The sequence below is a fragment of the Microvirga sp. HBU67558 genome (assembly GCF_018069605.1).
In the GTDB taxonomy this organism is placed as follows: domain Bacteria; phylum Pseudomonadota; class Alphaproteobacteria; order Rhizobiales; family Beijerinckiaceae; genus Microvirga; species Microvirga terrae.
The window spans coordinates 1-57671 of the sequence record NZ_JAGPUP010000549.1 but is presented as its reverse complement, the minus strand read 5'-3'; the positions used below and the strand labels follow the sequence as shown (position 1 = coordinate 57671).

Here is a 57671-nt window from a genome sequence, read left to right as displayed (position 1 = left end):
CCCTCCCACGCGAGAAACCCAGATGTCCTCCCCCAGCAATTCCCGCCGCATCATGCTGCTCACCGGCGCCAGCCGCGGCATCGGGCATGCCACCGTCAAGCGCTTCTCCGCGGCCGGGTGGCGGGTCATCACCTGCTCGCGGCACGGCTTTCCGGAAAACTGCCCGTGGGAGATGGGGCCGGAGGACCACCTCCAGGTCGACCTGGCCGACGCCCAGGACACCCGCCGGGCCATCGCGGAGGTCAAGGAGCGGCTCGCCGCCGAAGGCGGGTGCCTGCATGCGCTGGTCAACAACGCCGGCATTTCCCCCAAGGGCGGAGGCGGATCCCGGCTCGGCACCCTCGACACCCGCTACGAGGATTGGCTGCGGGTCTTCCAGGTCAATTTCTTCGCCTCGATCATGCTGGCCCGCGGCCTGCAGGACGAACTCACCAAGGCCAAGGGCTCGGTGGTCAACGTGACCTCCATCGCGGGCTCCCGGGTGCATCCGTTCGCGGGCGCGGCCTACGCCACGTCCAAGGCGGCGCTCGCGGCGCTGACCCGCGAGATGGCGGCCGATTTCGGCCCCCTGGGCGTGCGCGTCAACGCCATCTCGCCCGGCGAGATCGACACCGCGATTCTTTCGCCCGGGACGGAGAAGATCGTCGAGCAGCTGCCGATGCGGCGCCTGGGAACGCCCGACGAGGTGGCCAAGGCGATCTATTTCCTCTGCACGGAGGCGAGCTCCTACGTGAACGGCGCGGAGCTCCACATCAACGGCGGCCAGCACGTCTAGAGCATCGGACCCAAAAGTGGACCCACTTTTGGGTCCGATGCTCCAACCTCATTGAAGAGCGCATCGTTCATGCGGGCAACCGGATCCACTTTTTCGCACGATGCGCTGGACGGGAGATCCATGCACCTGCGGCATCCAGCACGAAGCCCGATGCAGGCCGTCATGGCCGTGCTGCTCTTCGGCGCGATGCAGCCGGCACAGGCCCAGGAGGCGCCAGAGAAGAACCCCTTCGCCGATCCCGACATGCAGCCCTCCTACCGCGCGCAATGCCACGAGGTCCGGGAGCTGACCAAGGATCGGGAGACAGGCGCGACCCGGGTCGACTTCAGCGTGACGGGCCCGCTCGCCCTCGTGCATTTCGACGGCACGCTTGCCTATCTGGGCCTGTGCGGCAGCGGGACCGATCCGAAGGTGCTCTGCGTCACGTATCAGACCAACGACATGAAGGTCGGTGACGTGGTGACGGTCGCGGGCGGCTACGGCCGGCCCAATGCCGACTTCATCGTCCTCGACCCGTGCCTGGCGCAGCGCCCGGAAGAGCCTACGGAGTAGGCCCCGTTCACGCCGCCTGGGCGGGCCAGGTCCCGACATAGCGCGACTGCGGCCGGATGATGCGGCCGGTGCGGCTCTGCTCGATGGCGTGCGCCACCCAGCCGGCCGTACGCCCGGCGGCGAAGAGCGGCGTGAACCCTTCGCGCGGGACCCCGAGGGCGTCGAGCAGGACGGCGGTGTAGAACTCCACGTTGGTGTCGAGTCGGCGTCCGGGCTTGCGGCGCTCAAGGGCTCTGAGGGCCGCGGCCTCCACGGCCTCCGCGAAGGCGATGCGGTTGTGCCGGCCCTTCAGCCGACCGACGGCGCCTTTGAGCACATCCGCCCGCGGGTCGCGCACCCGGTAGATCCGGTGGCCGAAGCCCATGAGACGCTCGCCTCGGGCCATGGCATCGTCGAGCCAAGCATCCGCGTTCTCGAGCGACCCGATGGCGTCGAGCATGTCGAGCACCGGACCGGGTGCCCCGCCATGCAGGGGCCCCTTGAGGGCGCACAGCCCGGCCACGACGGCGGACAGAATGCCGGCCTGCGTCGAGGCCACCACCCGGGCCGTGAAGGTCGAGGCGTTGAGCCCGTGGTCGATCACCGTCACGAGATAGGTGTCGAGGGCCTGCGCCTCGTCGGGCGCTCCTGGCGCGTCGCGCATCATGCGCAGGATGTCGGCCGCATGAGGGGCGGACGCATCCGGCTCCACCGGCGCAAGGCCCTGCGCACCCCGCACGGCCATGGCCGCCGCGACGCCCGCCGCACCGACCGCCAGGGCTGGATGGCCCTCCTCCGCGTCGGGCAGGCCCGACAGGAGCAGCCGCATGCCCTCGATGGGCGTGAGACCGGCCAGCCGGGGAGCCAGCGGCGCCAGATGACCCCAGGCCCGTGCCCGCGCCCGGCCGAGCAGCGCCCGGGGATCGGCGGCGATGTCCGGCACCAGGCCGGTCCAGAGCATGGCGACCACATCCTCGAAGGACACGCGACCGGCCAGTTCCTCCAGATCGTACCCGCCTATGATCAGACGGCCCGCCTTGCCATCCACATGGCTGAGAACGGTCTCGGCCGCCACCACGTCGTCAAGTCCGATACTCATGCTCTTTCTCCTTGCTGCAGGAGAACTTCGCGCCGGTCTTGCTCTTGGGTCAATCTTGAATCAACATATCAACATATGGATACCCGCTCCCTCGATCTCGCATCCGCCGGCGAGGCCTCGTCCCGCCTCGGCATCAGCCGGGCGAGCCTCTATGCCTATGTGAGCCGGGGCCTGATCCGCTCCTTCGCGTCGCCGCATGATCCGCGGCAGCGCCTCTACTCCGTCGAGGACGTGGAAACGCTGGCCGAGCGCAAGGTCCGCTTCCGCCGCCCCGCCGTCGCGGCAGCGACCGCGCTCGACTGGGGGCTGCCGGTTCTGGAGACGGGCATCACGCAGATCACCGACGGACGCCTGTTCTATCGGGGACAGGACGCCGTCGCGCTCTCCCGGACCGCCACCCTCGAGGACATTGCGCGCCTCCTGATCGGCGCGCTGGATGACGATGCCTTTCACCATACGTCCCAAATCCCAATGCCCCTGGGCGGCCCGGTCATCGGCCTCCACGCCTTCGTGGCGCAGGCCGTTCGCCTTCTGGCCGAGCCGGCCCTCAGGGAGACCCGGGCCACGGAGGTCGCGGCGATCCTGCGCCTCGTGGCGGCTGCCGCCGGTGGCGATCCGGGCGCCGAACCCCTGCACGCGCACCTGGCCCGGGCCTGGGGGGCTTCTCCACAGGCCGCCGACACGATCCGGCGCGCCCTCGTGCTGTGCGCCGACCACGAGCTCAGCTCGTCGGCCTTCGCGGTCCGGGTCGCGGCCTCCACGGGCGCGTCCCTGCGCCACGCGGTCATCGCCGGTCTCGTCACCCTGAGCGGCCCGTATCACGGGGGAATGACGGAACGGGTCAGGGCCTTCCTCGACAATCCCGGGACGACACCTCGGCCGGCCTTCGGGCATCGCCTCTATCCGGACGGCGATCCCCGCGCGAAGGCTCTCCTGGAGAACGTGCCGCTGCTCGCCTCGGACGCCACGACCCTCAGGGCCATCGCGGCCGGCGGGAGCACTCCCAGCGTCGATATGGCCCTCGTCATGATGGAGCGCGCCTATGGACTGCCGGTCGGGGCTGCGTTTACGGTCTTCGCCATCGGACGCACGGCCGGGTGGCTCGCCCACGCCATCGAGCAGCGCAGCCAGGCGGCCCTCATCCGGCCGCGGGCCCGCTATGTGGCGGCGGACGATTCCTCGGCCCGGATCTCCTCCCCATGACCTCAGACCGCCTCTACCCGTCCCGCCCGATCCTCGCCGCCTCCGTGGCGGTGATCCGGGACGGGCGCATCCTGCTCGCCGCCCGGGGCAAGCCCCCGAGCGAGGGATTGTTCTCCCTGCCCGGCGGCATGGTCGACACCGGGGAGACCCTGGGCGAGGCGGCGCTTCGGGAACTTCGCGAGGAGGTCGGGGTTGAGGCCAAGCTTATCGGTCTGATCGCCCCGGTGGAATTCATTGAAAGGGACGAGAAAGGCCATATAAAGCATCACGTCGTCATCGCCGCCCACGCCGCCCGCTGGGTTTCGGGCGAACCTCAGACAGGTCCGGAAGCAAAGGAAATCCGTTGGGTCACGGAACGGGACATCGCCGATCTGCCGATGACGGCAGGGCTCACCGGAATACTGGAACAGGCCTTCCGGCTCGCCCGCCAGGATTCAACGCCATGAGACGCGCGGGCCTGCTCCTCGTCGTTCCGGCCCTGTGGCTCGCAGTGCCTCAGCCGGCCACGGCCCAGGGCTTCTTCGAGCGGCTGTTCGGCCTGCCGCCGCGGCCGCAGCCGGGCCAGCCCGTTCCGCCGCCGCAGTACCGGCCCGTGCCGCAATCCCAGCCCCAGTTCCGCCCGCAGCCCCAGCCGCAGCAGCAGCGGCGTCCCCAGCCGCAGCAATCGCAGAGGCCGGCCGCCACTCAGCAATCGGCGCCGCAGCAGCAGGCGGAGCCCGCCCCGACGGTCGAGCCACCGGCCGCCCCCTACGAGAAGGAATTGCTGCGGCTCGCCGAGATCATGGGCTCCCTTGCCATGCTGCGCCCCCTCTGCAGCGCCCCCGATGGTTCGGAATGGAACCGGCGCATGCAGGTTCTGCTCGAGGCGGAAGGGACCACGCCTGGCCGCCGCGAACGCCTGGCCGGGGCCTACAACAAGGGCTACCAGGCCTATGCCCTCACCTACCGGGTCTGCACGCCGTCGGCCCAGGAGGCGTCCGTTCGGTTCCTGAGCGAGGGCGAACAGCTCGCCCGCAACATCACCGGCCGCTACGGCGGGTGAGAGCAAGGCGCCGCACGTCTCTCGTAGCGACACCCCGTGTCATGGCCGGGCGTATCCCGGCCATCCGGATTGTTCTTGGCTCTGCGACCTTCCGGTCGGGATCACCGGGACGAGCCCGGTGATGACAACGAAGGATCCAGAGGACGCGGAACGGGTGTTGCAGGGATGCCTCTTATCCACATTTTTCGGAAATGCCCCCCTCGCGTTAACCTCCTTGCAAGGTGATGCTGGCGGCGGGCCGGCGCGACGTCTAGAAACGACTCAACCGAACTCGCGCGCCGCCCCTCGAAGGGGCCTGGATCATGAACGACAACGACGTCCCTCTCACCGAGCTGCCCGAACTCAGCGCCCTCAAGCAGGCGGCCCTGAGCTATGTGACCGAGGCCTTCGCCGAGGCCGAGCTCGACGGGCTCGACGGCGACTGCATGGCGCAGGCCGCCCTCTTCGCGGCCTTTACCGAACTCGTCGCCACCTATGGCGAAGATGCCGTTGCGGAATATGCATCGACGCTCGTCGACAAGATCCGCAGTGGCGCATTCTCCATGGTGGGTGCGCTGAAGCATTGAGGGCGCGGCCCCTCAAGAATCCCACCCGAGAGACATCGGCTCATCGAACGCCGTGCTGCTGATCCCATCCTGCGGAAGGAGATCCGGCGTGGTTCAGTCTGAGTGAAACCTTTCCCGTCATGGCCGGGCTTGTCCCGGTGATGCTACGCAGAGCGTGTAGCGCACATCGGACGATCACCCTGCACGTCATCACCGGCCTTGTGCCGGTGATCCCGCTACTGTGAAGCGCCGCGCTCTCCTGGCCGGGATGGCCGGGACTGATCCCCTGATCAAGTCCGGAGACGGCCATGCTGTGCGGAGGGGGCCAGGACGTGGAGGGTGTCAGGAAGAACAGCGGGTTGGCGGGAAGTCAAAAAGCTCACTCCGATCTGGTTCGGAGCCGGCAGCCGACGGCTTGAACGGCAAGAGTGTCATCCCCGACGCATCACGAACCCATCGTCTCCTCGAACCGCACCACCTCGCCCTGCGAGGGCGTCTCGAGCGAGCCGTCCCACATCACCACATTGCCGCGCACGACCGTGCCGACGGGCCAGCCCGTCACCTTCTTGCCGTCATAGGGCGTCCAGCCGCACTTGGAGGCGATCCAGGCGTTGGTGATCGTCTCGGTGCGCTTGAGATCGACGATCGTGAAATCGGCATCGTAGCCCACCGCGATGCGGCCCTTGTTGGCGATGCCGAAGAGGCGCTTGGGTCCGGCGCTGGTGAGATCGACGAAGCGCTCGAGCGTGAGCCTGCTGGCATTCACGTGGTCGAGCATGATCGGCACGAGGGTCTGCACGCCGGTCATGCCGGACGGCGTGTTGGGATAGGTCTTGTCCTTCTCCTCGCGCGTATGCGGCGCGTGGTCGGAGCCGAGAACGTCCGCGACGCCCTCGTCGAGGCCCTGCCAGAGCGCCGCGCGATGCAAGTCGTCGCGCACGGGAGGGTTCATCTGGATGTAGGTGCCGAGGCGCTCGTAATCCTCCGGCCCGACGAGCGTCAGGTGATGGGGCGTGACCTCCGCGGTCACAAGGTCCTTGTGGTCCTTGAGAAGCGCCATCTCCTCGGCCGTCGTGATATGCAGCACGTGGATGCGCGCGCCCGTCTCGCGCGAGATGCGCACGAGGCGCCGCGTGCAGGCGAGCGCCACCTCGGCCGAGCGCCAGACCGGATGCGAGCGCGGGTCGCCCTCCACGCGAAGCCCCTTGCGCTCGCGCAGCATCGCCTCGTCCTCGGAATGGAACGCGGCGCGGCGGCGGGTGCGCCGCAGGATGCTGGCGATGCCCTCGTCGTCCTCGACGAGAAGCGACCCGGTGGACGAGCCCATGAACACCTTGATGCCGGCGGCGCCCGGCAGGCGCTCGAGTTCCGGCACGTCGGCGGCGTTCTCGTGCGTGCCGCCGACCCAGAAGGCGAAGTCGCAATGCATGCGGTGATGGCCGCGCCGCACCTTGTCGGCGAGCGCCTCCGGGGTCGTGGTCTGCGGATCCGTGTTGGGCATCTCGAACACCGCCGTGACGCCGCCCATGACGGCGGCGCGGGAGCCGGATTCGAGATCCTCCTTGTGGTCGAGGCCGGGCTCGCGGAAATGCACCTGGCTGTCAATCACGCCGGGCAGGATGTGCAGGCCCCGGCATTCGATCTCCCTGGCCGCGGAGGCCTGCGACAGGTCGCCGATGGCGGCGATCCGCCCGTCGCGCACGCCGATGTCGCGCTCCACGCGTCCGTCGTGGTTCACGACGATGCCGCCTTTGAGGATCAGGTCGAAGGTCTGGGGCATGGCAATCTCATCCCTTGAGGCCGCTGCGGAACGGGCATATGTCACGCCTGGAAGAGCAAGGAGAGCGGGCACATGCCGTCAGTCCATCTGGCCGACCGGGGCGTGGTAAGGGTTTCGGGCGAGGACGCCAAGAGTTTTCTCGACAACCTCATCACGTGCGATCTGGACCGTGTGTCGGCGCACATCGCCCGCCTCGGCGCCCTGCTGACGCCCCAGGGCAAGATCCTGTTCGATTTTCTCGTGTTCCAGGCCCCGCAGGAGATCGGCGGCGCCTATTACCTCGACGTGCTGAAGGTCCACGCCCCGGATCTCGCCAAGCGGCTCGGCTTCTACAAGCTGCGGGCGAAGGTGGCGATCGAGGACCTGTCCGATTCGCTGGCCGTCGTGGCGGGCTGGGACGCTCCGAAGCCGGACGAGGAGGCCGGCCTCGTGGTCGACGACCCGCGCCTGCCGGATCTCGGCTGGCGCGCCATCGTGGCGGCCCAGGATGCGGCGGAGTTCGGCCGGGATGCGGCGGAGGCGTATCACGCGCACCGCATCGCGCTCGGCGTCCCCGAGGGCGGCCGCGACTTCCTGTTCGGCGATGCCTTCCCGCACGAGGCCCTGATGGACCAGCTCCAGGGGGTGGATTTCGACAAGGGCTGCTATGTGGGCCAGGAGGTCGTCTCGCGCATGCAGCACCGGGGCACGGCCCGGACCAGGATCGTGCCGGCCCTCTACGAAGGCGGCTTCGCGGCGGATGTGGGCGTTGAGGTCACGGCCGGGGAGAAAGCCCTGGGCCGAACCGGGACCGGCGCCGAGGGCCGCGGCCTTCTGATGATCCGCCTCGACCGGGCGGCCGACGCGCTGCAAGCGGGCGAAACCATCCGGGCCGGCGGCATCCCGGTGCAGCTCGAGAAACCGGCCTGGATCCGCTTTCCCTTCCCGGGCGAAGCCGGCCCTGCGCCTTAAGTTCTAGCCGGTTTCGAGGAACCACCGGGACCCATCGGGGTTATAGACCACTGGGCCTGATCATGCGCCAAAGAAACGCGGACGGTCCTGTCGGGGAATTTTCTGGATGAATGCAGTGCCTGGTCATAGGACGTCGTCGGAGGGTCGCTTTCAACTCCTCGTCGACGCCGTCACGGATTACGCCATCTACATGCTCGACCCGACCGGTGTCGTGATCAGCTGGAATCCAGGCGCCCAGCGTTTCAAAGGCTATGTGGAAAGCGAGATCATCGGCGAGCATTTCTCGCGCTTCTACACGGACGAGGACAGGGCGACCGAGCTGCCGCGCCGCGCTTTGGAAACCGCCGCCCGCGAGGGCAAGTTCGAGGCGGAAGGCTGGCGGGTGCGCAAGGACGGCACCCGGTTCTGGGCGCATGTGGTCATCGACCCGATCCGCAGCCCGCACGGGGAGCTGATCGGCTACGCCAAGATCACCCGCGACCTCACCGAGAGAAAGCTGGCCCAGGAGGCCCTGAAGGAGAGCGAGGAGCGCTTCCGCCTGCTGGTCCAGGGCGTGACCGACTATGCCATCTACATGCTCGACCCCCAGGGCCGCGTGACGAACTGGAATCCAGGCGCCCAGCGCATCAAGGGCTATGCGGAGAGCGAGATCATCGGCGAGCATTTCTCGCGCTTCTACACGGACGAGGACCGGGCGACCGAGCTGCCGCGCCGCGCTTTGGAAACCGCCGCCCGCGAGGGCAAGTTCGAAGCGGAAGGCTGGCGGGTGCGCAAGGACGGCACCCGGTTCTGGGCCAACGTCGTCATCGATCCAATCCGGAACGACCGGGGCGAGCTGATCGGCTATGCCAAGATCACCCGCGACATCACGGAACGCCGAGCGACGCAGGAGGCGCTCGAAGCGACGCAGCTGGCCCTTTTCCAGGCCCAGAAGATGGAGGCCGTCGGCCAGCTCACGGGCGGCGTCGCGCATGACTTCAACAACCTTCTGACGATCATCGTCAACAACCTCGATCTCCTGACGCGCAACGCGCGCGATCCGCGCGACGTCAAGCTGATCGAGAGTGCGCAGCGCGCGGCCGAACGTGGCGCCAAGCTCACCCAGCAATTGCTCGCCTTCTCCCGCCGCCAGCCCTTGCAGCCCGATGCGCACAATCCGAACACGCTCATCGAGGGCTTCGAGTCGGTTCTGCGGCGAGCCTGCGGCGAGATGATCCGGCTGCAGCTCTCGCTGCCTCAGCGGACCCGATGGGTCTCGGTCGACGCGCCTCAATTCGAGTCCGCGCTGCTCAACCTCATCGTCAACGCGCGCGACGCGATGCCGAAGGGCGGCTCCATCAAGATCATGACGGGAAACGCCACCCTCGGCGAGCAGGAAGCGGCAGCGTCGAACCTGCCGCCGGGCCAGTACGTCTCGATCGCCGTGCAGGACACCGGAACAGGCATGACGCCGGACATCGTCGAGCGCGTGTTCGAGCCCTTCTTCACCACCAAGGAGATCGGCAAGGGCACGGGCCTGGGACTGAGCCAGGTCTATGGCTTCGTGACGCAGTCGGGCGGCGCGATCAAGATCGACAGCACCCCCGGCCAGGGCACCAAGGTCACCATGCTGCTGCCGGCCCAGGAAAGCGGCGACGAGGTGCCCGATGAGGAGGACGAGACGGAGCGTCCGGCCCGGGACAGCGCCGGGACCGTGCTGATCGTCGAGGACGAGCCGGCCGTCCTGGAGGTCGCGAGCGACATCTTCGACAGCCTCGGCTACGACGTGGTGACGGCGACCGACGCCAACGAGGCGCTCAAGGTGCTCGAGGATGACCCGTCCATCGACGTCCTGTTCAGCGACGTGATCATGCCCAACGGGATGAACGGGGTCGAGCTGTCGCGACGGGCCCGCGAGATGCGGCCCGATCTCAAGATCCTGCTCGCCTCGGGGTATCCGATGTCGGCCCTGCCCTCCGACGGCCTTGGCGCGGGCGTGTCGTTCATCAGCAAGCCCTACCGCTGGACCGAGCTCGCCGACAAGCTGCGGGCGCTCCGCACGCTCGGCTGACGCCCATCGTCCGGCGTGATGGAGAGCATCGGGATTTTTGATTGGTCCTGTCCGGCCTGAATCGCTAACATTCCCGGCCTGCTCCATCGGGAATGCCATGTACCAGCCGCCGCATTTCCGCGAGGACGATCTCGCGGTTCAACACGCTCTCATCAAGGCCCATCCTCTCGGCCTTCTGGTGACGTTCGGCAGCGAGGGGCTCGAAGCCAATCCCATTCCCTTCGTGCTGGACGCCTCGGCCTCTGCGCGAGGAACCCTCAAGGCTCATCTGTCCCGCGCCAATCCCCAGTGGCGGACCTTCGACCCCGACCAGGAGGCCCTCGTGATCTTTCAGGGCCCCGAGACCTACATCACGCCGTCCTGGTATGCGGCCAAGCGCGAGCACGGCAAGGTGGTGCCGACCTGGAACTACGCCATCGTGCAGGCCCGCGGCCGGCTCATCATCAGGGACGATCCGGACTGGCTGCGGCGGCAGATCGGCGCCATGACCGACCTGCAGGAAGCGCCGCGGCCGGAGCCCTGGAGCGTCGGCGATGCCCCCGCCCCCTTCGTGGCCGCCCAGCTCAAGGGCATCGTCGGCATCGAGATCGAGATCACCCGGATCGAGGGCAAGTGGAAGGTGAGCCAGAACCGCTCCGAGGCCGACCGGCTCGGCGTGTCGGCGGGCCTGCGCCTGTCCGCGGACGATGCCTCGAACCGAATGGCGGAGCTGGTCGACGCGCGGGGAGCCCGGCCGCGTGAATGACGGCACCGGCCCGAGGATCGAGCCCTGCGCCCTCCACTCCCTGGAGGAATGGGCCGTCATGCGCCACGCCCTCTGGCCGGAAGCTCCGGTGCAGGACCATCTCTCCGACGCGCAGGCCATGCTCTGGGAGCAGAAGAAGGCCGCCGCCTTTCTCGTCCGCCTGCCCGACGGCACGGCGGCGGGCTTTGCCGAGGCCGCCCTGCGCCATGACTACGTGAACGGCTGCAGCACCTCGCCCGTGGCGTTCCTCGAAGGCATCTACGTGGAACCGGAACACCGCCACCGGGGGCTCGCCCGCCTGCTCTGCCGCGCCGTCGAGGCTTGGGCGCGGCGGCACGGCTGCCGCGAGTTCGCCTCCGATGCCCTGCTCGCCAACACGGCCTCGCACGGCATGCACGAAGCCCTGGGATTCGAGGAGACGGAGCGGATCGTCTGTTACCGCAAGCCGCTGTCCTCCTCCTGAGGAGTTCTGAAAAGCGGGCCGGGGACGACACCCTCGCCGTCTTTACCGGCACAAGCCCGGCGATGACATGTGGGATGAATTGCCCCTGCCCGTCTTCCCGTTTCCCTGCAGCCCCGCTACACACGTTCCATGACCGACGGACTGATCCTGCATCCCGATCACAAGACCCGCTGCTGGTGGCCCGGAACCGACCCCTTCTACGTCGCCTATCACGACACGGAATGGGGCGTGCCGGAACGCGACGACCGGGCCCTGTTCGAGAAGCTCATTCTCGACGGCTTCCAGGCGGGCCTGTCCTGGATCACGATCCTGCGCAAGCGCGAGAATTTCCGCCGCGCCTTCGCGGGCTTCGATCCGGCGGTGATCGCCCGGTTCGACCAGGCGCAGGTCGAGGCGCTGATGCTCGAGACCGGCATCGTGCGCAACCGCGCCAAGATCGAGGCGACGATCGCCGGCGCCCGCGCTTGGCTGGTGATCCAGGAGCGCGGCGGCTTCTCGCGCTTCCTGTGGGATTTCGTCGACGGGCAGCCGGTCCAGACCAATGCGAAGACCCGCCGCGATGTGCCGACGGAGACCGAGGTCTCGCGCAAGATCTCGAAGGCTCTGAAGAAGGAGGGCTTCAACTTCGTCGGCCCCACCATCGTCTACGCCTTCATGCAGGCGGTCGGCATGACGAACGACCATCTCACCGGCTGCTATCGCCACGCGGAATGCGCGGACCTCGCCGGGACACTCTGATGGGCAAGGAACCCCGCGTCTGGCAGCGGATGCTCTCCGGCCGCCGCCTCAACCTGCTCGACCCCTCGCCCCTCGACGTCGAGCTCGACGACATCGCCCACGGGCTTGCCCGCGTGGCCCGCTGGAACGGACAGACGGTGGGCGGGCACATCTTCTCCGTCGCGCAGCACAGCCTGCTCGTCGAGGCCATCGCCAGCCACACGAACCCGGACATGTCGCGCGAGTGGCGCCTCGCGGTGCTGCTCCACGACGCGCCGGAATACGTGATCGGCGATATCATCTCGCCCTTCAAGGCGGTGATCGGCGACGCCTACAAGACCATCGAGGCCGGGCTGCTCGGGGCGATCCATCTGCATTTCGGCCTGCCCGCCCAACCGGCCGCGGCGCTCAAGCGCTTCATCAAGCAGGCCGACCGCCAGGCGGCCTTCCTGGAGGCGACCCATCTCGCGGGCTTTTCCCGCGAGGAGGCGCTCAAGCTCTTCGGCCGGCCCGAGCCCCTGCCCCGGTCCGTGCTCGCCCTGCTGGAGCCCTGGCCGGTGGCGGACGCGGAGGACCGTTACAGCGAGAAGGTGACGATGGCGCTGGCGGGGTGAAGCCGTAGCTTCCGCATTCTTCAACGCTCGTACTCGCGTCATCACCGGCCTTGTGCCGGTGATCCCGATTGGTTGAAGCACCGTACCTTTCCGTATCGGGATGGCCGGGACAAGCCCGGCCATGACGGTGAGGGTATCCACCCGGCGGCCGCCGAACGGGAATGACATCGGTGTTAAGTTCATGGCCGTGATCCGAATCGTGTAAGGCTGCCCGCCACCTCCGAGAACCCACCCCATGCCGACCCTGCACGTCTGCCCCCTTTCCCGCCTGACCGAGACCGTGACGGCGACCCGCGCGAGCCATGTGGTGAGCCTCATGGGGGCCGGCGCCGCCGTGGAGCGTCCCGCCGGCATCGCGGCCGAGCGCCATCTCTTCATCGGGGTCAGCGATATCGTGGAGCCCCTGGAGGGCTATGTCCTGCCGGCCGCCGAGCATATCGAGCGGATTCTCGGCTTCGTGCAGGCCTGGGGCCGGGAGAGCCCTCTGGTCTTTCATTGCTGGGCCGGAATCAGCCGCTCCACCGCGGCCGCCTATATTGCGGCCTGCGCGCTGGCGCCCGAGCGGGACGAAGCCGGGATCGCGCTCGCCTTGCGCGAGGCCTCCCCCAGCGCGACGCCGAACCCGCGCTTTGTCGCCCTGGCCGATGATCTCCTCGGGCGTCGGGGCCGCATGGTCGAGGCGATCCGGTCCATCGGCCGAGGCGCCGAGGCTATGGAGGGCACACCCTTCATGTTACAGCTTAGCTGCCGATAGCCGATTCCACCTGGGTCGGTCGCCGTGCTCGCGCATCGCGTGGAAAAGTGGATCCGGTTTTCGCTGACGCGGCCCTTCGGGTCCACCCTGAACGATGCGCCGGCCAAGAAAGGGAGCATCCGATCCGATGCTCTGACCGATGACTCGGAGGCTGCCCCTTGGACGACATGGTCCTGCTCGCTCTGCTGGTTCTGAGCATTCCCGCCTGCGCCATCGCCGGGCTGGTCCTCGGCCTCTCGGCCCGCAGGAAGCTTATCATTCTCCAAGAGCACATCGCGGCTCTCGAAGGCGAGTTGCGCCTGATCAAGGCACGGGCGGGCGGAGGCGCTCCGTCGGCCGATCACGCTCCGGTTCCGGAACCGACCGTCGAACAGCCCGCGGAGCCGGAGCCTGAACCCGACCCGTCACCGGAACCCGTTCCGACAACCGCCCCGGTCCCGGCGATCCCGGCCGCAGCGCCGCAGCCCGCCGCAAAGACACGGGACTTCGAAGAGAAGCTCGGCGCCCGCTGGGCCGTCTGGGTCGGCGGCGTCGCCCTGGCGTTCGGCGGCATCTTCCTCGTGCGCTATTCCATCGAGCAGAACCTGCTCAGCCCCGGGACGCGGATCGCCCTGGGCGGGCTTTTCGCGCTTCTCCTGATCGGCGCGGGCGAATGGCTGCGCCGCCGGGAGCAGGATCTCAGGCTGCCGGGCCTTCCGTCCGCCAACGTTCCGGCCATTCTGACGGCGGCCGGCACCTGCACGGCCTTCGCGTCGGCCTATGCGGCCTATGCCCTCTACGGTCTGATCGGACCGGGCGCGACCTTCGTGACCCTCGGCCTCGTGGCGGTGCTGACCATGATCGCCGCGACCCTGCATGGTCCGATCCTCGCGGCCCTCGGGCTCCTCGGCGCAATGGGCAGCCCTCTTCTCGTGTCCTCCGACAGGCCCCAGCCCTGGGCGCTCGTGATCTACCTCGCCTTCGTGGTGCTGCCGGCCTACGGGGTCGCGCGCCTGCGCGTCTGGCGCTGGCTGGCGCTCGCCGCCCCCATCGGGGTGCTCGCCTGGACGTTCCTCATCTTTATCCTGGACGGGACGGATGCCCTGCCGGCCATGGTGCATCTCGTGATCCAGACCGGCCTCGCGGCCGCCTTCCTGGCGGTCGTCCCCTATCGGCACGTTCCCGACCAGGAGGCCCGCATCGACCGGCCCGCGAGCGGCATCCTCCTGGCCTTCGCCCTGGCCGGCATCGCCATATCGGGATCCGTCATCGTCGGCGACGGCCGCCCGGTCTTCGTCGCCGCGCTCGGGCTCGTCCTCCTGGCGACCGGCATCCGCGTCCCGGCCGCCGCGCCGGCGGCCGCCTGGGCGGCCCTGACCGCCGCGGGCGCCCTCCTGGTCTGGCCGATCGCAGCCGAGATCGGCGGGACGCCGGAAAGCCTCTTCTATCAGGAGGGCGACGCCTTCGCGGTTCGGCCCCACGCGGTCGAGGCCTTTCTCGGGCTCGCCCTTCTGGCTCCGGCGGCCGTCGCGGGAGCCTCGCTGGTCCGGCTCGCGCGATCGCCCGGTCTTCGCCTCGCCACGGCGGCCTGGTACGCGGGAGCGGCGACCGCCGGCCCGCTCCTGGCGCTCATCGCCGCCTATTGGCGTGTGACCGACTTCGAGCCGAGCCTGTCCTTCGCCCTGGTCGCCGACGGCCTGGCGCTCGCCTTCGTGCTGGCATCGCAATGGCTCATCCGCCGCAACCCCGGGGACGCGCCTGCCCTGCGCCTCGGCCTCGGCGCCACGGCCTCGGCGGCGCTCGCGGGTCTGGCGCTCGGCCTGACCTTCGCGCTCGACAAGGGCATGCTCACGGTGGCCTTCGCCCTGACGGCCCTCGGCACGGCCTGGATCGCCGACAGGATCGCCATTCCGGCCCTGCGCTACGCGGTGGGGGCCATCGGGGTGATCATCCTGGGACGGCTGATCTGGGACCCGACCATCGTCGGGGGCGACCCCGGCCCGGTCCTGATCAACTGGCTCCTCTGGGGCTACGGTGTTCCGGCCCTGGCCTTCCTGGCGGCGAGCCGCCTGCTCCAGCGAACGGGCCGCGACTGGACCGTGCAGCTCACGGAGAGCCTCGGGATCGCGTTCGCGGCCTTCCTGGTCTTCTTCGAGATCCGCCACGCGCTCCGGGCCGGAGATCCCCTGGCCGCGACCACCGACCTTCTGGAGATCGGCCTCGTTGCGACAGAAAGCCTCGTCTTCGCACTCGTCCTCACGCGCCTCGACGTCCGGCACGCCGACCCGGTCTATCGCTGGGGTTCGCTGATCTTCCGGGTCCTGTCCCTGGTTCTCTGCGCGGGCGGGCTCCTTCTCGTGGCCAATCCCCTTCTGACCGAGGAGGAGATCCCGGGAGGGCCGATCTTCAACGCGCTCATCCCGGCCTATCTCCTGCCGGCCATCCTGGCCGCCGGCCTGGCCCTCGTGGAGCGGCGCGCCCGGCCGCCCCTCTACAGCCTCTCCTCGGCGGTCCTGAGCCTCGTCCTGTTCTCGACCTATGTCGGACTGGCGATCCGGCGGATCGCCGCCGGTCCCCAGCTCGCCCTTTGGCAGGGCTTCACGCAGGGCGAGCAATGGAGCTACTCGCTGGCGCTCCTCGTCATCGGCATCCTCCTGCTCGGCCTGGGCCTCGCCTTCAACAGCCGTCCCGCGCGGCTCGTCTCGGCCATCTACCTGGTGCTGGCAGTGCTGAAGGTCTTCATCATCGACCTGTCCAACCTGGAGGGAGTCATGCGGGCCCTGTCATTTATTGGCCTGGGGCTTGTTCTCATCGGGATCGGTCTCGTCTATCAGAGACTCCTCGCGCGCCGACCAAGCGATGCCGCAATTCCATCGTGAGATCGGGCCAGGACAGAGATTTGACGGAACCCCGCATGACCGACACCGCCTCCATCAAGACCCTCCCCTTCGAGAAGGCCCTGGCCGAGCTGGAGGACATCGTCCGCCGTCTTGAGCGCGGCGACGTGCCCCTCGAGGACTCGATCGCCATCTACGAGCGCGGCGAGGCCCTGAAGAAGCATTGCGAGCAGCTCCTCAAGAAGGCCGAGGCCCGCATCGAGAAGATCACCATCGGGCCCGACGGCGCCGCCTCTGGCACGGCTCCGCTGGACGTGGCGGAATAATCGGGCCGAGCAGGAAGGTTGGGGCCTCGCGTTTGACCCGGGTGCTCCCCGAACCTATCTCCTGGTGACGGCCACCCGGCTTCAAGCTTGGCGAGAACAACGTTGTCCACACCTCTCCTCGACACCATCAAGACCCCGGACGATCTGCGTCGACTGCACGAAAACCAGCTCCGGCAGGTGGCGGACGAGCTGCGGACGGAGACGATCAGCGCCGTGTCCGTCACGGGCGGACATCTGGGCGCGGGCCTGGGCGTGGTCGAGCTGACCGTGGCGCTGCACTACGTGTTCGACACGCCCCGAGACCGGGTGATCTGGGACGTGGGCCATCAGGCCTACCCGCACAAGATCCTCACGGGCCGCCGCGACCGGATCCGCACCCTGCGCCAGGCGGAGGGATTGTCGGGCTTCACCAAGCGCCAGGAGAGCGAGTACGACCCCTTCGGGGCCGCCCATTCCTCCACGTCGATCTCGGCCGGCCTCGGCATGGCGGTGGCGCGGGACCTGGAGGGCAAGACAAACAACGTGATCGCCGTGATCGGCGACGGCGCCATGTCGGCCGGCATGGCCTACGAGGCCATGAACAACGCCGGCGCCATGCATTCGCGCCTCATCGTCATTCTCAACGACAACGACATGTCGATCGCCCCGCCCACCGGCGCCATGTCGTCCTATCTCGCCCGCCTGGTCTCCGGCGGCACGTATCGCGGGATCCGCGAGACGGCCAAGCAGCTGGCCAAGAAGCTGCCGAAATTCATCTACGAGAAAGCCCAGCGCGCCGAGGAATTCGCCCGCGGCTTCTGGACCGGCGGCACCATGTTCGAGGAGCTCGGCTTCTACTATGTCGGGCCGATCGACGGCCACAACCTCGACCACCTGCTGCCGATCCTCAAGAACGTGCGCGACACCGAGACCGGGCCGATCCTGGTCCACGTGGTGACCAAGAAGGGCAAGGGCTACGCGCCCGCGGAAGCCGCCGCCGACAAGTATCACGGGGTGGTCACCTTCGACGTGGTGACCGGCGCGCAGACCAAGGCCAAGGCGAACGCTCCGTCCTACACCAAGGTGTTCGGCGAGAGCCTGATCCGGGAAGCGAGGGCCGACGACAAGATCGTGGCCGTCACGGCCGCCATGCCGTCGGGCACCGGGATCGACCTGTTTGGCAAGGAATTCCCGGCCCGCACCTTCGACGTGGGCATCGCCGAGCAGCATGCGGTCACGTTCGCGGCCGGCATGGCGACCGAGGGCTACAAGCCGTTCTGCGCCATCTATTCCACCTTCCTGCAGCGCGCCTACGACCAGGTCGTACACGACGTGGCGATCCAGAACCTGCCCGTGCGCTTCGCCCTGGACCGGGCGGGCCTCGTCGGCGCCGACGGCCCGACCCATGCGGGCTCCTTCGACGTCGCCTATCTCGGCTGCCTGCCCAACATGGTGGTGATGGCGGCCGCCGACGAGGCGGAGCTCGTCCACATGGTGGCGACCGCGGCCGCCCATGATTCCGGCCCGATCGCGTTCCGCTACCCCCGCGGCGAGGGCGTGGGCGTCGACATGCCGGAAAAGGGAATCCCGCTCGCGATCGGCAAGGGCCGGATCGTCAAGGAAGGCAGCCGGATCGCGCTCCTGTCGCTCGGCACCCGCCTGTCCGAGGCCCTGAAGGCTGCCGAGGAGCTGGAGGCGCGCGGCCTCTCCACCACCGTGGCGGATGCCCGCTTCGCCAAGCCGCTCGACGAGGAGATGATCCTGCGGCTCGCCCGCGACCACGAGGTTCTCGTCACCATCGAGGAGGGCTCCATCGGAGGCTTCGGCTCCTACGTGCTGCAGCTCCTCGCCGACCGAGGCGCCCTCGACCGAGGCAGCCTCAAGGTGCGCGCCATGGTCCTGCCCGACATCTACCAGGACCAGGACAAGCCCGAGCGCATGTACGCCAAGGCCGGGCTCGATTCCGCCGGGATCGTCACCAAGGTGTTCGAGGCCCTGGGCCGGGAAGAAACCCGCAAGGCAAGCGCTTAGGATTTTTCCCACGTCATGGCCGTGCTTGCCCCGGCCATCCTCCGCCCGTCCTGACACCCTCTGCGTCATGGCCGGGCTTGTCCCGGCCATCCCGATACGGATAAGCGCCGCGCCACAAAGGATCGGGATCACCGGGACGAGCCCGGTGATGACCTAGAGGGTGGTGTTGGCTGCCGGTGATGACGTGGCGGGAACCAGCGAGTCCTTCGATATCAAACCGTCAGCGTTCCCGACTTCGCCGCAGCATAACGCTGGCCGATCCTGTTCCAGTCGAGCACGTTCCACCAGGCCTTGAGGTAGTCCGGCCGGCGGTTCTGGTATTTCAGGTAATAGGCGTGCTCCCAGACGTCGTTGCCCATGAGGACCCGTTGCCCGTCCATCAGGGGCGTGTCCTGGTTCGGCCTGGTGGTCAGGGCGAGCTTGCCGTCGCGGGCAACCGTGACGAAGACCCAGCCGGAGCCGAACTGCCGCTCCCCGGCGGTGTTGAAATCGGCCTGGAATTTCTGGAACCCGCCGAGGTCGCGGTCGATGGCGGCCTTGAGCTCACCCGAGGGCTCGCCGCCCGACCCGCCCATGATCTGCCAGAACATGGTGTGGTTGGCATGCCCGCCGCCGTTGTTGCGCACGGCCGTGCGGATCGATTCCGGGACCTTGCTCAGGTTCGCCAGCATGTCCTGGAGCGGCATTTTGGCCGCCTCGGCGTTCTGGGCGAGCGCCGTGTTGAGATTGTTGACGTAGGCCGCGTGGTGCCTGTCATGGTGGATCTCCATGGTCTGGGCGTCGATATGCGGCTCGTTCTTGGAGGGCGCGTAGGGCAAGGGATCGAGCTTGAACGGTCCGGAGGGGGCTTGCGCCCAGGCGCGCGGAATGGCAGCGCTGGCGGCCAGCAGGGTTGCACCTGTCAGAAGATGTCGGCGGCTGAGCATGGGACCTCCGTTGGCCTTTGAAGAATTGTGACCGTAAGAGGTTCTAGGGCCGAGCCTGGTTTCTGCCCATAAAAGGATCGTGATCCAGATGAACGCGAGGCTCCGATGACCCGCAGGCGCGCCGATGTGGTGCTGGTGGAGCGCGGCTTCTTCATGAGCCGCGCCCGGGCCCAGGAGGCCATCGCGGCCGGGCTCGTGACCGTGAACGGCGCCGTCATCCGCCGGGCGTCCGACGCGGTCCCCGAGGAGGCGGTCATCACCGCCGAGCAGCCGCACCCTTACGTGTCCCGCGGCGGCGTCAAGCTCGCGGCGGCGCTCGACGCCTTCCTGATCGACCCGAGGGACAAGATCTGCCTCGACGTCGGCGCCTCCACGGGGGGCTTCACGGAGGTGCTGCTGACGCGCGGCGCGGCCCATGTCTACGCGGTCGATGTGGGGCATGGCCAGCTGCATCCCACCATCGTGGGCAATTCCAGGGTGACGAATTTCGAGGGCACGGATGCCCGTTCGCTGACCCGCGCACTCATTCCGCAGGCGGCCGATCTCCTGGTCTCGGACGTGAGCTTCATCTCGCTCAAACTCGTTCTGCCGCCGGCGGTCGCCCTGCTGAAGCCCCGGGCGGAGCTCGCCGTTCTCGTGAAGCCGCAATTCGAGGCCGGCCGCGATCACGTGAAGAAGGGCATCGTGCGCGACGAGGCGGTGCACCGCGCCGTGTGCGAGGACCTCTCGTCCTTCGTGACGTCCCTCGGCTTCGATGTGATCGGACTCGTCCCCTCGCCCATCGAGGGCGGGGACGGCAATCGTGAATTCTTGTTGGGAGCCCGCATTGGCTGAACAGGTTACCATCAGGCGCCTCGGCGCCAAGGCCGACGGCATCGCGGAGACGTCCTCCGGGTCCGTCTTCGTGCCGAAGGTGCTGCCGGGCGAGACCGTCACCATCGAGCGCGAGGGATCGCATGCGCGCCTCGTCTCCGTCGATGACCCGTCGCCGGAGCGCGAGGCGCCGTTCTGTCCGTATTTCGACCAATGCGGCGGCTGCGCGACGCAGCACATGAGGCACGGCTTCTATCAGGCCTGGAAGCAGGAGACCCTCGTCCATACCCTACGCCAAGCACGCATCGACGCGCCGGTCGAGCCGCTCATCGACGCCCACGGCGAGGGACGCCGGCGTGTCACCCTGCATGTGCGCTTTCCCGACCGCGCCATGCATGTGGGCTTCATGGCCCCGCGCAGTCACCAGATCGTGGAGATCGCGTTCTGCCCGATCTCGGAACCCGTCCTGAAGGATCGTGCGCCCGAGATCGCCAGGGCCATCGGCCAGCATCTGAAGGGACCGCGCAAGCCGCTCGACGTTCAGATCACCGCGACGCAGACCGGCTTCGACGTGGACGTGCGCGGCTTCGGTCCCCTCAAGGATCCGGAGCGCCTGCGCCTCATCGATCTCGCGGCGAGCCTCGACCTCTCGCGCCTGTCGATCCATGGCGACGTGATCGTGGAGCGCCGCCCTCCCGCCATCGCGATGGGCCGCGCCGCCGTCGTACCGCCCGCGGGCTCCTTCCTGCAGGCCACGCGGCTCGGCGAGGAGACGCTGGCCGGATTGGTCACCGAGGCCTGCGCGCGCGCCAAGCGCGTGGCCGACCTCTTTGCCGGCGCAGGGCCGTTCTCGCTACGGCTCGCTGAAAGGGCCGACGTCCACGCGGTGGAATTCGACAAGGGCGCCATGACGGCCCTCGACAAGGCCGCCCGGGCGACGCCCGGTCTGCGCCGCGTCACGACCGAGGCGCGCGATCTCTTCCGCCGGCCCCTGCTGACGCCTGAGCTCAACGCCTTCGACGCCGTGGTGCTCGATCCGCCGCGCGCGGGCGCGGAAGCGCAGGCCAAACAGCTCGCCCTGTCGAAGGTCCCGCTCGTGGTGAGCGTCTCCTGCGACGCCGCCACCTTCGCGCGCGATGCCGCGATTCTGATGGGCACGGGCTACCGCCTCGAGCGGGTGGTTCCGGTCGACCAGTTCAAGCATTCGCCGCATCTGGAAGTGGTCGGAATCCTGAGGCGCGACGTGGCGAAGAAACGGCGGTGAGTCCGTTGCTCGCTCTCAGCCTTCTGTCATCACCGGCCTCGTGCCGGTGATCCCGATCCTGTGAGGCTCCGCGCTTTTCCGATCGAGATGGCCGGGACAAGCCCGGCCATGACGTGAGAGGGTGTCAGAGCCGAACTGGATATTCACCCTCCACGTCGTCACCGGCCTCGTGCCGGTGATCCCGATCATGAGGAGCGCCGCGCCTTTCGGACCGGGATGGCCGGGACAGGCCCGGCCATGACAGCCGGTGGATGGAAAGACCGTTAGAACAAGCTGCCCTGCTCGTCCTCGTCGCTGGAGAGCGGCTTCTTCGCCTTTGGCTTCCTCTCCGGGACCGGTGCCGGTTCGGGCCGCGTCAGCGGCTCCATCAGGCCGGGATCGTCGTTCTCGACCTTGTTTACGCGGCTGGAGACCGGCATCAGGTCGAGCCAGTCGTCCGGACAGGGGCGTACGAGGCCCATCACGTCGGCGCGCTCGTCGCGCACGTCGAGCCAGGCGGCGATGTCCTGATCCGACAGGATCACCGGCATGCGGTCGTGCACGGCCGACAGGGTGCCGTTGGCATCCGTCGTCACGATCGCGGCGGTGTCGATCTCGGCTCCGTCCGGGCTCGTGTAGGTCTCCCACAGGCCTGCCAGCGGCATGGGCCTGCGGCTGCGCGGGCGGATCATGAACGGGGTCTTCTCACGCCCGTCCCGCCGCCATTCATAAAAGGCATCCGCGAGGAAGATGCAGCGCCGGCGCTTCAACGCCGCCTTGAAGGTCGGCTTCGTCTGCAGCGTCTCGCCGCGCGCGTTGATGACGAGCGGGAAATCCTTGGGATCCTTCACCCAGGACGGCAGGAAGCCCCAGCGCACCAGCATGAAATGCCGCTCGCCCCGGTCCTCCAGCACGATCGGCACGGGCTGGGTGGGAGCCACGTTGTAGCGCGGAGGAAAGTTCGGCTGCTCGGAATAGCCGAAGAAATCCCGATAGGTCTCGGGAGGGAGCGTGATCGCGTAGCGCCCGCACATGGCACTCTCCTAAAGCCACCGCTTCCAGCGGAAGAACAGATAGGGCAGCACGGCGGCGAGCACCATCAGGCCGATCGCCCAGGGATAGCCGAACTCCCAGTCGAGTTCCGGCATGATCTTGAAGTTCATGCCGTAGAGCGACGAGACCAGGGTGGGTGGCAGGAAGATCACCGACATGACCGAGAAGATCTTGATGATGTCGTTCTGCTCCATGGTGACGAAGCCGAGCGTCGCATCGAGCAGGAACTGCACCTTGCTGGAGAGAAAGGTCGCGTGCTCCTCGATGGACTGCACGTCGCGAAGCGCAGTGCGCCATTCCGACTGGTAGCCCGCCGTCTTCTGCGGCCGCGGCATGCTGGCTGACAGGAACAGCAGCATGCGCTCCACCGACACCATGCTCTCGCGCACGTTCGAGATGATGTCGCCCTTGCGGCCGATGGATCGTAGGGCGAAGCGATAGGAGGCGGCGCGACGGGTGCCCTGCTTCTCGTTCTCGAAGATCGCCTGCGAGAGGCGGTCGATGCGCGATCCTACCGTCCCCAGGATCTCGGCCGCGCGGTCGATGATGGTTTCGAGCAGGCCGTCGAGCACCGCTTCGGGCTGGTGCCGGCATCCGCCGGGCTTCACGGCGCGCGCCATGAACATGCTGAACGAGCGCGGCTCCCCGTAGCGCACGGTGACCAGCGCCTTCTCGGTCAGGATGAACGACACGTCGATCAGCTTCGGGTTGTCGGTGTCCGAGCTGCACAGGACGCGCGCCGTCATGTAGCGGGCGTTGTTCTCGTGATAGAGGATTTCGGACGGCTCGATGTCGGCCATCTCCTCCTTGGTCGGGATCTCGATGCTGAGATGGGCCTCGACGAGCCTGTCCTCCTCCTTGGACGGATCGATCAGGTCGATCCACAGGGCGTCGGGAGGGATGGGATCGCCGGGCGGAAGAACCTCGCGGTCGAGGGACTCGCCCATCGGGCCCTTCATCTGCGCCGGCCTGTGAATCACGATCATACGCGTACTTGCCCTTCTGGAACTTGCCTTTGTGGCATCCCAGTCATGTCAGCTCGACGCAGGCTTTGTACTCTCACGTGAACTCCCTGTCATTCCTGGTCGCCCACGATCCATCCACCATGTCATCACCGGCCTTGTGCCGGTGATCCCGATCCGTAAGGCGCGGCGCTTCACACCATCGGGATGGCCGGGGCAAGCCCGGCCATGACGTCGAGGGTGGCACTCCTGGGCGGAGTGAAGCGGATTTCCCTAACCCAACGATGACAGGGGCGGCGTGTCGTCGGGCACGAAGAAGTCCGGGGCGAGCGGTTGAGTCGGATCGACCCGGTACTTCTCGAAATCGGTCACGCCCTCGCCTGACAGGAACACGTCGTCGATGAGGAAATGGCCCGAGAAGCTCTTCGCGGGTTTCTGGAAGACCGCATGGGCGGCATCCGCGAGAATCTCCGGGGTGCGGCTCGCCTGAACGAGCGCGTCGCCGCCGAGAAGGTTCTTGACCGCGCTCGTCGCGATGGTCGTGCGCGGCCAGAGCGCGTTCACGGCGATTCCCCTGCCCCGCAGCTCGCCCGCCAGTCCCAGCACGCAAAGGCTCATGCCGTATTTGGCGATGCTGTAGGCGAGATGCGGCGCGAACCACTTCTCGCTCATGTCGAGGGGCGGCGACAGCATCAGGATATGGGGATTCTCGGCTTTTTCCAGATGCGGAATGGCGTATTTCGACACCATGTAGGTGCCGCGCGTGTTGATCTGATGCATCAGATCGAAGCGCTTCATGTCGGTCTGCGGCGTCGGCGTGAGGCTGATGGCGCTGGCGTTGTTGACCACGATGTCGAGGCCGCCGAAGGTCGCGACCGTGGTGTCGATGGCGCCCTTCACGGCGTCCTCGTCGCGCACGTCGACAACGAGCGGCAGCGCCCTGCCGCCCGCCGCCTCGATCTCCTCGGCGGCCGTGTAGATGGTGCCGGGAAGCTTCGGGTGCGGCTCGGCAGTCTTGGCCGCGATGACCACGTTCGCCCCATCCCGGGCGGCGCGAAGGCCGATGGCAAGACCGATGCCCCGCGAGGCGCCGGTGATGAAGAGGGTCTTTCCTTGCAGGCTCATGATCTCAGCTCGCCAGCGCCAGGGTTGCATCCTGCATGAAGCCCGCCCCGCCCATGACCGTGTCCTCCAGTCCTTTCGCCCCGACGGCGATGTTCTCGGCGAAGAAGCGGCAGAGCGCGATGCGGCCCGCATGGGCCGGATCCCCGTCGCCCGCCGCCGCCTGCGCCTGGGCGGCGAGCGCCAATTCGGCCAGGCCCGCGCCGCCCTGGGCCAGCGCGAAGAGGCGCAGGTAGGGGGTCGCGCCGGCCAGCGCCTCGCCCTGGGCGTTGGAGGAGACGGTCTTGAGGAGATAGCCCGTGGCCCGGTCGAGGCTCTCGACGGCGTCGCGCAGGCGCGGCGCGGTCGCCCCGAAGGCGGGCGTCGACTCCTTCAGAAGCCGCGCCACGGTGGCCCGCATGGAGGCGATCTGCGCCCGCACGGTCTCGCCGCCGGACAGCGGCAGCTTGCGCGTGACGAGATCGATGGCCTGGATGCCGTTGGTGCCCTCGTAGATCGGCGCGATGCGCGCGTCGCGGAAGTGCTGGGCCGCCCCCGTCTCCTCGATGAAGCCCATGCCGCCATGGACCTGGACGCCGAGCGACGCCACCTCGGCGCCGATATCGGTCGAGAAGGCCTTGGCCACCGGGGTGAGCAGGGAGGCGCGCTCGTTGGCCTTCTTCCGCCGTGCGGGATCCTGTTCGAGATGGGCGCGGTCGATCGCCTCCGCGGTCATGTAGCAGATGGCCCGCGCGGCGGCGGTCAGCGCCTTCATGGTCAGCAGGTTGCGCTGCACGTCCGGGTGCACGGCGATCGGGCTCATGCTCTCAGCGGCCCCGATTGCCCGTCCCTGCCTGCGCTCGTTGGCATAGGACAGGGCCTGCTGATAGGCGCGCTCGGCGATCGCCACACCCTGCAGGCCGACCGCCAGGCGGGCGTTGTTCATCATCGTGAACATGCAGGCCAGGCCGCGATTCTCCTCGCCGACGAGCCACCCGACGGCGCCGCCATGGTCGCCGAAGATCATCGTGCAGGTGGGCGAGGCATGGATGCCGAGCTTGTGCTCGATGGAATGGCAGCGCACGTCGTTGCGCGTGCCGTCGGGCAGAAATTTCGGCACCAGGAAGAGCGAGATGCCGCGCGTCCCGGCCGGCGCGTCGGGCAGCCGCGCGAGAACGAGGTGGACGATGTTGTCGGTGAGGTCGTGCTCGCCGTAGGTGATGAAGATCTTCTGGCCCGTGATGCGATAGCTGCCGTCGCCCGCGGGCTCCGCGCGGGAGCGCAGGGCCGCGAGGTCCGATCCCGCCTGCGGCTCGGTCAGGTTCATGGTCGCGGTCCACTCCCCGGAGACCAGTTTCTCGAGATAGCGGCTCTTCAGGTCGTCGGTGGCATGGGACGCGAGCGCCTCGATGGCCCCCATGGTGAGCACAGGCCCGATGCCGAAGGCCATGGAGGCGGCGTTCCACATCTCGACGCAGGCCGAGTTGAGCAGAGTCGGCAGACCCTGCCCGCCATATTCCACCGGACCTGGTAGCGCATTCCATCCGGCTTCCGTCCAGGCCCGGTAGGCCTGCCTCCAGCCCGGCGCGGTGGTCACCTGGCCGTCCTTGAAAGTCGCGCCGACCCGGTCGCCCTCGCGGTTGAGCGGCGCGATCACATCGTTGGCGAAGCGGCCCGCCTCGTCCAGGATGGTCTCGGCCAGATCGGCCGAGAGATCGCCGTAGAGGCCGTCGGCCACGGCCCGGTCGAGGCCCGCCACGTGCCGCATGATGAAGACGATGTCCGGAACAGGCGCGCGGTAGGTCATCAACGTTTCCTCTCGATACGTGGGCTTTTCATGTTGACGCGAGTTCTCGCGCCATTAAACCCGCCCGACAAGGGCAAATCCCGCAAGGCACAGGCCTCTTCGGGGAAGGATAGTTTAGACGTGAACGATCACGGGTCAATGCGCCAAACGATGCGTCTGACCGCCGATGCGGCGGGTCTGGCGGAGGCAGCCGCCCTCCTGCGCCGCGGCGGACTCGTGGCCTTCCCGACGGAGACGGTCTACGGCCTGGGAGCCGATGCGACGGACGCGGAGGCGGTCGCGGGCATCTACGCGGCCAAGGAGCGGCCGAGCTTCAATCCCCTGATCTCCCATCTGGCCAGCTTCGAAGCTGCCCGAAGCCAGGGGATGTTCGACGCCACGGCGACGCGCCTCGCGGAGGCCTTCTGGCCCGGTCCCCTGACCCTGGTGGTGCCCGTGGCGCCGACCTGCACCGTCTCGGATCTCGCTCGCGCCGGTCTCGACAGCGTCGGCCTGCGCGTTCCGGCTCATCCGCTCGCCCATGCTCTTCTGGAACGGACGGGACGGCCGGTCGCCGCGCCCTCGGCGAACCGCTCGGGCCGCGTGAGCCCGACCGATGCCGACCATGTCCTGGGCGACCTCGACGGACGCATCGACGCGGTGCTCGACGGCGGTACGTCCCAGGTCGGCGTCGAATCGACCATCGTATCATGCGTGGGCGGCGTGCCTCGTCTGCTCCGGCCGGGTGGCGTGCCGCGAGAGGCCATTGAGGCGCTGATCGGCAGACGGCTCGAAGGCGCGCCGGAGGCAGGCTCCAGCCCGCTCGCGCCCGGCATGCTGGCATCCCACTACGCGCCGCGGGCGCAGGTGCGGCTGAACGCGAAAAGCCTTCTGCCGGGCGAGGCCGCGCTGCTGTTCGGCCCTGACGCGCCGCGGGGCATCGAGGCGGCCCCATCGGCGCTGAACCTCAGCAAAAGCGGCGACCTCGTGGAGGCCGCCGCTCATCTGTTTTCCCATCTCCGGCAACTCGACGCGTCGGGTGCCGGGACGATCGCGGTCAGTCCCGTTCCGGAGACCGGCCTGGGCGAGGCCATCAACGACCGCCTGAGGCGCGCCGCTGCGGAGCGGTGAGGCGTTCGGAAAGACCCATCGAACCGTGACCCGTCATCACCGGCACGAGGCCGGTGATGACGTGGGAGGGTCGGTTACTTCGCGGCGAGCTTCGCGGCGATCTGGGCCACGTGGCGGCCCTGGAAGCGGGCGCCGTCGAGGTCGATCTCGCTCGGCTGGCGCGAGCCGTCGCCGGCCGCGATCGTGGAGGCGCCGTAGGGCGAGCCGCCGCGGATCTGGTCGACGCCCATCTGGCCCTGGAACGAATAGGGCAGTCCGACCACCACCATGCCGTGGTGCAGGAGCACCGGCAGCGTGGTGAGGATGGTGGCCTCCTGGCCGCCGTGCTGGGTCGCCGTGGAGGTGAAGACCGAGCCGACTTTGCCGATCAGCTTGCCCTGGGCCCACAGGCCGCCGGTCTGATCGAGGAAGTTCTTCATCTGCGCCGTCATGGTGCCGTAGCGGGTCGGCGTGCCGATGATGATGGCATCGTAGTCCGGCAGTTCCTCGACGGTCGCGATGGGAGCCTTCTGATCGGTCTTGTAATGAGCAGCCTGAGCCACCTCGGCAGGAACAAGCTCCGGGACGCGCTTCACCACGACCTCGGCGCCGGTCTCGCGGGCGCCTTCGGCGGCCGCATAGGCCATCTGCTCGATGTGACCCCAGGACGAATAATACAGAACCAGAACCTTGGTCATGTGAACTCCGATCGGTTGAAACGAGGCGCAGAGCGGTCGGCGTCCGGTCGCGGATTCCATCGGGCCGGAGTTGCATCGCCTGCTGTTGTTGAACGTCGTGGAGGATAATCTTTCCCAACTGCAAAACCAGTGTTAGATTTGCAGGGTCTCTCTTGCGCGAATGCAAAACCGATGACCAAACAGCAGCATCTCGACTGGGACGATTTCAGGCTCGTGAAGATCATCGCCGAGGCCAATGGCCTGGCCGGCGCCGCGGAGCGACTCGGGGTCAACCATTCGACAGTTTTCCGTAGGCTCGGCCAGATGGAAGACAATCTCGGGGTCAAGCTCTTCGAGCGTCACCGGACCGGCTATGTCCTCACGCCTGCCGGGGAGGAGATGTCGGCGCTTGCCGAGCAGATGGACGAGAACGTCACCGCCTTCACGCGCAAGCTCGCCGGACAGGCCGTGGCGCCTACAGGAGAATTGCGGGTCACGACCAACGACACGCTGCTCGTCCATCTCCTGACCCCAATCTTCGCCCGTTTTATCACAGCCTGCCCCGAGATGCGGCTCGACGTGGTGCTCGCCAATCAGGCCCTGAACCTGTCGAAGCGCGACGCGGACGTGGCGATTCGCGCCACCGACGATCCGCCGGAGACCCTCGTTGGGCGGCGCGTGGCGACAATCGCCTGGGCGGTCTACGGACGGGTGGAGGATTTCCCCGACGTTCGCGGTCCCGACGACGTCAGCCTGACCGACCTGTTCAACCGGCATTGGGTGGCTCTGGGCGACAATCTGGCCGCCCTGAAGGCCGCCCGCTTCGTGCGCGAGCACGTGGCGCCGGAAAACATCGTCTACAAGGTCAACACGGTTCTTGGCCTCGCCGAGTCCGTCCAGGCCGGAACCGGCATCGGCCCCCTGCCCTGTTTCATCGCGGATTCGAACCCCGATCTCGTCCGGCTCTCCGACATCAATCCGGATTTCGCCGCGGGCCTGTGGCTCCTGACCCACCCGGACCTGCGCCAATCGGCGCGCGTGCGCGCCTTCATGGATTTCATGGCTGCCGAGATCGCCAAGCAGAAGAAATGGATCGAGGGCGCCGGGAGGAAGGCTTCGGCGCCCGCTCCCGTCGCTTAAGCGATTTGCACCACCACCCGGCCCTTGATCCGGCCCTCGACGATCTCACGGCCGGCCTCCAACACCTGATCGAGCGGGATCACCGTGGTCATGGCGGCGAGTTTGTCGTGGTCGAGTTCCCGGGCGATCCGGTTCCAGGCCTCCATGCGCAGGGCTTTCGGAGCCATCACCGAATCGACCCCCAGGAGCGCCACGTTGCGCAGGATGAAAGGCGCGACGGTCGCCGGCAGATCCATTCCGCCCGCAAGGCCGCAGGCGGCGATCGCGCCGCCATACTTCGTCATCGACAGGAGGTTGGCGAGCGTCGTGGACCCGACCGTGTCGATTCCGGCCGCCCAGCGCTCCTTGGCGAGAGGCCGGCCGGAACCCGCGAGCTCGCTCCGGTCGAGGATCTCGGCCGCGCCGAGACCTTTCAGGTAATCAGCTTCCTTCGGTCGGCCGGTCGAGGCGATCACATGCCAACCCGCGTTGGCGAGAAGCGCCACGGCGACCGAGCCGACGCCTCCGACGGCGCCCGTGACGATGGCGGGCCCCTGATCGGGACGCAGTCCATGTCGCTCCAGGGCCATCAGGCACAGCATCGCCGTGTAGCCTGCGGTCCCCACCGCCATAGCCTGCTCCGCCGACAGACCCTGCGGCAGCGGGATCAGCCAGTCGCCCTTCACCCGCACCTTCTCCGCATACGCTCCGAGATGGGTCTCGCCCAGGCCCCAGCCGTTGAGGACGACCGCGTCGCCGGACTTGAATTCGGGATTCGAGGAAGCCTCGACGACACCCGCGAGATCGACGCCGGGAATCATGGGAAAGCGGCGTACCACCGGGGCCTTGCCGGTGATCGCAAGACCGTCCTTGTAGTTCAGAGTCGAGTGCGAGACGCGTACGGTCACGTCGCCGTCCATGAGATCCGTCTCGTCGAACGTGCGGATCCCGATATTCTGACCTGATTCATTCTTGTCGATGACGACGGCCCTGAACGTGCTCATGCCGAATCCTCCCACGACCATCTTTTGGCGCGACCGAGGATCAGGGCAAGGGGAAAGGCTTTAGCCCTTCGCAGCAGAGGCCGGCTTATTCCGCCGGCTGCAGGGCGGGCCCGCGCTCAACAGGTTGTTCCTTGATCGGCAGGTTGATCAGCGCGGAGGCGAGGCCGAGCAGGACCGACAGCCACCAGACGGCACTGTAATTGCCGTTGATCTCGTAGAGAAGCCCGCCGAGCCAGACCCCGAGGAAGCCGCCGACCTGATGCGAGAAGAACGCGAAGCCGTAGAGCATGGCCATGTAGCGGGTGCCGAACATCAGCATCACGAGGGAGGACGTGGGTGGCACAGTGGAGAGCCAGAGCAGGCCGATGGAGATGCCGAACAGGATCGACGTCAAGGGGGAGGCCGGGACCAGGATGAAGGCCGCAATCGCCACCGAGCGGCCGAGATAGATCCAGGCGAGCAGCCAGCGCTTCGACATGCGGGTGGACAGCCAGCCCGATCCGAGGGAGCCGACCGCATTGGCCAAGCCGATGACCGCGAGCGTCCATCCGCCGACGGCCGCCGAGAGGCCCGCATCCTTGAGATAGGCCGGCAGGTGCACCGTGATGAAGGCGAGTTGGAAGCCGCACGTGAAGAAGCCGAGCACCAGGAGCACGTAGGAGCGATGTCGGAACGCTTCCGTCAGCGCCTGCTTGATCGACTGGTTCGGAACGGCCGCCGCTCCGGACGGAGCCGCGTCGCCGGTCGGACGCGTGGCGAGCGCGACGGCGAGCGGCATGACGAGAAGCACGCTCGCGGCGAAGACAAGCAGGGCCTGATGCCAGCCCAGCGAGTCGATCAGCACGTTCCCGATCGGCGGGAACAGGAACTGGCCGAATGAGCCGGCCGCCGTTCCCGCGCCAAAGGCCATCGGCCGCCATTGCTCCGGCAGAAGCTTGCCGAAGGCGCCAAGCACCAGATTGAACGAGCAGCCGGACAGGCCGAAGCCGATGAGGACGCCGGCCCCGAGATGCAGCATGCCCGGCGTGGAGGCATAGGCCATGGCGACGAGGCCGAGCGCGTAGAGGAGCGCGCCAGCGCAGAGCACCCGGAAGGCTCCGAACCGGTCCGCCACGGCGCCGGCGAAGGGCTGGCCCAGTCCCCAGAGCAGGTTCTGGATCGCAATGGCGAAGCCGAAGGTGTCTCGTCCCCAACCGTATTCCGTGATCATGGGCAGTTGGAACAGGCCGGAGGACGCGCGCGGGCCGAAGGTGATCAGGGCGATCAGGCAGCCGGCGACGACGATGACTTCCGGCGAGACGCGGGTTCGAGCGGGGGAAGCGGACATGCTCACGGCCCTTTGAGGGAAGGCAGGGGTGCGCAGACTAGCCCAAGTCGTCCGCCGGCAACATTGAAAGTTTGTAGGCTTTGGTATGAGGCTTTGTGATGGATACCTGCAGAAATCCGGCTCCGATTTGCTCCGCAATCCCCTAGACTACAAAGAAGTCGTGGTGGTTGAGCTTCAGATTTTTCCCAAGAGTGGCAAATTTCATCGGGGCGCCGGCACCCGAGCCATCGGCATCGTAGGAGAGCGCGCCGGACTTCGCGTCGTAGATGACCCGATCCTCGAGATCCTGCGCCTTCTTGGCCCGAATGAACATGTCTGCCTTGAAGGCCGCCGGCTTGGATGCGCTGCCGGAGCCCAGTGCGGTGTAGATCTTGTTCTCGAGCCTGATCGAATCGTAGGCCGGGTTGAAGTCGTCGATCCGGTCGACGTTCTTGTCCCGGCTGGTTCTGGTGTCGAACACGAAGACGTCGTAACCCGCGCCGCCCGAGAGCCTGTCGCTGCCCGCGCCGCCAAAAAGGATGTCGTCGCCGCTTCCGCCGGCGAGGGTGTCGGCGCCGTCGGCGCCGCGCAGCACGTTTCCGGCCGAATTGCCCTGAAGCCTGTCGGCGAAGCGTCCGCCGGTGGCATTCTCGATCGTTACGCCGTTGGCGATCGTATAGCCGCCGGCAACGCCCTTCTCTCGGGAGATGAAGCCGCCCGCATGGGAATCTCCCGGCTCCAGGGTCGCGGCGCGAAGATCGATGACGACACCATCGAGTGCTCGGGCGGCGGTGATCGTGTCCAGTCCGCCGGCGTCCCAGAGACAGTACCACCCCTGCTCGTCGACAGTCGTATTCAGGGTCGGCAGCGCGTAGACGTTGCTCCCCTGGCCGGTTTCCATGTTCTTTCCGTAGAGCGCCTGCAAGGCCGCGATGTCGAAGGCGCCGAGCCCGGCCTGATTGCCGTAGGACAGGTCGTACCCGGCCTGCCCCCAACCGGGATTGTAGGACATGACCGTCCAGATACCCTGGTTCAGGCCGTTCGGCCCGAGGGTGCCGGAATCCGTCACGCCCGGAAAGGTCGTAGCATCCGCGCCCGTTCCGCCGTCATGCGGATGAGCCAGGCCCATGCCGTGGCCGAACTCGTGCAGGACGGTGTTGAGGCCGTCACCGCCGAAATTCATCCAGTTCCATGAGGGCATCGTCGGGTCGAAATATCCCCAGATCTGGTTCTTGTCGGGCACCTCGTGCAATCCGAGCGTGCTGCCGTCCAGCGGCATCTTCCACCAGACGACGTTGGCCTCCGCGGCGGAGCCGGCGAGTTCGAATTTCAACCCGCAGACGCTTTCATAAACCTGGATCGCATAGTCGAAGACCGCCTTCTCGGCCTTTGTCCAATTCCGGGTCGAAAGACCGCTCGTCAGGATGTCGCTGGGGCCGTGGACGGCGCTCGCCGCCGCGAAATCGCCGCTTTGGCCGAACCAGATCTTGATGGACCCGCTCGCGGTGTTCCAGGCCGTTCCTCCCCAGACCAGGGCATCGACATAGGCATTGCCATAGCCGGTACCCGGAACGGAATTTCGAATGCTTGCCACGACTTCCCCGCCTTCAATGCCGCGCCTGAGTCTTGATAGGACTTTGTTACACTCGGTGAAGTGCCGAAGCGCACGAGCAAGGTTTTTCTCAGGTCTGACCGGGCTTGAGCTTATAGAAGATGTGCCGCCCGATCACGTCCATTTTCTTCAGGCGGCGGGCCCAGTAGGGCCGGACATAGTCGGCGTGGTAATGGGTCGCCGCGCCCACATCGGCCAGGTAGGTCTTGCCCTCGAGCACGGCGCTCGCGACGCTCTTGGCGCGCTCCCAGGACTCGGTGTCGCGGATGCGCAGGGCCTTGCCCTCGCAGGCGAAGGTGAACTGGCAGGCGAGATGACGATGCCGGTTCTGATAGACCACGCCGCAGATGCTGGACGGGTAAAGTCCGCTCTTCACACGGTTGAGAACCACCTGGGCCACGGCCGCCTGCCCTTCGACGGGCTCGCTGCGGGCCTCGAAATAGACGGCCTCGGCGAGGCAGCGCTGCTCCTTGCTCGTGTTGTCCGGATCGATCAGGTCGGCATAGCGGGGACGATCCGGATCGTCGCCCTTGGGCAGGATGGACAGGTCCCCATAGCCGCCGCGGTCGAGACGTGGGGATTGCAGGGACACGGGGGCGGCTGCGATCTCGATGGGCGTTGCTTCGACCGGGGCCGGCGTCGTCGACGACAGGGCGGTCGCGCGCTTGACCATGGGGGTGGTCGGGCTCGCTGCAGCCCCGGTCGAGCCCGCGGCCGCCGCGGCCGGGGACTGGACGGACGTGGCTTGACGCGTCGTGGTGTATTCGGGCGCCTCCCAGGGCTCGAAGGCCTGCTCCGTCTCCGGAGCCTCGAGTTGGCCTTCCATGAGGACGGTCGGCGGCAGAAGCCGCTCGTCGCGGCTGTAGAGCAGCCGGGTGCTGCCCATCTGATCGAGGGTCGTGCGCAATTGTCTCGCGCGACGGGACAGGGTGGCGTGCGGCGCCACCAGGGGATTGCCCTTCAGGGAGCGGTCCACGAGGGCATCGGGACCCGCATCGGCTTTCCTGTCGGCCTTGAGAGGCGCGGAATCGGCGGCCTCGTCCGGGAGGTCATAGCGCGGAAGGGTGCGGAGAACATCGCGCTCGATTCCGAGCTTTCCGTCGGCGATCGAGGCGCCGGTGGGCGGGATGAGCGCGGTGTCGACGAGGCGGGCGGTAGCGCTGCGCGGCGTGAAGCTCACGCCGGAATGGAGATCGTTGCTGGCCGATGCGGTAAACGAGATCAGCAATCCGGTGGCCAGCGCCCAGGGAGCCGTGGTGGCGCAGATCCATTTCACCCGAGATCGACGATACGGAAGACGCACGCGCAACACCCTGCAAAAACTCGTGAACAATCCGGAGCATCCAGCAGGAGGGCTCCGATGTCGTAAAGTTATCGCGGGTTAAGGTTGATGGGTGGTTAAGGCGAGGCTCCGGTTATCCCGGTGACGCTGCGGCAGCCTGACGCTTCTCGGCGAGACGCCTCAGCGCGGAACCGGTCTCGGGATCGGCCGGAAAGAACGCCTCGATGGCCAATTCCGACAGGGTGACGTCCACCGGGGTGCCGAAGATCGTGGTGGTGCTGAACAGGGTCAGCGGGCCCTCCCCGGTCACGAGCTGGAGCGGCACGACGATGCCGGCGTAATCGTGGCTCGACCTGGGGCCGCGTCCCGCCGCGTCCGGCGTCGGATAGGACTGCAGTTCCTCGATCAGAGCGGCGAGAACGACGTCGCCGGTCGCATCGACCTGACGATGCAGTCGATGAACCAGATGGTTGCGCCACTCGGTGAAATTCACGATCCGACGGGCAAGGCCTGCGGGATGGATGCTCAGGCGCAGCACGTTGACAGGAGGCTTCATCAGCGCCGGATCGACGTCGCCGATCACCGACACGAGAGCCTCGTTGGCGGACACGAGCGACCAGTGCCGGTCCACGGCGAGCGCCGGATAGGGATCATGCCCCCTGAGCACGAGATCCACCGCCTGACGCATGCTGACGAGCGCAGGGTCGTCGAGGGAGCGCTGCGAATAGACCGGCGCGAAGCCTGCCGACACTAGCATGATGTTGCGCTCGCGAAGGGGCATATCGAGCTTCTCCGCAAGCAGCAGCACCATCTCGCGGCTCGGTTGAGAGCGGCCGGTCTCGAGGAAGCTCAGATGGCGGGTGGAGATCTCCGCTTCGAGGGCGAGGTCCATCTGGCTCAGGCGTCGCCGCTGACGCCATTCGCGCAGGTAATCGCCCACATGTCGGTCGGTGTTCACGGGTTGAGTGCTCGCTGTTCTCATGAGAGAGACCCTAGCGTGAGACAAGCCGATCTTCCATGACCTCGGAGGTAATCGACTGTGCTCAGCGCTTCCGAGATCCTTGCGATCAGGTTGAGGTTTTCAACCGGCCCACCGCAAGGAGACAGCCATGATGACAATTCAATCTTCCCCGCTTCTTCGCCAGGCTCTCGTGGCCGACGCCACCACCAGCGGGGCCTTCGGCCTGATGATGCTCATCGGTGCCGGTGCCCTGAGCGGCGTCTTCGGCCTGCCGGAGCTTCTCCTGCGCATCGTGGGCTTGGTTCTCCTGCCTTATGCTGCCTTCATCGGCTGGCTCGGCCTGCGCGAGGAAATCCATAGGTCCATCGCCTGGGCGGTGATCCTGGGGAATGCCCTCTGGGTCGTCGACAGCGCGCTCCTCCTTCTCAGCGGCTGGGTGGCGCCGACCAGCGCGGGCTATGCGTTCGTGATCGCCCAGGCCCTCGTGGTGCTGATGTACGCGGAGTTCCAGTTCGTCGGAATGCGCCGGTCGGAAGCCGCGACGGCTTGATCCCGATAGCTAATCCCCACCCACGTCATCACCGGGCTTGTCCCGGTGATCTCGATTGCCCAAAGCGAGGCGCTTCAAATGGTCGGGATGGCCGGGACAAGCCTGGCCATCCCGACCAAAGTTTTTCGGCACATCGCCGGCGACCGTCATGCTCGATGCTAGGGACCGTGAATGATCGCCTCGATCCTGGCTGCGAGAGCCTCAAGGGTGAAGGGCTTGGCGATGACTTCCATCCCCGGTCCCAGGAAGCCCGCCGAGAGAATGCTGCTCTCCACATAGCCCGTCATGAAGAGAACGTTCAGATCCGGCCGCTCCGCGCGGAACGCGTCAGCAAGCTGCCGCCCGTTCAAGCCGGGCAGCCCCACATCGGTCAGAAGGAGATCGATCGGCTGGCCGGTTTGCAGAACCACGAGTCCCTTCGGCCCGTCTTCGGCCTCCAGAACGCGGTACCCCTGCTCCTTGAGCATCTCCACGATGAGCCCGCGCACGACGGTCTCGTCCTCGACCACGAGCACGGTTTCGTGAGCCTTTGCGCGCGCGCCCGTGACCGCCGTGGCCGAGGGGTCCTGGGGTTCCGTATCGCCGAGATATCTCGGCAGCAGGATCGTGACGGTGGTGCCCCGGCCGATGGCCGAGGAGATCCTGACATGGCCGCCGGACTGCCTGACGAAGCCGTAGACCATGGAAAGGCCGAGACCGGTACCCTGCCCGATCGGTTTCGTGGTGAAAAAGGGTTCGAAGACCCTCGCGAGCACATCGTCGGACATGCCGGACCCGGTGTCGGAGACCGACAAGGCGACATAGGGGCCGGGTTTGACGTCCTGCTGGGTGGCCGCGTAGGCGTCGTCGAGCTCCACATTGTCCGTCCCGATGGCGATGGACCCTCCGTCCGGCATGGCGTCGCGGGCGTTGATGACCAGATTGAGCAGAGCACTTTCCAGCTGGTTGGGATCGCAGAGGGTGAGCCAGAGATCCCGGCAAGACCGCAGCTCGACCTGGATCGTCTCGCGGACCGTGCGCCGGAACAGCTCCTCCATCGAGGCGACGAGAGCGTTCGCATCGACGGGCTTCGGATCGAGGGGCTGTCGTCTGGAGAAGGCGAGAAGGCGGTGCGTGAGCGCGGCCGCCCGGTTTGCCGAAGACATGGCGGCATCGACATAGCGTTCGATATCGCCGGCGCGTCCCTGGGCGATGCGGGTTCGGATGAGATCGAGGCTGCCGATCACGCCGGTCAGAAGATTGTTGAAGTCGTGGGCGATGCCGCCGGTCAGCTGGCCGACCGCCTCCATCTTTTGCGACTGCCGAAGCGCCTCCTCGGCCTGTCTCAGCGCCTGGGCGGCCTCCTCCTCGGCCGTGATATCGCGCCCGACCGCGTGGATGAAATGCTCGTCCGACACTGCCGTCCAGGCAATCCAACGGTAAGAGCCGTCCCGATGGCGCAGTCTGTTCTGGACGCTGCAGGTCGTCAGGGCATGCGCGAGCCGCCCGACGGCCAACTGTGCTTCGCTCTGGTCCTCGGGATGGATGAAGTCGAGCAGGGGCGCCTGAAGGAGATCGCCGTTCTTCCAGTCGAGCATGCGGCCCCAGGCCGGATTGGCCGTCACGATCGTTCCGTTGAAGTCGGCGACAAGCATCAGGTCGGTCGACAGATGCCAAAGGCGATCACGGTCCCGCGTGCTCTCCTCGACCCGCTTTTCCAGTCTGGCGTTCAGATGAACGAGTTCCTCGGCGGCGGTCTTCTGATCATGAATATCAGTGTTCGTACCGATCCACCGGATGACACCCCCGTCGGTGTCCCGCACGGGGACGGCTTTCGACAGGAACCACCGGTAGGTCTCGTCGCGGGCCCGCTTCAGCCTTATCTCGCCTTCGAAGACCGTGCCGTCCTTAAGGGCGCGCCGCCACGCCCGGGCGACAACCGGAAAATCCTCCGGATGGACGATACGCTCCCAGGCGCCGTTCGCCAGGTCGTCGAGCGTGATACCGAGATATTCGGGGAAGCGCCCGTTCGACCACTCCACCGATCCGCCCGGTCCCGCCTCCCAGACCTGATGCGGAACCGCCTCGACGAGAGCCCTGAACCGCTCCTCGCTGGCGCGCAGCGCCTCCTCTGACGCCTTCCGTTCAGTAATATCTCGATAGAAGCTGACGATGCCGCCGGGAACCGGGCAGACGCGCAGTTCCAGCCACCGGTCCTTGCCGAAGCCGAGATAGCGGCGCTCAAACGAGATCTGCACCTGTTCTGCGAGGCACCGACGATAGGCCATTTCCAAAGCGGAGCCCGCCGAGGTAGGCCATGCCTCCCATTGAATCTTGCCGATGATCTCCTCCGCCTGACGCCCGTCATATTTGAGCGCCGCGGGGTTGAGCTTCACGACTCGGAACTCCTCGTCGAACACGACGAAGCCGTCGCCGAGCACGTCGAGAACCGCCTCCGACCGCGCATTGCTCGCGCTCAGCTCCCGCTCTTGCCGGACATGACCGGTCACGTCATGGCCCTGCACGGCCACTCCCAGAAGCACCCTGCCCCCGCCCCAGACAGGCTGGAAGGAGAACTCGACGAACCGCTCCTCCGCGATGCTCCCGGCATCCGTTTGCGAGAAGATCGCGACCCGAAGGGGGTCCGGAAGCGTCAGGCCGGCGCGGGCTTGGTCGAGACGCTCCTTGAAGCCGGGCCAGCGGATCAGCGGTGTTGCGTCGAGGGGGCAATCGGCAATGTCCCGCCCTCCGACAAGCTGACGGAAGGCGTTGTTGGTCAGAGTAATGATGTCGTCCGGGTGACGCAGGAAGCAGAAGAAGCCGGGTCCCTGCTGGAGGATAGGCAGAAACTCCGACGCTGCAACGTCGGACTCCCCGCAATCCTTGGCTGCGGAATGGGCGCCGCGCAAGTCACGAATGACGTCATCCTTCGTAACGCTCAAACTCTCCGGCATCCTGAGCTTTCGGACGGGGAGCGGCGATCCTTCAGTCGACACCGCCCCTTCTGTTCTGATCAAATAGAGCTTTTCGCCCCTGCGAGAAGGAGCAATTTAAACAATATTTCATTTCGATTCAATTGCCCTTGAGGCAGGCACGGCTCGGAACTGGGCGGCCCGAACTCAGAAGCTCCGCCCGTCGACCGGAATGGTGTCGAGTTCGGACAGGGTCACGCCCTCGAGGCAGCGGACATTGATCGCCACCGTGGCCTCTCCGGTCGGCTTCTGCCCCTCGCCGAAGGGGGCGCAGCCGCATTCCGCGCAGAAGCGATGCCGGATCCTGTGGGTGTTGAAGGTGTAGGTGGACAGGCCGTCCTCTCCGCGAAGGAGCGTCATCGCCTCCCGGGGCACGAAGGTCAGGAGATAGCCTTTCCGGCTGCAATGGGAGCAATTGCATTCGAGGATCTGTTGCAGATCCGTCTCGACCACGTACGCGACCGCGCCGCAATGGCATGAACCCTCGTGCCGCGCCATCCGTGCCCCCTGCCCCTGTCCGCGATCGTTATCCCAAGGCTACCATCGCGGTCACGATCAAGCCAGCGCCGATCACCGCCACGAATCGATCCCCCATGGTGAGCGGTTCGGCTTTGCCCTGGGCGGAGAGTTGGCCGATGATGAGATCCAGGATCAACGATACGGCGAAGGGCCAGGCCGCCGGCGGAACGGCGGCCTGCTGCCAGGCGGGCCGCTGCAGCATCAGGAGCCCGATGGCGATGCCGGATGCCAGCACCACCCCGACATAGAGAAGGCGCGTCCGAGACAAGACCATCTAGGCCTGGCTCGCCGCCTTGTTGCCGAGGGCCGCCTGCGCGGCCGCGAGGCGCGCGATCGGCACGCGGTAGGGCGAGCAGGACACATAGTCGAGACCGACCGACTGGCAGAAATGGATCGACGCCGGATCGCCGCCGTGCTCGCCGCAAATTCCGAGCTTGATGCCCTTGCGGGTTGTCCTGCCGCGTTCGGCCGCGAGCTTCACCAGCTCGCCCACCCCTTCCTGATCGATCGTGACGAAAGGATCCGCCGGCAGCAGTCCCTTCTGCGTGTACGGGCCCAGGAACGAAGCCGCGTCGTCGCGCGAGATGCCGAGGGTCGTCTGGGTGAGGTCGTTGGTGCCGAACGAGAAGAACTCGGCCGATTCCGCGATCTCGCCGGCGCGCAGCGCTGCGCGCGGCAGCTCGATCATCGTGCCGACCTGATACTCGACCGCGACGCCACTTTCCTTCGCCACCGCCTCCGCCATGGCGACGATGCGCTCCTTCACGAGGTCGAGCTCCGCCTTCGTCATGACGAGCGGCACCATGACCTCCGGCACGACCGGCTGGCCCGTCTGCTTGCCGGCGTCCACCGCCGCCTCGAAGATGGCGCGTGCCTGCATCTCGGCGATCTCAGGGTACGCCACCGCCAGACGGCAGCCGCGGAAGCCGAGCATCGGGTTGAACTCGTGCAGCTCGCGGGCGCGGTGCCTGAGCTTGTCCACCGAGGCGTTCATGGCCTTCGCCACCTCGTCCATCTCGGCTTCCGAATGCGGCAGGAACTCGTGCAGCGGCGGATCGAGCAGGCGGATCGTGACCGGCAGGCCGCTCATGATCGAGAACAGCTCGGCGAAGTCCTTGCGCTGCATCGGCAGCAGCTTGGCGAGCGCCGCCCGGCGACCGGCCTCGTCGTCCGACAGGATCATCTCGCGCACCGCCACGATGCGGTCGCCCTCGAAGAACATGTGCTCCGTGCGGCACAGGCCGATGCCCTCCGCCCCGAAGGTGCGGGCGGTCTTGGCGTCGAGCGGCGTTTCCGCGTTGGCACGCACCTTCATGCGGCGCACCTTGTCGGCCCAGCCCATGAGGGTGGCGAACTCACCCGACAGTTCGGGCTCCAGCATCTTGACCTGCCCGAGCAGCACTTGGCCGTTGGAGCCATCGATGGTCAGCACGTCGCCCTTCTTCAGAACCTGACCGGCGACGGTGAGGGTCTGCGCCGCGTAGTCGACGCGGATCGAGCCGGCGCCGGACACGCAGGGCTTGCCCATGCCGCGGGCGACCACCGCGGCGTGCGAGGTCATGCCGCCGCGGGTGGTGAGGATGCCCTCCGCCGCATGCATGCCGTGGATGTCCTCAGGAGACGTCTCGATGCGCACGAGGATGACCTTGAGGCCGGCCTTCTTGGCCGCCTCGGCGTCGTCCGAGTTGAATACGACCGCGCCTGAGGCAGCCCCCGGCGAGGCCGGCAGGCCGGTGGCCAGGATCTTGCGCTCGGCCTTGGGGTCGATGGTGGGATGAAGCAGCTGGTCGAGGGCGGCCGGCTCCACGCGGGTGATGGCTTCCTCTTGCGTGATCAGACCCTCGGAGGCGAGCTCCACGGCGATGCGGAGCGCGGCTTTCGCCGTGCGCTTGCCGTTGCGGGTCTGAAGCATCCAGAGCTTGCCCTTTTCCACCGTGAATTCCATGTCCTGCATGTCACGGTAGTGCTTCTCGAGGATGCCATAGATGCGCACCAGCTCGTTGTAAGCCTCGGCCATCGCCTGCTCCATCGAAGGCTTGGTGGAGCCGGACGCGATGCGGGCCTTTTCGGTGATATCCTGCGGGGTGCGGATGCCCGCCACCACGTCCTCGCCCTGGGCATTGATGAGGAACTCGCCGTAGAGCTCCTTCTCGCCGGTCGAGGGATTGCGCGTGAAGGCGACGCCCGTGGCGGACGTCTCGCCCATGTTGCCGAACACCATGGCCTGCACGTTCACCGCCGTACCCCAGCTCGCCGGAATGCCGTGCAGTTCGCGGTACTTGATGGCGCGGTTGTTCATCCAGGAGCCGAACACGGCCCCGATGGCGCCCCAGAGCTGCTCCTGTGGGTCCTGGGGGAAGGGCTTGCCGAGCTCCTTCTCGACGAGGCTCTTGTAGCGCGGCAGGATGGCCTGCCAGTCCTGCGCCGTCATGTCCGTGTCGAGCGTGTAGCCCTTGCGGTCCTTGTACTCGTCGAGGATCTCCTCGAAGTGGTGGTGCTCGAGGCCCAGCACGACGTTGGAATACATGGTGATGAAGCGCCGGTACGAATCATAGGCGAAGCGCTCGTCGCCCGCCCCCCTGGCGAGGGCCCCGACGGTCACGTCGTTGAGCCCGAGGTTGAGCACCGTGTCCATCATGCCGGGCATGGATGCGCGGGCGCCGGAGCGGACGGAGACCAGAAGCGGGTTCTCCGCATCCCCGAAGGTGCGGCCCGTGAGACGTCCGACATAGGTCAGGGCGTTCTCGACCTGGGCTTTCATCTCTTCCGGGTAGGAGCGGCCGTGATCGTAGTAATAGGTGCAGACCTCGGTCGTGATCGTGAAGCCCGGAGGGACCGGCAGTCCCAGATTGGACATCTCGGCCAGGTTGGCCCCCTTGCCGCCGAGCAGGTTCTTCATTCCCGCCTGGCCCTCGGCCTTACCGTCCCCGAAGGTATAGACCCACTGCGTCATCGCTCGATCCCTTGGCTCTGAATACGCCCTGCTGCAGCGCAGGTGTTGGCTTGAAACATGTGGAGCCCAAACGCAAGCTGAACAGCCACGGTTCCGGAATATTCAGGAGGTTCGCCTTTCGGACATCGGGGCCTGCTCAGCCTGTCGGGTGGATGCTGGGCTCCCGCCGTGCGGTCACGCCTGCAGGCTGAACGATGCCTGGGACGACCCCGACGACAAGAAGAGCAAATAAAAATGGCCGGGACAGGCCCGGCCATTGTGATCCGTCATGAACCGGGGCTCACACCCGGTAGCGGCCGTTGCGTTTGACGTAGACCGTCGTGCCGACCGGGACGCGCTCGTAGAGGTCGGCCACGTCCTCGTTCAGCATGCGCACGCAGCCCGAGGAGAGCTGCTCCCCAATGCTCCATGGCTCGTTCGTCCCGTGGATGCGGAAGAGGATGTCGCGGCCATCCTGGTAGAGATAGAGCGCGCGGGCACCGAGCGGGTTGTCGAGGCCGGCTTCCACGTAACGCGGCAGCTCGGGCTTGATGCCGACCATCGTCTTGGTGGGCGACCAGGCCGGCCAGACCCCCTTGCGACCAACCGACGCAATGCCCTTCCAGGAGAAGCCCTGCTTGCCGACGCCCACGCCGTAGCGGATCGCCCTGCCCTCGGGCTGGACGAGATAGAGCATGCGCTCGTCGATATCGACCACGATGGAGCCCGGCTTCTCGGAGCCGTTATACGCCACCGTCTGGCGGGCGTATTTCGCGTCCATCTTGCGCCGGTCGACCAGCGGGATGTTGTGCGGCTTGTCGGGCATCATGCCGACATACCAAGCGGAATCGGCCACCGTAGCGACCGGCTGCTGGGCGGTCTGGCAGGCAGCAAGGGGCGCGCCCAGAAGAGCGGCAATCAGGAGGCGTCGAATCATCTTCGGTCTTCTGAATTTGGATCGGTTGCCGCCTACCTAGAGCCTAGGCGGCCCGTTGGCTGTGCCCCTCAGGCCACACCTTAACATGAATTAACCCGCGGAGAATCTCTCATGCGCGTGGCGCAGACCTCCGGCATTTCGGGCGGGATCCAGCGCAGGACCGGATCCCTGCCCCAAACGCGGCTAGCCCTCGATGCGGGAGAAATCCGCCACCGTGCGGGTCGCCGCGCGGATATCGTTGAGGAGCCGCAGGCGGTTGGCCCTGAGAGCTTGGTCCGCCGCGTTCACGGTCACCTTGTCGAAGAAGGCGTCCACCGGCTGGCGCAGGCGCGACAGGGCGCGCATCGCCCCCTCGAAATCCTCCGCTTCCACCGCGGCGGCCGCCTCGCGCTTGGCACCGTCGAGAACGACGGCGAGCGCCTTCTCCTCGATCTGCCCCTGGTCGCCGACGATCTGGAGGTCGGGCGCCTCGTCGTAGGAGCGCCCGTCCTTCTTCTCCTCGATGCGCAGGATGTTGGCCGCGCGGCGATAGCCCGCGAGCAGGTTCTTGCCGTCCTCGGTATCGAGGAAACGCCCAAGCGCCTCCACGCGGCGGACGATCATCAGAAGGTCGTCCTGGCCCTCAAGGGCGAACACGGCATCGATGAGATCATGACGCGCACCCTGGTCGCGGAGATAGACTTTCAGACGGTCGGCGAAGAAGGCGAGGAGGTCGAGCGCACGAGCGTGCATGAGACGCGCCAGCGTCTCACCTTCGACGATCTGCCGCTGCCGGAAGATTGCGGCCAGCTCGGCGACAGAGGGATGTTCGACAACGGGAGCGAACGGGCTCTGCTCAATCGCGTCGACGAGCTCCTTCGCCTTCAGAAACTCAGCAAAGAGAGCCGCATTGGCCGTTCTGGCGAAGGGCTTTGCAAGCAGGCTGGTGAGCGAAAGCTTGAGATTGTTCTCCAGCACCAGCCTGATCACGCCCAGCGCCGCACGACGCAGTGCGTAGGGATCTTTGGATCCCGTCGGCTTCTCGTCGATGGCCCAGAAGCCGACCAGCGTGTCGATCTTGTCGGCGAGCGCCACGGCCACCGACACGGGATCGGTCGGCACGCGGTCGGACGGGCCGAGGGGCTTGTAATGCTCCTCGACGGCCGCCGCCACGGACGCGTGCTCGCCCTGGAGCGTCGCATAGTAGCGGCCCATGAGGCCCTGCAATTCAGGGAATTCGCCCACCATCTCGGTCACGAGATCGGCCTTGGCGAGGCGTGCCGCACGCTCCGCGAGTTCAGGGTCGGCGCCGACCATCGGGGCCAGTTCCCTGGCGAGCGCCGCGATGCGCTCCACGCGCTCGTACTGCGTGCCGAGCTTCTCGTGGAACACGATGCTCTTCAATTTCTCGAGCCGGTCCTCCAGCTTCACGCGCTGGTCCGTCTCCCAGAAGAACTTGGCGTCGGAGAGGCGCGCGCGCACCACGCGCTCGTTGCCGCCCACGATCGTCTTGCCGCCATCGCTGGCGACGAGGTTGGACGTCAGCAGGAACTTGTTGGCGAGCCTGCCGGTGGCCGGGTCACGCAACACGAAGCATTTCTGGTTCGCCCGGATGGTGGTGCGGATCACCTCCGGGGGAATATCGAGAAACGCTTCGTCGAACGAGCCCATGAGCACCACGGGCCATTCCACGAGGCCGGCGACCTCCTCGAGCAAGCCCTCGTCCTCGACGAGCTCCAGCCCCTGCGCGAAGGCCAGGTCCTTCGCGTCGTGCAGGATCATGTCCTTGCGGCGGTCCGTGTCGATCACGACCTTGGCGCGCTCCAGGGCCGGCGCGTAATCGTCGAAGCGCTTCACGCGGATCTCGCCGGGCGCCAGGAAGCGGTGACCCTTCGTGACGTCGCCCGAAACGATCCCATCGATATCGAAGCGCACGACCTCCGGATCCTCGGTTTCGGGCCCGAACGTGCAGATGATCGAGTGCAGCGGGCGCACCCAGCGCAGCGAACCCGGCTCACGCGAGGCCGCGCCCCAGCGCATGGATTTCGGCCACGGAAAGGTTTTCACGATCCCGGGCAGAATCTCGGCCAGCACGTCGGGCGTCGAGCGGCCGGGCTTCTCGATGACGGCAACGTAGAACTCGCCCTTCTTCGGATCGCTCTCGATCTTCGCCTGCTCGATGGAGGACAGCCCGGCACCCTTCAAAAAGCCCTGGATCGCCGCGTCGGGCGAGCCGACGCGGGGACCTTTGCGCTCCTCGCGCACGTCCTGCCCCTTCACGGGCAAACCCGCCACCTGGAGGGCCAGCCGGCGCGGCGTGGCGAAGGCCTTGGCGCCCTCATAGAGGAAACCACGCTCCACGAGCGCATCGGTCACGAGCTTCTTCAGATCCTCCGCCGCGCGGCGCTGCATGCGGGCGGGAATTTCTTCGGAGAATAGTTCGAGGAGGAGATCGGGCATCGGAGAACTTTATGTCTGAGGGAGGAAGCGGATGGCAGCGGCGGTCACGCCGCCACGCCCCCGCCCTCGGTCTTCAGCCATGCCGCGCCGCAGGCCTTCGCCAGTTCGCGGACGCGCAGGATGTAGCTCTGGCGCTCGGTGACGGAGATCACCCCGCGGGCGTCGAGCAGGTTGAACACGTGGCTGGCCTTGATGCATTGGTCGTAGGCCGGCAGCGCCATCAGGTGGCGGTTGTCGTTAGAGTTAGGTCTCGGCTCGCCGGCCTCCAGGTACTTGCGGCAGGCGGCCTCCGCGTCGCGGAAGTGCCGGAACAGCATCTCCGTGTCGGCATGTTCGAAGTTGTGGCGCGAATATTCCTGCTCGGCCTGGAGAAACACGTCCCCGTAGGTGACCTTCCGGTCGCCATCGAGCCCGTTGAAGTTGAGGTCGTAGATCGACTCGACGCCCTGCAGGTACATGGCGAGGCGCTCGAGGCCGTAGGTCAGCTCGCCCGCCACCGGGGAGCATTCGAAGCCGGCCACCTGCTGGAAATAGGTGAACTGCGACACCTCCATGCCGTCGCACCAGCATTCCCAGCCGAGGCCCCAGGCGCCCAGGGTCGGGCTCTCCCAGTCGTCCTCGACGAAGCGGATGTCGTGGATGCTCGTGTCGATGCCGATGGCCTTGAGCGAGCCGAGATAGAGATCCTGCAGGTTCGGCGGGTTCGGTTTCAGGATCACCTGGAACTGGTAATAATGCTGAAGCCGGTTCGGGTTCTCGCCGTAGCGCCCGTCCTTGGGGCGGCGGGAGGGCTGGACATAGGCGGCGCGCCAGGGCCTGGGGCCCAAGGCCCGCAGGGTCGTGGCCGGGTGGAAGGTGCCTGCGCCGACCTCCATGTCGTAGGGCTGGAGGATGACGCAGCCCTGCTCCGCCCAGTAGCGCTGAAGCGTGAGGATCAGACCTTGGAAAGAGCGCGCAGGGTTCATGTGCGCGGGTTCGCTCGTCATGTCGGCGTCCGGTTTGGCTTTGAAAAATGTCAGGCGAACCCTTGGGATGACGGGCCGCCCAAGTCAAGCACCGGGGTGTCCCGGCGAGTATTCCTGCAGCCGCTGGCCACTGCTCCCTTACAGCCCCAACCGCGCCCAGGCGGCCCGTTCTTCCAGGGCCCCGACGATCTCGCCGGGGTCGATCAGGCTGCTCTGTCCGAGCGAGCGCCGGCCGAGCAGGCGCCCCAGCAACGGCGGGCGGGCCGGCTCGATCATGCGGAACTGCACCTTGTCGCCAAAGCGCTGGCGCAGGATGGTCCGGATGTCGCCTAACCCGTCGACGAGCCCGAGATCGAGCGCCTCCGCCCCGACCCAGAAGGCGCCGGAGAAGAGATCGTCGTAGGAATCGTTGAGCTTCTCGCCCCGGCGGTCGCGGACGAGCCCCACGAAAACCTCGTGGATCTGGCGCTGGAGCCCCTTCAGGCGCACCACGTCGTCCGGATTCTCGGGCCGGAACGGATCGAGCATCGCCTTGCTCTTGCCGGCCGTGTGGACCCGCCGCTCGATGCCGATGCGCTCGATCAGCTCGTGGAACCCGAAGCTCGCCGACACCACTCCGATGGAGCCCACGATGGAGGCCGGGTCGGCGTAGATCTCGTCGGCCGCACAGGCGATCATGTAACCGCCGGAAGCCGCCGCATCCTCCACGAAGGCGATCACGGGGAGCTCCTTCTCCTCGGCAAAGGCCCGGATCCGCTTGAAGATCAGGTGCGACTGGGCGGCCGAACCGCCCGGCGAGTTGATGACCAGCGCCACCGCCTTCGCGCCCGGCACCGAGAAGGCGCGCTCCAGCAAGGGCGCGACGCTTTGCATGGCCAGCCCCTGGCGCAGGGGCATCACGGCCCCGATCGGCCCCGAGAGGCGAACCACGGGCACGATGGGGTTGGGATAGGCGCGGTACTTGGCCGGAAGGAGGAATTGAAGACGAGCCGGGAGCATGGAGGAGAACGATGTTTGAGCCATGGCTGTTATCTAGGGTGCACGGCCCGGCTTCCCAAGATGAACATACCGTTAGGGAAATTGTCGGGCTGCGTTCAGTTAAGACCGATTAAATCTTGATCATGGACAACAGCCCGGTCGTGACACCGTTTCACGCTGGTGTCTGGGCGGAGTTGAGGAGAGAATGAATGCGTAAGCTGATGTTCGGCCTTCTTGGTTTTGCGGCCCTGAACTTCGGGGCGCTGTCGGTTCAGCCGGCAGAAGCGCAACCCTATTACGGAGGCTACGGCTATCGGGGTCCCGCCGTGACGGTCCAGTACGGGCGCCCTTATTATGGCGGCCCGCGGTACGACCGCCCCTATTACGGACGCCCCTACGGGGCCTATCGCCCCGCCCGCGCGGTACGCCGCTGCTGGGTCGAGCCGCGGCGGGTGTGGAACGGCTACCGCTGGGTGCGCCGGCCGATCGAGGTCTGCCGCACGGTCGGCAGACCTGGTTACCGCTGGTAAACTCGGAGGGCCCCCATCGGGGCCCTCTCTCATAGAAGGATGGCCTCTCCCCGGTGAAGAGCCTCCGCCTGTGGGGTGAAGCGGCCGTCCGGCCCGTTCAGGATCACCGGCGGCAGGATGCTCACGGGGGCCCGGCTGTCCTTGATCCCGGACAGGAGCAAGCGAATGGCCGGCCGGTCGGCGCTCGGATGCACGAAGCGGAGTTCCAGACCTCCGAGCCATTTCCCCAGAATCCGGAGACATTCGAGCGTCCGATCGGCCCGGTGGATCAGGACGAGCCGGCCTTTCGGCTTGAGAAGTCCCGTGCAAATCTTCAGCCAAGCGTCCAATCCGCCGACGGGCAGCGCATGAGCAGCTGCCCGGCCGCGATCGGGCGAGATCCGCGCGTGACCCTCCTCGAGGAACGGCGGATTGGTGAGGACGAGATCGGCGCTCCCGAGCCTGAGACCTGCAGCCTCGCGGGAGGTCCTGTCGAGCACGTCCGCGACGGCGACCTCGCCCGCGACGCGGTTGTCCCGGCAGTTGCGGCGGCACAATTCGGCGAGGTGAGGATCCCGCTCCACGAAGACGAAGCGCGCAGCGTCCTGCCGCGCCGCCACCATGAGGCCGACGGCTCCGGTCGCCGCGCCCACATCCATTACCATGTCGCCGGGCCTCGCCTCGGCAGAGACTGCGAGCAGCACCGCATCGGTGCCGGCCCGGTGCCCCTTTTGCGGCTGCAGGAGGCGGACCCGCCCGTTCAGGAGGAGATCCTCCGTGATCTCAGCCATGTCGCAGCTCGCCCGCGAGCCCGGCTTCGGAGACAAGGCGGCGGGCCTGGGCCAGGTGATCCTCCGGCACGAGAATCCGGCGCGGAAAGGCGCCGGTCATACCCTCCAGGGCGCTCATGTGCATGTCTGCCACGAAAACCGGGATATTGGCGTTTTCCAGGAGGGATTGTAGGAAGCCGACCAGAACGAGATCGCTGGTGCGGACGATTTCGACCATCGGCTTGAGATCCTTCCCCTGCGGTAAGCGTTTGCATTGCAGCATGGAAAGTGCCATGCCACGGTGACTGATATTCCTACCGGCCAAGCCGGCCGGCAACCCGGGTAGTGAGACGTGGGCGTCGTCGTTCCGTTCGAAGACAAGCATCCCGAGAAGAATGCGGGCATCGAGAAGCTCGTGTCCCTTGTGGCCTCCGACATGGAACGGGTCAATGCGATGATCCTGTCGCGGACGGGATCCGAGGTCACGATGATCCCCGAGGTGGCGAACCACCTGATCTCGTCCGGGGGCAAGCGCCTGCGGCCCATGCTGACGCTCGCAACCGCCGGGCTCTCCGGCTACCAAGGCGACGGGCACGTAAAGCTCGCGGCCTCCGTCGAGTTCATGCACACCGCCACCCTCCTCCACGACGACGTGGTCGACGAGAGCGACATGCGCCGCGGCAAGATCGCCGCCCGAATCAAGTGGGGCAACGAGGCCAGCGTACTCGTCGGCGACTTCCTGCTCGGACAGGCCTTCCGCATGATGGTGGAAGTGGGGTCACTGCGGGCGCTGGACATCCTTTCGGCGGCCGCAACGGTGATCGCCGAAGGCGAGGTGATGCAGCTCGCCGCCGCCAAGAACACCGAAACCACGGAGGACGAGTACCTCGCCGTGATTCGGGGCAAGACGGCCGAGCTCTTCGCCGCCGCCTGCGAGGTGGGTCCGGTCATCGCCGGGCGCCCGAAGGCCGAGCAGGCCGCATGCCGCTCCTACGGGATGAATCTCGGGATCGCCTTCCAGCTCGTGGACGATGCTCTGGACTATGGCGGCAAGGCCGCCACACTCGGCAAGAACGTGGGCGACGATTTCCGCGAGGGCAAGATCACCCTGCCGGTGGTCCTGTCATTTCGGCGCGGCACCGACGAGGAGCGCGCCTTCTGGAAGCGCGTGCTCGAGCAGGGTGAGATCGAGGACGCGGATCTCGAGCAGGCCATCGCCATCATGCGCCGGCACCGGGCCCTCGAGGACACCGTCGAGCGGGCCCGGCACTACGGCGCCATGGCCCGCGACGCCCTCGCGCTCTTCCCGTCGAGCCCGATGAAGCAGGCCCTGCTCGACGCGGTCGATTTCTGCATCGCCCGGGCCTATTGAGCGGACACTCTGCCGTCAGACGAAGAGGAAATCCTTGAAGGAGATCTCGCCGCCGATCTTCTTATCATAGGTCACGGTGGCGATCTCCAGGGCCTTCTGCTTCGTGCCCGCGCCGTCCGCATCGAAGAACAGCTTGTAGGTCTTGCCATTCACCTTTTTGGCGATGAAGAAGTCGTTCCGATCCGTGGCCTTATCGAACGTGAACCAGCCCTTCCTGATCGTGACCGCATGGTCGAGCGAGGCGTTCTTGCCCCTTAGGTACTTGGCGATGGTCGCGTTGCCGAAGGCGGCATCGTCGAAGTAGAACGCATCGTATTTGAACTGAGCATCCTTCACCGTATCGGTGTGGCTCTTATAGTTGCTCTTAGTCACCTTGATGTCGAACAGGAATGCGTCCTTGTTCGGGTCCATCCGGCTCCATTTGCCGCCGGCGAGCGTGTCCCTGCCGGCCCCGCCCGAGAGGATGTCACCGCCGCTGTCGCCGGTGAGCGTGTCGGCGCCCACACCGCCGAACAAGCGATCGTGACCTGCTCCGCCACCGAGCGTGTCATTGCCTCCGCCACCATAGAACACGTCGTCGGCCGCGCTGCCTGCGGTCTTCTCCGGATCTTCGTTGGTGACATGTACCACGAGGTCCTTGGCGTAGGTTGCCCCGCCCTTGTCTGTCACCTGCACGGTGAGCTTGTGCGAGGAGGCCTGCTCATGATCGAGCCTGAAGCCGTCAGCCACCAGCAGCCTGTTGCCTTCGATCGTGAACCGCCCGTCCGGGTTGACGATGGCGAAGCTATGCGTTTCGTCCTCATCGATGTCCGCGGCTGACAGCGTGCCAATGAGCGTTCCGGCCTTGGCGAGTTCGGCCACCGCCGGGTTGCTCAGCATGATGTTGCTTGGGGCATTGTCGCTGTCATCGTTGAGGATCGTGCCGTTCGCGCTCCCGGTCCCGATGGCTCCGCCGACGCCTGCCCCGTAGAGTTCGACCGTGAAGGTCTCGTCCGCCTCGAAGAGGAGATCGCCCCGAACCTTCACGGTGATCGTCTGCTCGGTCACCCCCGTTGCCATGGAAATCTCGCCGGTCATGACGGCAAAGTCGTTGGCCCTGACGGAGCCGGCGGGAAGCTGCACACGCCATTTGACGCTGCCATCGCCCACGTCGCTGGAGCGGGTGATCTTGAAAGTGAAATCGGTGGTGACGCCTTCGGATCCCTCGCGCCTGCTGGCCTGAACGGCCGCGACCGAGAAGACGCTCTCCGGAGGCATTCCGCCGACGGCATTCAGATCCACGGTCTGGTCGGAAAAGCTCGCCTTCTCCACGTTGCGGAGTTCGTCGGTGCCGTCTCCGTTCTGGCGGGTGTCCTTCACGATGTATCGGCCATTGCCGAACGCGTAGATCCTGTAATCCGCGCGGGCGCCGGAAAAAACCGCCGTGTCCTCATCCGCCACACTATCGAGAACATCATCGCCCAGGCCGCCATTGAGCCGATCATTTCCTGCGCCGCCCCATAGAATGTCGCTCCCACCGGCGCCGTTCAGGGTATCGTTGTGATAGCCGCCATCGAGCCTGTCGGTGACATTCGTCCCGTTCCAGACGAGCCCCGTCGTGTGAGCCGGGCCGGAGTAATGCGTGGTGACCGTGACGTTCGCTGGCTTCCGTTGCGTGGTATAGTCCGTCCACGGCACGTTCCGCTCCACCATCGGGTTTTCGAAGGAGTAGTAGCTCCAGAGAAACGAACCGGCGAGCCAGCGGCCGCCATAGTTCTCCATGACTTTGAACAGGGCTTCGTAGCAGTCGACCTGCTCCTGGGGATCGTATGTGCCGCTGCCGCCGAACACGCCTGGGTCCTTGTTGGCCCCATCCATGCTCTTGTAGCCGACCTCGGTGAACAGCACCTGCTTGCCGTATTTCTCCGAGAGCGCCTTGTAATAGTCGACGACGGACTTGCCCCCGTGCAGGGTGTCGCGGATCCAGGGATTGAAATGCGGCTTCACCCAGGCGTCGACGATCTGGTCGACGGTTGGATCGTTCACTGTCGAAGACGGGATGTAGGCGTCGACGCCGATGAAGTCGACCTTGTCCCAGAAGCCGACCTTCTGCACCGTGTCGTAGGTCGCCGCGTAGGTGATCTTGCCGGAATAGACGGCGCGCACGGCATCGATGATCTCGGTCCATTTCTGCGTATAGGTCTTTCCGTCGCTGCAGGTCTTAGCCGGGTCGATCATGCTGTTCATTTCGGTGCCGACGCAGATCATCTCCGCGCCGGCCGCCTGAGCCACCTTGGCGTATTCGACCATCATGGCCTTGTAGCTGGCGAACCAAGCCTTGGGGTCGGTGGGTGCGAATTCCGCGCGCCAGACGCGATCACTCGTCTCCACGTGCGGCTTGAGCACGACCTTGAGGCCGCGGGTCTTGGCCGCCAGAACGGACTGCTTCACCTGCTCGAAGGTGTCGCTCTCGTTGTCCCAGGGATTGTTCGGATCTCCGAGGTGCAGTTCCACCGCGTTGCTGAACTTGTTGGCCTGGAAGAAGTTGGGGATGATCGTGACGGTGTTGGCGCCGGTCGCCACGATCTGGTTCATCGCCTTCAGGCCCGTCTCTGCGAGAATCTGTCCACCCCAGTAGGACGGCTGCGTGATGCCTTCCCACTCGAAGATCTGGCCGGGGCTGCTCATGACTCGGGGCTCCTGCTCTTGAAGACTGACGGCTGGCGTGAAGCTACCAGCCGAATCATGAGTTACTTTATAACAAGTCGCAGGCGGCGCGTCTTTCAGCCGAATGGATGAGCGCGTCTATGTCGCTTCCAAGACGCAGGGCCGAACGGCTTAGGCCCTGAACGCATAACCGGTGTGTTCTTTTTACAGAACAATTTGGTTGACTTAAAAGCCGGCAGGGCTACAAAGATCCCGTCTCGCGGCGGCTCCGGCCACAGTGAGACCGCGGCGATTTGAGACGAGCAGCTTGCCCCGCGTCATCAAAGGCTAAAGCGCCACGAGCGGCCTCCGCCTCGTGGTTCACGAGGATCGATCGGTTATGACGCGCTGCACTTCCATGACGGCATCCCTGCCCCTTCCTCGGCCTCTTCAGGCTGAGCGGTGTTGTCGCTGCGCGGCCTGATCGTTCTCGAACAAAAGCCCCGAACCACATGTCCGGCTTCGAGTTGAAGCCCGGACGCACTTTGCCCGAAAGGTAGACCCCATGTCCGTTTTCACCCGCCGCGCCCTCCTGTCCGCGACCGTCGCGCTCGGTGCCGCACTGGCCGCCGCGCTGCCGGCCGCCGCCCAGCAGAAGAGCATCAAGGTCGGCGTCATGTCCGGGGCCGAGGAAGAGGTCGCGCAGGTCGTCAAGAAGGTCGCGGCCACCAAGGGCCTGAATGTCGAGCTCGTGCCCTTCTCCGACTACGCTCTCGTCAACGAGGCCTTGGAGCGCAAGGACCTCGACGCAAACGCGTTCCAGCACAAGCCCTATCTCGACGCGCAGATCGCCGCCCGGGGCTACAAGATCGTTCCCGTCGGCTTCACCTTCGTTCAGCCGATCGGCCTCTACTCCACCAAGGTAAAGGCCGTCGCCGACCTGCCCAAGGGCGCCAAGATCGGCATTCCGAACGATCCGAGCAACGGCGGCCGCGCGCTCAACCTGCTGGCCGCTGAAGGCCTGATCAAGATCAAGGAGGGCCAGGGCCTGTCGCCGAGCCTCCTCGACATCGCCGAGAACCCGAAGGGCATCAAGTTCTCCGAGCTCGACGCCGCGCAGCTGCCCCGCGCCCTGCCCGACCTCGACGCGGCGGTGATCAACACCGACCATGCGCTCAATGCGGGCCTCGACATCCGCAAGGACACGATCGCGGTCGAGAAGCGCGAGGGCAACCCCTATGCCAACTTCGTGGCCGCTCGCCAGGGCGACAACCGTGCGGAGATCAAGACCTTCGTGGAATCCTACCAGTCCCCCGAGGTCGCCAAGTTCCTGGAAGAGCGCTTCAAGGGCGCTATCATCCCGGCCTGGTAAGCGGCCGAAGGGCTCTCTCATCCCTCGCCCCGTCATGGCCGGCCCTGTGCCGGCCATCCCGATCCGGTGAGGCTCGGCGATTCAGACAATCGGGATCACCGGGACAGGCCCGGTGATGACAAGGGGAAGAACCGCTACCGAAGGCTCGTCGCCTTCGCCCACCAATCCGGCCGCGCGCGCCGGACGGCCTTCGCGGCCTCCGCGGCCGTCTCGCAATCATCGTAGAGGCCGAACACGGTGGCGCCCGATCCGGACATGCGGGCCAGCCGGCAGCCTTTCGTCCGCCGGATCAGGCCGAGCGCCTCGCCGATCAGCGGCTGAAGACGCAGCGCGGGCGGCTCGAGATCATTGCGAGCGGCCTGCAACGCATCGATGAGGCCGCTCCGCTCGATGCTCGGATGGCCCTCGCCGGCCAGTCGCTGGCTAGGCTGCAGCGCGAGCGCCTTGAACACCGCCGGGGTTTCCACCGGCACGCGCGGGTTGACCAGGGCGGCGAAGAGGCGCGGCAGATCCAGCGAAGCCCCAATCTCAGCGCCCGTGCCCCGCATCATGCGTGCTTTCGGTTCCAGGCAGACGGGCACGTCCGCTCCCGTCAGCCGGGCCGCATCCTGGACGGCCGGATGCGACAGCGGCAGGCCGTTGAGGCGCGCCAAGAGCCGCAGGGCCGCGGCCGCATCCGAGGACCCGCCTCCGATACCGGCTGCCACGGGCAGACGCTTGGTGAGGTGAAACGTCCCGAGCCGGAGGCCCTCCACGCGGTCGGCCAGGAGACGCGCCGCCTTCAGGACGAGATTGTCGGCACCGCTTCCGGCGAGCGCGGCCGTCGGACCATCCACCTCGAGCGCCAGTCCCGCTCCGGGTTGGAGCCGCAGGTCGTCCCCCGTGCCGGCGAATGCCACGAGGCTCTCGAGCTCGTGATAGCCGTCGGCCCGGCGCCCGAGCACGTGGAGCGTCAGGTTGATCTTGGCGGGCGCGCGGGTGGCAAGCGGCTGAGGCATGGCGCTTCCATGCCCGAGAGCGGGCGTGATGGGAAGGCCTGCCGCGCCGCGGGCGCCGGCCTTCCCTTGTCCTTGTCATGGCCGGGCTTGTCCCGGCCATCCCGACCCGGCAAGGCTCAACGCTTCAAGCAATTGAGATCACCGGCACAAGGCCGGTGATGACAGAGGGGAATATGGTTCGACAGGCCTTAGCCGCCGTTGTGCTTCGGCACTTCCGGCTGAGGCGGCGGTGCGTTCTCGGCGGCGGCCGGCTTCGGATCCTCTTCGAGACCATTGTCGATCTTCTTGAGGATCTTCACGAGTTCCTCGTGCTCCGGATCCGAGTTCTTGGCGTGGTCCCACTGGAACTTCGCCTCGAGCTTGCGGCCGACCTTCCAATAGGCATCGCCCAGATGGTCGTTGATGGTCGGATCGCCGGGCTTGAGCTCCACGGCCTTCTCCAGCTCGCGCACCGCGTCGTCGTAGCGGCCCATGCGGTAATAGGCCCAGCCGAGCGAGTCGATGATCATGCCGTCGCGCGGGGCAAGCTCGACGGCCTTCGTGAGCATCTTGAAGGCTTCGTCGATATTCATGTTCTGGTCGACCCAGGAATAGGCGAGATAATTCATCACCTGCGCCCGGCCGGCCGGCAGCCCCTCGGGGACGAGCTCCAGGGCCTTCTTCAGGTCGGCCTCGGCCTTGTCCCACTGCTTCGCGCGCTCATAGGACGTGCCGCGATAGAAGTAGAGGATCCAGTGGCCGCGCTCCGGCTGGCCGATCAGCTTGATCGCCTTGTCGTAGGTGTCGGCCGCCTCGGCGAACTTCTTGCGCGAGCGCTGCACGTTGCCGAGCGCCATGACGACCTCCACGTCGTCCGGCCGCTCCTTCATGAGCTTTTCGAGATGCGCGATGGCGTCGTCGCCCCGTCCCATCAGCTCGAAATTGTGGCCGATGGAGATGTCGGCGCTCGGCCGCACGGGAGAATCCTTGGGGATGCGATCGAAGATCGCATTCGCCTTGTCGTACTGCTTCAGGCGCTCGTAGACGTCGCCCAGGGTGACGAGGGCGAGCGGATGATCGCCCTTCAGGTCGAGGCCGAGGCGCAGATAGATGATGGCGGTGAGCTCGTCGCCCTGGGTGTTGCCGACGACGCCGAGCCCGTAGAGCAGCTCGGCCGCACCGTCCTGCGCGGTGTTGACCAGCGGCAGGAGCGGCTTGTCCTCCTCCAGCGCCTTCATGGCCGCACGGACGATCGGATGGCGCGGCGCGGCCTCGTCGAAGGCCTTGTAGATCTTCAGGGCCTCGTCCTTGCGGCCGCGCTTGGCGAGGAAGCGGCCATAGGCGTCGACCACCTGCAGGGTGTTGCGCTCGCCCTCGTAGGCGGCCTTGAAGCGCTTCTCGGCCTCGACGGGGTTGCCCACCACATCGGCGATGAGGGCGGCATGATATTCCCTGAACTGGTCGAAGGCCCGCTCGTTCTTGAGCTTGTCGACGGTGGCGAGCGCCTGCTTGCCGTCCTTGGCGCCGGCATAGGTCCAGGCGGTCAGGAGCGTTGCCGTCAGATCGGCCTGACGCCCGCGGGCGCCCTTCGAGAGGCGCGTCCGGGCATCGGCGTATTTCTGGCCCTTCAGGGCCCGGACCGCGAGGGCGAACTGCGCCAGGTTGTTGGACGAGTCCTGGCCCGAGAGGCGCTCGGCCGCGCGCACGGCCTCGTTCATGGACCCGTTGGCCAGGAAGGCCACGAAGGCCCGCTCCAGAAGCTCCTGGTTGCGGGGATCCTCCTGGATCGCCTCCCGGAAGAAGATGGTCGCCGCCTCGGTGTCCCGCGCGGAGCCTGCCACGTAGGCGGACAGGAAGTTGCCCTCCAGGCTCTGGGCAGGCTGCAGGATCTCGTCTTCCGTGTTCGCAGCGACGGCCGGAGCGGCCAGCAGGCCGGCAGCCACCAGCATCAGGGCAGGCAGCCCCTTACGGGCAAAGGACTTTTTCAAGATGGGCACGAAGCGCGGCTCCAAAAATCACAGCATCTCTCGTCAGGGGAGATGTGCGCCAAATCAGGCCGGAGAATGGCGTCTCCCTCTGATGGCCGCAAGGGGACAATTGCCGCTGGGGCGTAAAAGCGTCGTGAGGAGCGGAATCGTCGGGAACGCCCTCTTCCTGTCGTCACCGGGCATCCCCGACCCGTCCCGGCTGATCGAGACGCGGCGCCCGTCCGGATCGGGATGGTCCGGCACCGATCCTCTCCCCGTCATCGCCTGGCTTGTCCCGGTGATCCCGCTTCTGTAGGGCGCCGCGCCTTTTCGTATCGGGATGGGCCCGTCCTGATCCTCTCTCCCGGTCATCACCGGGCTTGTCCCGGTGATCTCGATTGTCTGAGGTGCGGCGCTCTTCCGGATCGGGAT

The 57671-nt window shown here is 66.7% G+C and carries 51 protein-coding genes; 25 read left to right on the top strand and 26 right to left on the bottom strand.

Annotated elements, in window-relative coordinates:
- The first annotated feature begins 52 nt into the window (after positions 1-52).
- On the top strand, positions 53-775 hold the full coding sequence (locus KBI52_RS23710; protein WP_371823206.1) for an SDR family NAD(P)-dependent oxidoreductase: 723 nt from the start codon (positions 53-55) through the stop codon (positions 773-775).
- Positions 776-895: 120 nt separating this feature from the next.
- Complete coding sequence (locus KBI52_RS23705) at positions 896-1327, top strand: hypothetical protein (protein WP_210811953.1); 432 nt, start codon at positions 896-898, stop codon at positions 1325-1327.
- Between the two features lie 7 nt (positions 1328-1334).
- On the opposite strand, the gene KBI52_RS23700 is transcribed toward KBI52_RS23705, so the two are convergent.
- Positions 1335-2405 carry a citrate synthase gene (locus tag KBI52_RS23700; protein ID WP_210811952.1) on the bottom strand — a complete coding sequence of 357 codons (1071 nt, stop codon included), beginning with the start codon at positions 2403-2405 and terminating at the stop codon, positions 1335-1337.
- Between the two features lie 75 nt (positions 2406-2480).
- Between KBI52_RS23700 and KBI52_RS23695 the strand changes: the two genes are divergently transcribed.
- The 4 genes from KBI52_RS23695 to KBI52_RS23680 all read left to right on the top strand — a co-directional run bounded on the left by KBI52_RS23695 (position 2481) and on the right by KBI52_RS23680 (position 5216).
- Positions 2481-3608 (top strand): citrate/2-methylcitrate synthase, encoded by a 1128-nt coding sequence (locus KBI52_RS23695; protein WP_210811951.1) that lies wholly within the window; start codon positions 2481-2483, stop codon positions 3606-3608.
- Entirely contained in the window at positions 3605-4054 is a 450-nt protein-coding gene (locus KBI52_RS23690) for an NUDIX hydrolase (protein ID WP_210811950.1), read from the top strand. Before KBI52_RS23695 ends, KBI52_RS23690 begins: the two co-directional genes overlap by 4 nt.
- Positions 4051-4650 carry a TIGR02301 family protein gene (locus KBI52_RS23685; RefSeq protein ID WP_247654598.1) on the top strand — a complete coding sequence of 200 codons (600 nt, stop codon included), beginning with the start codon at positions 4051-4053 and terminating at the stop codon, positions 4648-4650. The genes KBI52_RS23690 and KBI52_RS23685 overlap by 4 nt, the downstream gene beginning before the upstream one ends.
- 302 nt (positions 4651-4952) lie before the next feature.
- Positions 4953-5216, top strand: coding sequence for a hypothetical protein (locus KBI52_RS23680; protein WP_051455320.1), 264 nt, complete (start codon positions 4953-4955; stop codon positions 5214-5216).
- A 424-nt stretch (positions 5217-5640) separates the two neighbouring features.
- Here KBI52_RS23680 and KBI52_RS23675 read toward each other — a convergent pair whose 3' ends face one another.
- Positions 5641-6975 carry a dihydroorotase gene (locus KBI52_RS23675; protein ID WP_210811949.1) on the bottom strand — a complete coding sequence of 445 codons (1335 nt, stop codon included), beginning with the start codon at positions 6973-6975 and terminating at the stop codon, positions 5641-5643.
- 72 nt (positions 6976-7047) lie between these two features.
- Between KBI52_RS23675 and KBI52_RS23670 the strand changes: the two genes are divergently transcribed.
- The 10 genes from KBI52_RS23670 (at position 7048) to dxs (ending at position 18421) form a co-directional block, all read left to right on the top strand.
- Complete coding sequence (locus KBI52_RS23670; RefSeq protein ID WP_210811948.1) at positions 7048-7926, top strand: folate-binding protein YgfZ; 879 nt, start codon at positions 7048-7050, stop codon at positions 7924-7926.
- A gap of 106 nt (positions 7927-8032) precedes the next feature.
- Positions 8033-9976: a PAS domain-containing sensor histidine kinase gene (locus KBI52_RS23665; protein WP_210811947.1), complete on the top strand. Its 1944-nt coding sequence runs from the start codon at positions 8033-8035 to the stop codon at positions 9974-9976.
- 97 nt (positions 9977-10073) lie between these two features.
- Entirely contained in the window at positions 10074-10721 is a 648-nt protein-coding gene (locus KBI52_RS23660) for an FMN-binding negative transcriptional regulator (protein ID WP_210811946.1), read from the top strand.
- Complete coding sequence (gene aac(6') / locus KBI52_RS23655; protein WP_262265534.1) at positions 10714-11184, top strand: aminoglycoside 6'-N-acetyltransferase; 471 nt, start codon at positions 10714-10716, stop codon at positions 11182-11184. Before KBI52_RS23660 ends, aac(6') begins: the two co-directional genes overlap by 8 nt.
- Before the next feature lie 129 nt (positions 11185-11313).
- Positions 11314-11922, top strand: a complete 609-nt coding sequence (locus KBI52_RS23650; RefSeq protein ID WP_210811944.1) for a DNA-3-methyladenine glycosylase I — start codon at positions 11314-11316, stop codon at positions 11920-11922.
- On the top strand, positions 11922-12515 hold the full coding sequence (locus tag KBI52_RS23645; protein ID WP_173946722.1) for a YfbR-like 5'-deoxynucleotidase: 594 nt from the start codon (positions 11922-11924) through the stop codon (positions 12513-12515). The genes KBI52_RS23650 and KBI52_RS23645 overlap by 1 nt, the downstream gene beginning before the upstream one ends.
- A gap of 235 nt (positions 12516-12750) precedes the next feature.
- Positions 12751-13269 carry a tyrosine phosphatase family protein gene (locus KBI52_RS23640; RefSeq protein WP_210811943.1) on the top strand — a complete coding sequence of 173 codons (519 nt, stop codon included), beginning with the start codon at positions 12751-12753 and terminating at the stop codon, positions 13267-13269.
- Between the two features lie 167 nt (positions 13270-13436).
- A complete protein-coding gene (locus KBI52_RS23635; protein ID WP_247654607.1) occupies positions 13437-16127 on the top strand; it encodes a DUF2339 domain-containing protein in 2691 nt (896 codons plus the stop codon).
- Between the two features lie 35 nt (positions 16128-16162).
- The gene (locus KBI52_RS23630; RefSeq protein WP_009764792.1) at positions 16163-16411 is read left to right on the top strand and encodes an exodeoxyribonuclease VII small subunit; all 249 of its coding nucleotides are present in this window, start codon (positions 16163-16165) and stop codon (positions 16409-16411) included.
- A 102-nt stretch (positions 16412-16513) separates the two neighbouring features.
- Entirely contained in the window at positions 16514-18421 is a 1908-nt protein-coding gene (gene dxs, locus KBI52_RS23625) for a 1-deoxy-D-xylulose-5-phosphate synthase (protein ID WP_173946725.1), read from the top strand.
- Positions 18422-18633: 212 nt separating this feature from the next.
- Here the strand turns inward: dxs and KBI52_RS23620 are convergent, their stop codons facing one another.
- Entirely contained in the window at positions 18634-19347 is a 714-nt protein-coding gene (locus tag KBI52_RS23620; protein WP_247654597.1) for a superoxide dismutase, read from the bottom strand.
- A gap of 105 nt (positions 19348-19452) precedes the next feature.
- Between KBI52_RS23620 and KBI52_RS23615 the strand changes: the two genes are divergently transcribed.
- Both KBI52_RS23615 and KBI52_RS23610 read left to right on the top strand, forming a co-directional pair.
- Positions 19453-20181, top strand: coding sequence for a TlyA family RNA methyltransferase (locus KBI52_RS23615; protein WP_173946726.1), 729 nt, complete (start codon positions 19453-19455; stop codon positions 20179-20181).
- Entirely contained in the window at positions 20174-21424 is a 1251-nt protein-coding gene (locus KBI52_RS23610; RefSeq protein ID WP_173946727.1) for a class I SAM-dependent RNA methyltransferase, read from the top strand. The genes KBI52_RS23615 and KBI52_RS23610 overlap by 8 nt, the downstream gene beginning before the upstream one ends.
- Positions 21425-21687: 263 nt before the next feature.
- Here the strand turns inward: KBI52_RS23610 and KBI52_RS23605 are convergent, their stop codons facing one another.
- The 4 genes from KBI52_RS23605 to KBI52_RS23590 form a co-directional block, all read right to left on the bottom strand.
- Positions 21688-22437 (bottom strand): SOS response-associated peptidase, encoded by a 750-nt coding sequence (locus KBI52_RS23605; RefSeq protein WP_210811941.1) that lies wholly within the window; start codon positions 22435-22437, stop codon positions 21688-21690.
- Positions 22438-22446: 9 nt separating this feature from the next.
- Complete coding sequence (locus tag KBI52_RS23600) at positions 22447-23442, bottom strand: magnesium transporter CorA family protein (protein WP_173946729.1); 996 nt, start codon at positions 23440-23442, stop codon at positions 22447-22449.
- Positions 23443-23691: 249 nt separating this feature from the next.
- The gene (locus KBI52_RS23595; protein ID WP_210811940.1) at positions 23692-24543 is read right to left on the bottom strand and encodes an NAD(P)-dependent oxidoreductase; all 852 of its coding nucleotides are present in this window, start codon (positions 24541-24543) and stop codon (positions 23692-23694) included.
- A 4-nt stretch (positions 24544-24547) separates the two neighbouring features.
- A complete protein-coding gene (locus tag KBI52_RS23590) occupies positions 24548-26326 on the bottom strand; it encodes an acyl-CoA dehydrogenase (protein ID WP_210811939.1) in 1779 nt (592 codons plus the stop codon).
- A gap of 138 nt (positions 26327-26464) precedes the next feature.
- Between KBI52_RS23590 and KBI52_RS23585 the strand changes: the two genes are divergently transcribed.
- Entirely contained in the window at positions 26465-27436 is a 972-nt protein-coding gene (locus KBI52_RS23585; protein WP_210811938.1) for an L-threonylcarbamoyladenylate synthase, read from the top strand.
- A 74-nt stretch (positions 27437-27510) separates the two neighbouring features.
- On the opposite strand, the gene wrbA is transcribed toward KBI52_RS23585, so the two are convergent.
- Positions 27511-28113, bottom strand: coding sequence for an NAD(P)H:quinone oxidoreductase (wrbA, locus tag KBI52_RS23580; protein ID WP_173946733.1), 603 nt, complete (start codon positions 28111-28113; stop codon positions 27511-27513).
- Positions 28114-28284: 171 nt separating this feature from the next.
- Between wrbA and KBI52_RS23575 the strand changes: the two genes are divergently transcribed.
- Positions 28285-29232, top strand: coding sequence for a LysR family transcriptional regulator (locus tag KBI52_RS23575; RefSeq protein ID WP_173946734.1), 948 nt, complete (start codon positions 28285-28287; stop codon positions 29230-29232).
- Here the strand turns inward: KBI52_RS23575 and KBI52_RS23570 are convergent.
- The 5 genes from KBI52_RS23570 to KBI52_RS23550 all read right to left on the bottom strand — a co-directional run bounded on the left by KBI52_RS23570 (position 29229) and on the right by KBI52_RS23550 (position 35397).
- Entirely contained in the window at positions 29229-30215 is a 987-nt protein-coding gene (locus tag KBI52_RS23570) for an MDR family oxidoreductase (RefSeq protein ID WP_210811937.1), read from the bottom strand. The genes KBI52_RS23575 and KBI52_RS23570 overlap by 4 nt on opposite strands.
- An 85-nt stretch (positions 30216-30300) precedes the next feature.
- The gene (locus KBI52_RS23565) at positions 30301-31542 is read right to left on the bottom strand and encodes an MFS transporter (protein WP_173946736.1); all 1242 of its coding nucleotides are present in this window, start codon (positions 31540-31542) and stop codon (positions 30301-30303) included.
- A 142-nt stretch (positions 31543-31684) separates the two neighbouring features.
- On the bottom strand, positions 31685-33115 hold the full coding sequence (locus tag KBI52_RS34285) for a M10 family metallopeptidase C-terminal domain-containing protein (protein WP_210811936.1): 1431 nt from the start codon (positions 33113-33115) through the stop codon (positions 31685-31687).
- Positions 33116-33203: 88 nt separating this feature from the next.
- On the bottom strand, positions 33204-34436 hold the full coding sequence (locus tag KBI52_RS23555; RefSeq protein ID WP_371823205.1) for a cell wall hydrolase: 1233 nt from the start codon (positions 34434-34436) through the stop codon (positions 33204-33206).
- 112 nt (positions 34437-34548) lie between these two features.
- Positions 34549-35397, bottom strand: coding sequence for a helix-turn-helix transcriptional regulator (locus KBI52_RS23550; RefSeq protein ID WP_210811934.1), 849 nt, complete (start codon positions 35395-35397; stop codon positions 34549-34551).
- Between the two features lie 127 nt (positions 35398-35524).
- Between KBI52_RS23550 and KBI52_RS23545 the strand changes: the two genes are divergently transcribed.
- On the top strand, positions 35525-35926 hold the full coding sequence (locus tag KBI52_RS23545) for a hypothetical protein (RefSeq protein WP_173946740.1): 402 nt from the start codon (positions 35525-35527) through the stop codon (positions 35924-35926).
- A 158-nt stretch (positions 35927-36084) separates the two neighbouring features.
- On the opposite strand, the gene KBI52_RS23540 is transcribed toward KBI52_RS23545, so the two are convergent.
- The 8 genes from KBI52_RS23540 to KBI52_RS23505 form a co-directional block, all read right to left on the bottom strand.
- On the bottom strand, positions 36085-38847 hold the full coding sequence (locus KBI52_RS23540; protein ID WP_210811933.1) for a hybrid sensor histidine kinase/response regulator: 2763 nt from the start codon (positions 38845-38847) through the stop codon (positions 36085-36087).
- Between the two features lie 177 nt (positions 38848-39024).
- Complete coding sequence (locus KBI52_RS23535) at positions 39025-39375, bottom strand: GFA family protein (protein ID WP_210811932.1); 351 nt, start codon at positions 39373-39375, stop codon at positions 39025-39027.
- 28 nt (positions 39376-39403) lie between these two features.
- Positions 39404-39670, bottom strand: coding sequence for a hypothetical protein (locus KBI52_RS23530; protein WP_173946743.1), 267 nt, complete (start codon positions 39668-39670; stop codon positions 39404-39406).
- Positions 39671-42349, bottom strand: coding sequence for a pyruvate, phosphate dikinase (ppdK, locus tag KBI52_RS23525; RefSeq protein ID WP_210811931.1), 2679 nt, complete (start codon positions 42347-42349; stop codon positions 39671-39673). It lies immediately after the preceding gene.
- A 280-nt stretch (positions 42350-42629) separates the two neighbouring features.
- Positions 42630-43265 carry a L,D-transpeptidase gene (locus tag KBI52_RS23520; RefSeq protein ID WP_173946745.1) on the bottom strand — a complete coding sequence of 212 codons (636 nt, stop codon included), beginning with the start codon at positions 43263-43265 and terminating at the stop codon, positions 42630-42632.
- Between the two features lie 183 nt (positions 43266-43448).
- Complete coding sequence (glyS, locus tag KBI52_RS23515) at positions 43449-45704, bottom strand: glycine--tRNA ligase subunit beta (protein WP_210811930.1); 2256 nt, start codon at positions 45702-45704, stop codon at positions 43449-43451.
- 44 nt (positions 45705-45748) lie between these two features.
- On the bottom strand, positions 45749-46690 hold the full coding sequence (locus KBI52_RS23510) for a glycine--tRNA ligase subunit alpha (protein ID WP_173946747.1): 942 nt from the start codon (positions 46688-46690) through the stop codon (positions 45749-45751).
- Positions 46691-46807: 117 nt separating this feature from the next.
- On the bottom strand, positions 46808-47692 hold the full coding sequence (locus KBI52_RS23505) for a S49 family peptidase (protein WP_247654596.1): 885 nt from the start codon (positions 47690-47692) through the stop codon (positions 46808-46810).
- Positions 47693-47856: 164 nt separating this feature from the next.
- Here KBI52_RS23505 and KBI52_RS23500 point away from each other — a divergent pair, with 164 nt between their 5' ends.
- A complete protein-coding gene (locus KBI52_RS23500) occupies positions 47857-48177 on the top strand; it encodes a hypothetical protein (protein WP_210811929.1) in 321 nt (106 codons plus the stop codon).
- Positions 48178-48206: 29 nt separating this feature from the next.
- Here KBI52_RS23500 and KBI52_RS23495 read toward each other — a convergent pair whose 3' ends face one another.
- Positions 48207-48947 (bottom strand): tRNA1(Val) (adenine(37)-N6)-methyltransferase, encoded by a 741-nt coding sequence (locus KBI52_RS23495; RefSeq protein WP_210811928.1) that lies wholly within the window; start codon positions 48945-48947, stop codon positions 48207-48209.
- A complete protein-coding gene (locus KBI52_RS23490) occupies positions 48940-49164 on the bottom strand; it encodes a DUF2007 domain-containing protein (protein WP_173946750.1) in 225 nt (74 codons plus the stop codon). Before KBI52_RS23490 ends, KBI52_RS23495 begins: the two co-directional genes overlap by 8 nt.
- 114 nt (positions 49165-49278) lie before the next feature.
- On the opposite strand from KBI52_RS23490, the gene KBI52_RS23485 reads away from it, so the two are divergent.
- Positions 49279-50298, top strand: a complete 1020-nt coding sequence (locus KBI52_RS23485) for a polyprenyl synthetase family protein (RefSeq protein ID WP_173946751.1) — start codon at positions 49279-49281, stop codon at positions 50296-50298.
- A gap of 15 nt (positions 50299-50313) precedes the next feature.
- On the opposite strand, the gene KBI52_RS33690 is transcribed toward KBI52_RS23485, so the two are convergent.
- Complete coding sequence (locus KBI52_RS33690) at positions 50314-52965, bottom strand: hypothetical protein (RefSeq protein WP_305797902.1); 2652 nt, start codon at positions 52963-52965, stop codon at positions 50314-50316.
- 523 nt (positions 52966-53488) lie between these two features.
- Here KBI52_RS33690 and KBI52_RS23470 point away from each other — a divergent pair.
- A complete protein-coding gene (locus KBI52_RS23470; protein ID WP_173946752.1) occupies positions 53489-54295 on the top strand; it encodes a MetQ/NlpA family ABC transporter substrate-binding protein in 807 nt (268 codons plus the stop codon).
- 134 nt (positions 54296-54429) lie between these two features.
- On the opposite strand, the gene KBI52_RS23465 is transcribed toward KBI52_RS23470, so the two are convergent.
- Together KBI52_RS23465 and KBI52_RS23460 are read right to left on the bottom strand one after the other, a co-directional pair.
- Positions 54430-55293, bottom strand: coding sequence for a 4-(cytidine 5'-diphospho)-2-C-methyl-D-erythritol kinase (locus KBI52_RS23465; protein ID WP_210811927.1), 864 nt, complete (start codon positions 55291-55293; stop codon positions 54430-54432).
- Positions 55294-55481: 188 nt separating this feature from the next.
- Entirely contained in the window at positions 55482-57269 is a 1788-nt protein-coding gene (locus KBI52_RS23460; RefSeq protein ID WP_173946754.1) for a tetratricopeptide repeat protein, read from the bottom strand.
- Between the two features lie 124 nt (positions 57270-57393).
- Here KBI52_RS23460 and KBI52_RS23455 point away from each other — a divergent pair, with 124 nt between their 5' ends.
- Positions 57394-57555, top strand: a complete 162-nt coding sequence (locus KBI52_RS23455; RefSeq protein WP_173946755.1) for a hypothetical protein — start codon at positions 57394-57396, stop codon at positions 57553-57555.
- Positions 57556-57671 lie beyond the last annotated feature (116 nt).

Coding starts and splice junctions, on each gene's coding strand:
- KBI52_RS23710 (WP_371823206.1), top strand. CDS start 53: ATGCTGCTCACCGGCGCCAGCCGCGGCATCGGGCATGCCACCGTCAAG.
- KBI52_RS23705 (WP_210811953.1), top strand. CDS start 896: ATGCACCTGCGGCATCCAGCACGAAGCCCGATGCAGGCCGTCATGGCC.
- KBI52_RS23700 (WP_210811952.1), bottom strand. CDS start 2,405: ATGAGTATCGGACTTGACGACGTGGTGGCGGCCGAGACCGTTCTCAGC.
- KBI52_RS23695 (WP_210811951.1), top strand. CDS start 2,481: ATGGATACCCGCTCCCTCGATCTCGCATCCGCCGGCGAGGCCTCGTCC.
- KBI52_RS23690 (WP_210811950.1), top strand. CDS start 3,605: ATGACCTCAGACCGCCTCTACCCGTCCCGCCCGATCCTCGCCGCCTCC.
- KBI52_RS23685 (WP_247654598.1), top strand. CDS start 4,051: ATGAGACGCGCGGGCCTGCTCCTCGTCGTTCCGGCCCTGTGGCTCGCA.
- KBI52_RS23680 (WP_051455320.1), top strand. CDS start 4,953: ATGAACGACAACGACGTCCCTCTCACCGAGCTGCCCGAACTCAGCGCC.
- KBI52_RS23675 (WP_210811949.1), bottom strand. CDS start 6,975: ATGCCCCAGACCTTCGACCTGATCCTCAAAGGCGGCATCGTCGTGAAC.
- KBI52_RS23670 (WP_210811948.1), top strand. CDS start 7,048: ATGCCGTCAGTCCATCTGGCCGACCGGGGCGTGGTAAGGGTTTCGGGC.
- KBI52_RS23665 (WP_210811947.1), top strand. CDS start 8,033: ATGAATGCAGTGCCTGGTCATAGGACGTCGTCGGAGGGTCGCTTTCAA.
- KBI52_RS23660 (WP_210811946.1), top strand. CDS start 10,074: ATGTACCAGCCGCCGCATTTCCGCGAGGACGATCTCGCGGTTCAACAC.
- KBI52_RS23650 (WP_210811944.1), top strand. CDS start 11,314: ATGACCGACGGACTGATCCTGCATCCCGATCACAAGACCCGCTGCTGG.
- KBI52_RS23645 (WP_173946722.1), top strand. CDS start 11,922: ATGGGCAAGGAACCCCGCGTCTGGCAGCGGATGCTCTCCGGCCGCCGC.
- KBI52_RS23640 (WP_210811943.1), top strand. CDS start 12,751: ATGCCGACCCTGCACGTCTGCCCCCTTTCCCGCCTGACCGAGACCGTG.
- KBI52_RS23635 (WP_247654607.1), top strand. CDS start 13,437: ATGGTCCTGCTCGCTCTGCTGGTTCTGAGCATTCCCGCCTGCGCCATC.
- KBI52_RS23630 (WP_009764792.1), top strand. CDS start 16,163: ATGACCGACACCGCCTCCATCAAGACCCTCCCCTTCGAGAAGGCCCTG.
- KBI52_RS23620 (WP_247654597.1), bottom strand. CDS start 19,347: ATGCTCAGCCGCCGACATCTTCTGACAGGTGCAACCCTGCTGGCCGCC.
- KBI52_RS23615 (WP_173946726.1), top strand. CDS start 19,453: ATGACCCGCAGGCGCGCCGATGTGGTGCTGGTGGAGCGCGGCTTCTTC.
- KBI52_RS23605 (WP_210811941.1), bottom strand. CDS start 22,437: ATGTGCGGGCGCTACGCGATCACGCTCCCTCCCGAGACCTATCGGGAT.
- KBI52_RS23600 (WP_173946729.1), bottom strand. CDS start 23,442: ATGATCGTGATTCACAGGCCGGCGCAGATGAAGGGCCCGATGGGCGAG.
- KBI52_RS23595 (WP_210811940.1), bottom strand. CDS start 24,543: ATGAGCCTGCAAGGAAAGACCCTCTTCATCACCGGCGCCTCGCGGGGC.
- KBI52_RS23590 (WP_210811939.1), bottom strand. CDS start 26,326: ATGACCTACCGCGCGCCTGTTCCGGACATCGTCTTCATCATGCGGCAC.
- KBI52_RS23585 (WP_210811938.1), top strand. CDS start 26,465: ATGCGCCAAACGATGCGTCTGACCGCCGATGCGGCGGGTCTGGCGGAG.
- wrbA (WP_173946733.1), bottom strand. CDS start 28,113: ATGACCAAGGTTCTGGTTCTGTATTATTCGTCCTGGGGTCACATCGAG.
- KBI52_RS23575 (WP_173946734.1), top strand. CDS start 28,285: ATGACCAAACAGCAGCATCTCGACTGGGACGATTTCAGGCTCGTGAAG.
- KBI52_RS23570 (WP_210811937.1), bottom strand. CDS start 30,215: ATGAGCACGTTCAGGGCCGTCGTCATCGACAAGAATGAATCAGGTCAG.
- KBI52_RS23565 (WP_173946736.1), bottom strand. CDS start 31,542: ATGTCCGCTTCCCCCGCTCGAACCCGCGTCTCGCCGGAAGTCATCGTC.
- KBI52_RS23550 (WP_210811934.1), bottom strand. CDS start 35,397: ATGAGAACAGCGAGCACTCAACCCGTGAACACCGACCGACATGTGGGC.
- KBI52_RS23545 (WP_173946740.1), top strand. CDS start 35,525: ATGATGACAATTCAATCTTCCCCGCTTCTTCGCCAGGCTCTCGTGGCC.
- KBI52_RS23535 (WP_210811932.1), bottom strand. CDS start 39,375: ATGGCGCGGCACGAGGGTTCATGCCATTGCGGCGCGGTCGCGTACGTG.
- KBI52_RS23530 (WP_173946743.1), bottom strand. CDS start 39,670: ATGGTCTTGTCTCGGACGCGCCTTCTCTATGTCGGGGTGGTGCTGGCA.
- ppdK (WP_210811931.1), bottom strand. CDS start 42,349: ATGACGCAGTGGGTCTATACCTTCGGGGACGGTAAGGCCGAGGGCCAG.
- KBI52_RS23520 (WP_173946745.1), bottom strand. CDS start 43,265: ATGATTCGACGCCTCCTGATTGCCGCTCTTCTGGGCGCGCCCCTTGCT.
- glyS (WP_210811930.1), bottom strand. CDS start 45,704: ATGCCCGATCTCCTCCTCGAACTATTCTCCGAAGAAATTCCCGCCCGC.
- KBI52_RS23510 (WP_173946747.1), bottom strand. CDS start 46,690: ATGACGAGCGAACCCGCGCACATGAACCCTGCGCGCTCTTTCCAAGGT.
- KBI52_RS23505 (WP_247654596.1), bottom strand. CDS start 47,692: ATGGCTCAAACATCGTTCTCCTCCATGCTCCCGGCTCGTCTTCAATTC.
- KBI52_RS23500 (WP_210811929.1), top strand. CDS start 47,857: ATGCGTAAGCTGATGTTCGGCCTTCTTGGTTTTGCGGCCCTGAACTTC.
- KBI52_RS23495 (WP_210811928.1), bottom strand. CDS start 48,947: ATGGCTGAGATCACGGAGGATCTCCTCCTGAACGGGCGGGTCCGCCTC.
- KBI52_RS23490 (WP_173946750.1), bottom strand. CDS start 49,164: ATGGTCGAAATCGTCCGCACCAGCGATCTCGTTCTGGTCGGCTTCCTA.
- KBI52_RS33690 (WP_305797902.1), bottom strand. CDS start 52,965: ATGAGCAGCCCCGGCCAGATCTTCGAGTGGGAAGGCATCACGCAGCCG.
- KBI52_RS23470 (WP_173946752.1), top strand. CDS start 53,489: ATGTCCGTTTTCACCCGCCGCGCCCTCCTGTCCGCGACCGTCGCGCTC.
- KBI52_RS23465 (WP_210811927.1), bottom strand. CDS start 55,293: ATGCCTCAGCCGCTTGCCACCCGCGCGCCCGCCAAGATCAACCTGACG.